The organism is Actinotignum urematis, assembly GCF_051264595.1.
GTDB classification, from domain to species: domain Bacteria; phylum Actinomycetota; class Actinomycetes; order Actinomycetales; family Actinomycetaceae; genus Actinotignum; species Actinotignum timonense_A.
Genome location: NZ_JBOZBG010000001.1, coordinates 1 through 57,671, shown reverse-complemented (window position 1 = coordinate 57,671; position 57,671 = coordinate 1). Strand labels below are relative to the sequence as shown.

Sequence of the window (57,671 nt, the reverse complement as noted above, 5' to 3'; positions counted from 1 at the left end):
TGGCTACCGATCCGGCTCTCACCGCCACCATGCACCTCACGGGCAGCGAAACTTTCACCGAAAACGTGCAGGTCCTCGACCCGGAAAGCGGGCATTTGCGCGCCCAGGAAGTTGAACGCACCTGCGAAGTGGATGTGGCCCTGCGCTGGGGAACTGGCTATGACACCATCACCGAATCCTTCGTTAATATTATTCGCACGCCCGGGGGAGGGGCGCACCAGAGTGGCTTCGAACAGGGCGTGGTGAAAACCCTGCGCGCCCTGATCGACACTAATTCGCGGCGCCTCAAGCTCACCGCCAAAGATGCCAAAATCGAAAAAGACGATATTTTGGCCGGGATGACCGCGGTTGTCACGGTCCGGCTAGCCGAACCCCAATTCGAGGGGCAAACGAAGGAGATCCTGGGGACGGCGGCAGTGCGCCCCATCGTGGCGCGCGTCGTCGCAGCACAGCTCCACAGTATCCTGGCATCCACGAAACGCGACCAAAAAACCGAAACCTCGCGGCTCCTCGAAAAAATCGTGGCGGAAATGCGGGCGCGGGTGGCCGCGCGCGTCCATAAGGAAATCTCGCGGCGGAAAAACGCGCTCGAAAATTCCACTCTGCCCGCCAAGCTCGCCGATTGCCGCAGCGATGATATTGAACACACCGAGCTTTTTATCGTCGAGGGGGATTCGGCGCTGGGCACCGCGAAACTGGCGCGTTCCTCGGAATTCCAGGCGCTGCTGCCCATTCGCGGCAAGATTCTCAATGTGCAGCGCGCCTCGCCCGCGGATATTCTGCGTAACCAGGAGGTTTCTTCCATTATTCAGGTGGTGGGGGCCGGTTCTGGGCGCACTTTTGACCTCGCCGCGGCGCGCTACGGGAAAATTATTATGATGACGGACGCGGACGTGGACGGCGCCCATATCCGCACCCTCCTGCTCACGCTGTTCTTCCGCTATATGCGTCCCCTCGTGGAAGCCGGGCGGGTTTTCGCCGCGGTACCGCCGCTGCACCGCATCGAGGTGGCCGGGCGCGGCGGGAAAAAGGGCTCGTATATTTATACCTATTCCGAAGAGGAATTGCATCGGGAACTCAAGAAGCTCGAACGCGCCGGGAAAACCTATAAGGAACCCATCCAGCGCTACAAGGGCCTGGGGGAGATGGACGCGCACCAGCTCGCGGAAACCACCATGGATCCGGCCCACCGCACCCTGCGGCGCATCCGCATCGAGGATGAAGCCGCGTTGCGGGAAGCCGAGTCCGTTTTTGAGGTGTTGATGGGTAACGAGGTGGCTCCGCGCCGCGAATTTATTGTCGAAGGCGCCGAGCATATTTCCTACGACAAGATCGATGCCTAAGTTTCCCGGCCCGCGCTTCGCTACACTTGAGAGTCATACCCGTAAAGGAGGGCTCATGGGTAACGGCGCGATACGGTGGAGCGATCTCACGGCGGCGGACGCCCGCGCGATTTTCACGCTGCTGGACACCCACCAAAGTGCCGTGAACTCCAGTTTCCGCACCTCGCGCGAAGAAATCGACCTCATGTTTGAGCCCTCGGTTCCGCATAGCGTTTTTGGGTGGTACGACGACGCAGCACCGGGCCGGCGCCTCCTCGCCTTCGGTATTGTGCGCCTTTACGATGCGCGCACCGCGCATCCCACGGTCACGCTCTCGGCCAGCGTGCATCCCGAGCTCAGCCCGGAAGTGCGTGAACAGGCCGCCCGCGAGGTGCTCGCCGAACAATTACGCCGCGCCCCGGCCCTGGCGGCCGGCACCCTCCACCCGGTGGCCGTGGCGAATGTGGAAAGCTGGGACCCGGAACGGGGCCGGGCCCTGGCGGCCGCCGGTTTCACCGACCGGCTCTCCTACCTGCAAATGCGCCGCCCGCTCACGCGCGGGCCGCTGCCTCTGCCCGTTTCCGCGCATACGGACAATAGCGGCGTGGAGCTTGTTCCCCTCACCCCGGATCGGGACGACGCCGCGCTTCTCGCCCACAATTCCTTTTACGCAGATAAATTGAATTACCCGATTTACACCCGGGAGCAGTGGCGGATCGAATGTGCTTTTATGCGCCGGGAATGGAGTTTCCTGGCGGTAGATACCCGCGGGGATCGGCCCCGGGTACTCGGGTGCATTATGACCGCCGCTTATGAACAGGACTGGCCCGGGTTGGGATTCCGGGAGGGCTATGTTGATGAGCTCGCGGTGCGGGCCGAAAGCCCGGACGGGGTCAATGCCCGCCTGCTGGCCGCCAGTATCGCCGCCCAGGCGCATAGCGGCATGGATGCCACCACCCTGGATCTCACCGTCCACTACGAGCCGGACGGCAGCCGCCTGACTCCCGAAAGCGCAGCGCGCCTGAGCCTGTATGAGAGTTTCGGCTTCGAGGTCACCGAACGCACCCGGGTGGTGCACCACCCGCTCCCGGATCTGCCGGCGCGCTCCTAAGGAGCCGCGTTCCGCGGCGGTGTGCGGTGCCTAGCGGCATGTGGCGGTACATGCGCCAAGCGGCCGCGGCAACACCGCGCCGTGCGGCTAGCTTCCGATAGCTGCCACCGGGACCGTCAGGGCGCTGCCCGAAGCATCCCGCTTTTCTTCAACTTCGGGTAGCTCAACCGGCTGGCCGGAGGCCGTGATAGCGCGCAGCGGCTCGGGGCCAGTAGCGGCCACCGCCAACATATTTTCCCCGCGCAGGAAACGCTGGGCGCGCACCCCGCCCGTACCCCGGCCCTTCGCCGGGAAACGATCCAGCGGCGTCACCTTCGCGCTGCCCGGTTCGGTACCCGGAAGCGCCTGCGCATTCGAGGCAATCGTGGCCACCAGGGAACCGGCAAGATCATCACCGGGCACCACCCCGAGGGTAATCACCTGGGCGCCTTCCGCGCAGCGAATCCCGGCAATACCCTGGCCGGCCCGGCCCTGCGGGCGCACCAGTGATGCCTCAAAACGCAATAACTGCGCATCGCTCGTAATAAGAACCACCTGATCGGTATCGCGGGCCAGGGCGCAGCCCACCACGCTATCGCCCTCAGCCAGGGTAATAACCTCCCAGCTTTCCTTATTCGGGTACGCGCCGTTCACCCGTTTAATCCGCCCGTGCGCGGTGGCGAGGGTAAGAACTGGATCGCCCTCGGCCGCGGTAAGCGGGGCCAGCCCGATCACGCGCTCCCCGGAATCCAGAGAAATCAGATCCGCTATCGGGGTGGCCCCGGCCAGCGAGGGAGCCCCCACGGTATCGGGAAGCGCCGGGACGGTGAGCACATCCAGGTCGATCATGCGCCCGTGGCTGGTCACCACCCCGATATGCCCGCGGGCCGTGGCGGCAACCCGCGAAATGATCGCATCGTGGGCCCGGCGCGGGCCGCCGCGCTCGGGAGCATCGCCGCCCGCGGTGCGCGCCACCAGCCCCGTTCCCGAGAGCAGTACCCAGGTCGGATCATCGGAAACTTCCAGGGGGAGGGCGGCCGGTGCCGCCGCGCTGGCCGCCCCGTCCGATTCCAACAGCACGGTGCGCCGCGGGGTCCCGAACTGCTGGGCCACCTCCGTCATTTCGGAAGCGACCACGTCCCGCAGCCGCTCGGGCGAACCGAGGATTTCTTCCAGCTCCGCGATGGTGCGCTCCAGCTCCTCCCGGCGCCCTTCCAGCTCAATCTGGGAGTACTTGGTGAGGCGGCGCAGCCGCAGCTCCAAAATATAATCGGCCTGCGCCTCGGAGAGATCAAAAACAGCGATGAGCCGCTCGCGGGCCGCCGCGGTATCTTCCGAGGAACGAATAACCGCGATCACCTCATCAATATTGAGGACGGCAATGAGCAAGCCCTCCACCAGGTGCAAATCAGATTGCGCCGCCCGTAAACGGTGCTCACTGCGCCGGCGCGTCACTGTGATGCGGTGCTTAATCCACACCCGCAGCAGCTCCAGCAGCCCCAGGGTTTGCGGCTGGCCATCAACCAAGGCCACATTATTAATCCCGAAAGAATCTTCGAGCGGAGTGTGCTGGTAGAGCTGGGCGAGGACCGCCTCAGGGTGGAACCCATTTTTTACTTCGACGACGAGCCGCATGCCATGGTGCCGGTCGGTCAGGTTTTGTACCCCGGAGACCCCCTGAATTTTCTTGGCGTTAACGGCGTCCTTGAGCTTGTCAATGATCTTTTCCGGCCCCACAAGATAGGGCAATTCTGTAATAACAATTCCGCGCTTACGGGGGCTGATTTTTTCGATGCGCGCCGTCGCCCTGGTACGGAAAATACCGCGCCCGGTTTCGTAAGCCTCCCGGATACCGTCCAAACCAATAATTTTTCCGCCTTCGGGCAGGTCCGGGCCGGGGATAAAACGCATAATATCCTCGAGGCTCGCATCCGGGTGGCGCAGCAGGTGCTTCGCCCCGTTAATAACCTCAATAAGATTATGCGGTGGAATATTCGTCGCCATTCCCACCGCGATGCCGGAGGAGCCATTGACCAGCAGATTCGGGATGGCGGCCGGGAGCACCTCGGGCTGCTGGAGGGTGTTGTCATAATTGGGGACCATATCGACGACGTCCTCGTCGAGTGAGGAAATCATCGCCATGGCCGGGGCCGCCAGGCGTGCCTCGGTATAGCGCGAGGCAGCTGGCCCGTCGTCGAGCGAACCGAAATTACCGTGCCCGTCCACCAGCGGCAAGCGCATGGTAAAAGGTTGGGCGAGGCGCACCATCGCGTCATAAATAGCGGTATCACCATGGGGGTGGAGGCGCCCCATCACGTCACCCACCACGCGCGAGGATTTCACATGGGCGCGGTCGGGGCGCAGGCCCATCTGCCCCATTTGGAAGAGGATACGGCGCTGCACCGGCTTGAGACCGTCGCGAGCATCGGGGAGGGCACGCGCGTAAATCACCGAGTAGGAGTACTCGAGGAAGGAGGTGCGCATCTCCTCCGACACGTTAATATCGACGATATGTTCCGCGGGGCTCGTATTCTTGGGCATTGCTCAATTATCCCGCTTTTTGGCCGCGGGCGGGGCGGCGGCGCAGGAGTGTCGAGGCGGAAAGTAGACTGAGAGGCATGACTGAGCTTCCTGTGCTGCCTGCCGCGCGCTCGCTACGTGCCGTCCTGGGTGAATGTTTAGCCGCCTGCGGGGTGCTGCCCGAAACGGAATCCGCGGCGGAAACGGCGCGGACTGGCATGCTGGATTTGCCGCGTGCTAGCCGAGTCTGCCTCGTCCTCGTGGATGGCCTGGGGGCGGAAAACCTGGCGGCGCGCATTGGCCACGCACCCACCCTGCGGGCTCTCACCGCGCGCGAACCGCTCACCTCCACTGCGCCATCCACCACCGCGGCCGCCCTCACCACCCTGGGTACCGGGGAACTCCCCGGGCGCACCGCGATGCTGTCCTACTCCTTGCGCTCCCCGCGTACCGGCCGCAATTTCTCCCTGATTAGCTGGGAGAATAGCGGGCTCGATCCGGAGGAATGGCAGCCGGTCCCCACCTGGGCGCAGCGCCTGGAGGTCGCCCGGCCCGGGATAGCCAAGCAGCTGGGAGCCATCCAGGATCCGGACCATATCGGTTCGGGGCTGACCCGGGCCGCCTGGCGTGGTTTTACCGCGATCGGAGGCCCGGCCCTCGATGACCGGGTGCACCTAGCCGCGCGGTTCCTGCGGGAGGGCGGGCGTTTCGCCTACCTGTACTGGGGGGACGTCGATCACCGCGGGCACCGCTGGGGAGCCACCAGTGAGGAATGGACTATGGCGCTCGAAGATCTGGACGCTGGTATCCGCCTGCTCACCCGGCTGCTCCCCCCGGATACCCTGCTGGTCCTCACTGCTGATCACGGCATGGTCGATCCGAGCGAACGCATTGATGTGGCCACCACGCCGGCACTGAGCGAAGGCGTGGACCTGTATTCCGGGGAAGAACGCGCGGTGCATCTTTACACTCGGGAACCGGAAGCGGTGGCGGCACGCTGGCGGGACTACCTGGGGGAGCGCTCCTGGATTTACACCAAAGAGGAAGCCATCGCCACCGGCATGTTCGGGCCGGTCACTGCGCAGGCACGCGAAGCTATGGGCGATGTGCTCGCTTTCCAGCGCGGTCGCCTGAGCGTGGTGCACACCGGGCAGATGCAGCCGGGCACCACCTTTATGCGCGGGGTCCACGGTTCGCTTACCCCCACGGAAATGCTGATCCCCCTGCTCCTGGAGCTTAAGTAGTGCTTTGCAAATGCGTAGCGGCGCGTGCCGGAGGTTACGTGAGACTCCGGAATGGGTAGCGGTGCGCGCGGCTGCTGGGCACCGCGTGGCGTTAGCGTGCCAGAGCGGGCACTAGCGCGCTAACACTAGTCCTTTTTACCGAAGACGATCTCATCCCAGGATGGCATGGTGGGCCGATCCGTGCGCTTGCGCCCGCGCCGTGCCTCGGTAGCTGCCGGAGCGGCTTTCTCCGGCGCGCTAGCCGGGGCCGTTTTATTGGGAACCGGTGCGGAGGCTGCCTTAGGTGCCGGCGCGGGAGCGGGACTCTCTGTTGCTGTACCACTAGCCACGTCAGAACCGCTCGGTTCCGCGCTCGCACCGGAGACTGCCCGAGCACCCGCGTCAGAACCAGCACCCGCATCCGAACCGGAAGCCGGGCGGAGCACCGGGGCCTGCGCCAGCTCTTCGGGCTCCAGTAGCGCCCGCTGGCCGGGCAGCTGCCCCTCGCGCGAGGGCAGGGAAACAATGGTGGCCGGAGCTCGCAGCTCCTCCTCATCTTCGGGAGCCCGATGCGCCCCATCCCATTCATCGGGGTCAATATCATGATCGGCATCCGGCATGGGCCGTGACTTACCACGCTGAGAATCCAGCGAGGCCAGCACCTCATCAATAGAGGCACGCGCCGGGGGAGTATCCACCACGCTTGGGAGAGCCGCCGCCGGAGAGGCCACCGCGGCGGGAACCGCCGCGGGCGTCGTCGTACCGGAAAAAACAGGATCCGCGCTGCCCGGCACTACCGCGGGGGTGTGATCCGGGCGCCAAGGGCCGGCATCGGCCGTGAGGGACGTTTCCGAAAGCCAGGACGCCTCATCATTGCGGGCCTGGAGAGTGTGGCGATCCGTATCGATAAACCAGCGGGCCTCGTGCTCGCGCCCGGCGGAGATAAACCGCACAATCAGCGCCCAGGGCTGCCCGGCCTCACGCACCGCATCCCACGTAATCGACGCGGTATCCACATCGCGGGCAACCAACCGCGATGTGACGAGTTCTTCAACTGTGAAACCTCCCACATCGCGCCCGAGAGTGTAGTTCCGGGCCTGTGCGGCGGTGTAGTTACGCTCCGCAATAATGGGGTGAGCCAGGGCGGAGATACGCGAAGGGGGCAGTGCAGCCATCTCGGAAATATCGTCAACACTGCGGCCGGCCCGCACCAAAGCTTGGATTTCACGCGGCCCCATCGGAGTGATCTCCTCATCCGGAGCGCTGGGATGGGGATCCTTGCGCAGGGCCGCCCGCAGATCATCAGTGACGGGCAGCAGGTAGCGATTGCCCTCCTCATCATTAAGCGTGAGGTTGTGACCGTCGGGTTGCAAGCCGAGCAGCTCCAGCTTTTTCATCTCTTCCCTTACTCTTGGTACCACTCTTAGGGTGCCACCTCCGGGCCCGAAAAGCAGGCATTGGGCGCGGGTGTGTTTCCATGTGGCGCGGGTGCTGTTACACTAAGCGCGCAGTACCACCCGTCAGGACCATACGCGAGGGCGGAAAGATCCGTTTCTCGCGGGTGGACGCCGGTTCGTGCGGAATCCACCGCGTGGACCCCGGCACTTTTGGAGAGTGACTTTATGGCAACAGATTACGATGCTCCGCGCAAGCAAGACGAGGAGCTCCGCGAGGATTCTTTCGAGCAGCTCGCCGGGCGGCGCTCGGACCAGCAATCCGGTGCGGTCGATGAGGACGAGGTCGAAGCGGCCGAGGGCTTTGAGCTGCCCGGCGCGGACCTGTCCAATGTTGAGCTATCCGTCAATGTGATTCCGGCCCAGGATGATGAATTCACCTGCTCGCAGTGCTTCCTGGTTCACCACCGCTCCCAATTGGATCACGTGGAAGATGGCCTGCCCGTCTGCGTGGATTGCGCGGGCTAGCGAGAAACGAGCTTGCGTGCGGCGGTTACGTTTGCGGCACGCGAAGAAGAAGTACGACGACGCCGCGGCCCACGGGCCGCGGTATCTCACTACAGTGCATCCCTACGGTGGGTGGTGCATTCCACGAGGGTGAGCTCCCTCAGTAGACTAGAGGGAATGAAGGAATCGGGACGAGGAGTATAAGCATGGCATGGTTCTCACGGCGGAAGAAAAACGAGGCCCTGGCATCGCAGCCGGACGAACGTGACGAAGCCGGCCAGGACCTCGCCGCGGATAACTCCGGCGTGGCGGATGGCGCTGCCGGCAATGCTGATGCCGGTAGCGCAGATGCCGGCAATGCCGCTGCCGCGGCCGGCCCGAAGGCACGCGGCCCCTATGATGAATCGGAAGCTCCGGAGAATCCCGCGCTTATTGACGGCGGGGCCCTGCGCCTGCCGATCCTGCCCGATGCCACCATGCAATTCTCGGTGGATCGCGAACGCCAGGTCGTGCTTGGCGTGGTCTACATGATGGGCGATTCCGCGGTGCAATTACAGGTTTTCGCCGCCCCGAAATCCACCGGCCTGTGGGAGGGCATCCGCGTGGAAGTTATCTCTTCCATCGCCAACCAGGGCGGGCGCTTCCAGGAAGCCGAAGGGGAGTACGGCCCGGAAATTCAAGCCCAGATGCCCGCGGAGAACGGCCGGGTGCCGGTGCGCTTTATCGGTATTGACGGCCCGCGCTGGCTGCTGCGGGTAGCAGTGACCGGGCGCGGGGCGGTAGACCCCGCCCGCGGCACCGAAGTACTCCACCGGGTTCTTGATGATCTGGTGGTGGTGCGCGGCACTCAGGCCATCCCGCCGCGTGAATTGCTTCCCCTCGCCCTTCCCCAGCAGGGTGAACCGGAACCCGAAACGGCGGATACCGGCATTGAGCTGCCCAAGCGCGGCCCGGAAATCCAAGAGATTCGCTAGTTAGCTCGATAGTTAGATACCTATGGCTACGCCGGTGTGGGTGACGGGGGATATTATCGCCATCACGTACCCGGGCGCCCCGGGAGGAAATGGGGCACATACCCCGGAGGTGCGCATCGCCGTGGAAACCACCGCGGGGCTCCTCACCCTTATTTTCCAAGGGCGGCGCACCATTGATTGCGTGCGGGTCGGGGATCGCATTCGCGCTCGGGTGGTGCCATTGCGGCGCCGGGGCGTGCTGGTAGCATATAACCCGGAATATACGGTGCTCTAGCCGAGCGCCCCGCACCCGCACACATAACGCCCACGTAACAAGCCGGGAGGCCCCATGGATACCACCACACCCGGCGGCGGCCTGCGCGCGGTGCTCGGGGAAGAATTCGACGCCTGGAAAGCTATTGGCGGGGTGCGCGGCGTTATCGAAGCCAATGTTCCCGCCCTGGTTTTTGTCATTATTTATTTGGCCACCCGCAATATTCCCCTGGCGGTGCTCGTGCCCCTGGGCATGGCGATCCTGGCTATCCTGGTGCGGCTTATCCAGCGTATTGATGTGATGCCGGCCCTCGGCGGGCTCTTCGTGGTGGGAATTTCCGCCTTCTTCGCCTGGCGATCCGGGCGCGCGGAAACCTATTTCCTACCCGGCTTCCTCACCAACGCCGCCTACGCGGTAGGAGTAACGATTTCCCTCCTCATCCGGCGGCCCATCATGGGATATATCATCGGGATGCTGCGCGGGGATATTGCCAGCTGGCGCAGCGCCACCCACCCGGCCGCCCGGCTCACCTACCGGCGCTACACCCGCATTACGTGGCTGTGGCTCGCCATGTTCGCTGGCCGCGTCGTCGTACAACTACCCTTCTTTATCAGCGGTAATACCGCGGCGCTGGGAGTCATCAAAATTATTGCCGGGCCGGTGCTGTTCTGCCTGATCCTGTGGGCCACCTGGCTGCTGGTGCGCGGCCTGCCGCCCGCCAGTACCTACCTGGAGCCTTCCGAATCCGCGGCGGATTCCCCCTCCGCATCCTGAGCGAGAGCCGGGCGGGGCCGGAAATAGTTCTTGAGGGCGGACATATCCACATCGTCCCCGCCGTCAATGAGGAGCACCTGGTCATCCACGTCCACGATGAGATCGGCATCAGCCGTGAGGGGCACGCCGTCGCGAATAATAGCGTTAATGGCGACGCCGGCGGGAAGTTCAATATCACTAATGGCGCTGCCTACCACCGGGGCCTCGGCGGATACCGAAACCTGCCATAGGCTCGCCCCGCTGCGGTGGAAACGCATAACCTGGGTGAGGGAGCCATCCGAGACCGCATCCTCCACCAGGGAAGCCATAATGCGCGGGGTAGATACGGTCACGTCCACGCCCCAGGCGTCGGTGAAAAGCCATTCATTACGTGGGTTATTCACGCGCGCGATGGTGCGGGCGATCCCGAACTCGGTTTTCGCCAGCAAGGACACCACCAAATTCACTTTGTCATCCCCGGTGGCGCAGACGATAATATCTGCCTCCGCGGCGCCCGCCTCGCGCAGCGCGGGAACTTCGCAGGCATCGGCCAGGTGCCAATCCGCATCCGAAGCGCTCGAAATGCGCATAGCGGAAGGCTTCTTATCCACAATCGAAATGGAATGCTCGGATTTGAGGAGTTCGCGGGCCACCGACACCCCGACCGCGCCGGCCCCAATAATGAGAATATTCACTGCGCACCTTCCGATTTGAGCAGCACATGTTGCACGCCGGAGGCATTCTCGGAAGCGACGAGCACTTTGAGGGTGTCCCCGTCCTGGATCACGGTGTCGCTATGGGGGAGGAGCCCGGCCAGACTGCGAATAATATAGGCGACCCGCGCCCCGGTTTCCTCTTCCACATCCGCCACGGTGCGCCCGAACCAGCGCCGATCTACCGCCACTTCAATGAGGGAAATCCGGGCGAGGGGATCGCGGAATTCGTGGTGGGGGCCCAGCGGGATGAGCTCGCGCAGCACCCGGTCCGCCGTCCAGCGCACCGGGGCCACCGTGGCGATCCCGAGCCGTTCGTAGATAATCGCACGGGTCGGGTCATAGACCCGCGCCACCACATTGGTGAGCCCGAAAGTTTCGCGCGCCACCCGGGCGGCGATGATATTCGAGTTATCGCCTGAGGAAACGGCGGCGAAGCCGGCGGCGTCGTCGATATTCGCGCGCGCTAACACATCACGGTCGAAACCCACGCCAGTGATCTGCTGCCCCGGGAAATCTTCGGGGAGCTTGCGGAAAGCTTCGGCGTCCTGGTCGATAATGGCCACCGAATGGCCGATGGCGGAAAGCGAGAGCGCCAGCGCGGCACCCACGCGCCCGCATCCCATAATTACGAAGTGCACTACATTACGCTACCGCAAAGCGGGTACCGTATCCTAGTGATGAGAAAATTATCCTTCCTGGGGATGTCCCAGTACGTGGGCGCGGCCACCTGCGTCTGCCTGGCGGTGGTACTCCTCCCGCGCAGTATTCAACGCGGGGCGCCCTTCGCGAACCCCACCCTCGTGGGGGCGATGGCGCTGGCGGGGGCCGCGGTGCTCGCGCTCGTGGTGGCGGCCACCATCGCCGCCTCCCGCGTGGTGCCCGGGAAAGCCGCCCACCAGGTGGTTTCCCGCTATATTTCCCCGGCTTTCGGCACCGTTGCCGCCGCCGCGCGCTTCGCAGCTTTCGCGCTGCTCCTGGTGCTGGCCGCGGGGCTGGTGGGCATGGCGGTCAATGCCCTCACCCCGCTGGCGGTGGACGGGCGGCTCATCCAAATCCCGCTGGTGGTGGTGTGCGCCCTGCCCGCGCTGGTGCACTGGCGCCTGCCCCTGGCGGGGGCGCTGCTCGCCGTGCTGGCGGCGAGCGGAGTGATTATCGCAACCCTGGTGACCGGGCTGGTGCGCGAGGCCCGCGGCACCGTCTCCCTTGCCGATCTCATCACGAACCGCGCCGAAGAACTCCCCGGTTCCCAAGCTATCCACCCGCTCGGAAATACCTTCGTCATTATGTGCTTCCTGGCCGCGGTGGTGCTGCTGGTGGGTGGGCGTATCGGCACCGGGCGGGAACGTTTCTTAGGGCCGCGCGCCCTGAGCACCATTGCGGGCATCGCCGCGGTGGTGCTTTCGGGCACCTTCTACCTGGAAATGCGCCTGGATATTCTCACGGTCCCGGTGGGTCTGCCGAGCATCGTTATGGGCACCGCGTTCTGGGGAAGTGCCGGGCGTATTATCACCGCGATTGCTTTCGGTTTCCTGGGTTTGATCTGCGTTTTCGTGGTGTACGAACGCCTCCCGCGCCTGTTGCGGGAACTTGCTTTCGACGGCGCACTTCCCGCTCGCCTCGCCGCCCCGGAAGCCTCCCGGGCCCGCAGCGGCGTGGTCTTGCTGGTGGCGGTACTTGCCGGCGCCCTCGGGGTATTTCTATCGACGACGCACGCCGGCGTCGTCGCCCTTGTCTTTGTATGTTTCCTTATCTTCACGCTCCATTGCGCGGCCCTCTCCCTGCGCGGCGGGCAGATTCTCAAAACTTCGGAGCGGCGGGAAGAACGCCGGGCCGCGCATGCCTCCCGCTGGGGCTTTGCTTTCTTCGCGCTGGCGGGATTCCTTGTTTTGCTCGTCACGGTGGCCATGCAGCCGGCCTGGACGCTGACCTCGCTGGCGGCGGTGGCGGTGCCCACGGCGGGGATGCTCATCGCTCAGCGCGGGCGCGGAAAAATGAGCGCCCACCTCAAACCGCTGGACCTGGGGGCCGGGCGGCGCCTACCGGTCCGCACCCACGCGGTGGTGCTGGTTCAAGAACTCAATTTGCCGACCCTGCGGGCGGTCACCTACGCGCGGGCGCTGCGCCCCTCCACCCTCACTGCCCTCACCGTAGACCTGAGTGAAAGCCGTACCGCTGCGCTACGCGCCGCCTGGAGTCAATCTCAATTACCGGTGGGATTGACGGTGCTGGGCAATCCCACCAGCGGGGCGCGCGGGCCGTTGGTGGATTATATTCGTTTCCTCCTCGATACCCACCCGCAGGATATTGTGCTGGTTATCGCCCCGAAGGTGGTCTCCACCACCCTGTGGCACCGGGTGTACCTGCGCCGTTCCGTGCCCGCGCTTTTCGCTGACCTGTCCTATGACTCGCGCCTCATGCTGGTGCAAGTTCCCTACCAAATCCATTCGGGAGAAGATCTGTGACCACCCCTGCTGCTCAATCTCATCATTCGACCGTCGATATCACCCTGGAGGATATCGGCCACGGCGGTATTACCATCGGGCGCGCCGAAGGCAAAGCAATCCTGGCTCGCTTCGGGTTGCCCGGAGAACACGTGCGGGTAGCGCTCACCGAGGAACGCGCCCGTTTCGCCCGCGGGGATGTGATTGAGGTGCTCGGCGAGCCCTCGCCCTACCGCCAAGCCCATCCCTGGCCAGAAGCTGGGCCCGGGGGCGTGGGCGGCGCGGACCTGGGCCACGTGATCTTCGACTACCAGCACGAGTGGAAAACCCAGGTGCTCGCCGCCACGCTGCGCCGCATCGGCGGGCAGGCGCTCAGCGATCACCTGGCGGAGCAGGGCATTGTTCCGGAAGTTGCAGCCTTGGAATCCGACCGCGCCAGCGGCGGCTGGGCGAGCCGCACCCGCATTGACGTAACCGTGAGCGCGGGGCGCTTCGGAATGTTCCGGGAAGGTAGCCGCGAAGTTCTCCCCATTACCTCCATGCCCCTCGCGGTGCAGGAGATTGAGGAGCTGGGCCTATGGGATGGCAGCTACCTCACCCGGTTGGCGCGCAGTATCGGCCCGCTGCGCGAGGGCCAGCGGGTGCGTATCCTCGCCCCCTCAGCCAGCCCGGTGGCAGTGAGCATCGGCGGGCGCACCTTCGACGCGACCGGCGCGGAATGCTCCCCCTTCGCGCGCGAAGAAGTAGTGGTGGGGGAGGACAGCTACCGCTACCGGGTACGGGCCTCCGGTTTTTGGCAGGTCCACCGCGAAGCACCGGCCACCCTCATCGACCTGGTGACCCGCGCGGCCGAGGTTGAACCCGGCGACCATATCCTCGAACTCTACGCGGGAGCCGGGCTGCTCACCGTGCCGCTAGCCCGCGCCACCGGGCCAACCGGCCGGGTGGAAAGCCTTGAGGGTGCGCGTACCGCGGTGGAAGACGCCCGCGCAAACCTGCGGGGCTACCCGTGGGCACGTGCCCGCACCGCCGCTATTTCGGTACGGGATATTAGCGACGCCGATATTCTCCTCGCCGATCCTCCCCGGAGCGGATTGGGAATCGCGGCGGCCCGGGCCGCCGCAGCCAGCCGCGCCCGCCGGATCGTCCTGGTGTCCTGCGATCCGGCCGCGCTGGCCCGCGATGTGGCCGCCATGGTGGAATCCGGGCGGAGCGTGGAGTCCATGCGCGCCGTCGACCTTTTCCCCAATACCCACCACTTCGAAGTGGTGACAGCGCTGCGCTAAGCAGTTTTAGCGCACCGCTGCGGCAATCCAGGTGGCGGTATTCTCCACCTGCCAGGGGCGGGCTCCTAGCTCAGCTAGCGCATCGCCAATGGCGGGAGCGGTGCGCGCCACCCGGTGGCGCAAGAGGCGCGCCAGTTCGCGCTGCACGGCCGGTTTGAGAAGCACATCGTGGCGGATTCCCAGCTCCGCCGCGCGTTCCTGAACGGCACCGCGCACGTGATCGAGCAGGTGTGGAATGCCGCGTTCGGCACGCCGGGCGGGCCGGGCCGGGGCCAGTTCGGGAAGCTCGGAACTCGGCAGCGCCCAGGCCTTCGCTACCGCCTGCCACAGGGCCGGCGCCAAATACTGTTTGCCCCCGCTACGCAGCGGCCGGGCGGTACGCACATCGGCCAGGGAGCGCGGGCGGCGCCGCGCGAGGGCCGCGATATCAGCGCGGGTGAGAACTAGGTCGGGGGCGGTATCGGTGGTTTGCGCGATACGATCCCGCTCCTGCCACAGGGCGCGTACCAGGGCGAGGTCACGCCGGGAAGAAAAATCTTGGCGGTGGGTGGCGCGCCGCCACGGCTCCGCGGGGGCGGCTTTGGGTGGCCGAGTGCGGATCTCTTCAAATTCTTGGGCCGCCCACTCCAGGCGCCCGGCCCGCTCCAGGCGCTCAAGCTGCACCTCGCGCAGAGGCGCGAGCAATTCCACATCGAGGGCGGCATAGGAACGCAGGTCATCGGCGAGCGGGCGTTCGGACCAATCCGCCTGCGAATGTTCTTTCGCCAGGAGCAGCCCCAAATTTTCCGCCAGCTGAGCCTGCAAGGAAATATGTTCATCGCCCAACAGCAGCGCGGCCACTTCGGTATCGAAAAGCTTGCCGGGCCCCGGGCGCAAACCGAGATCACCCAGGGAGGGCAAATCCTGATCGGCGGCGTGCAAAATCCACACGGTATCTTCAAGAATCGCGGCCAGTTCCGGGTAATATTCCTCATTTCCCACTGGATCACACAGCAGGGTTCCCGAACCTTCGCGACGCAGTTGTATCAGGTAGGCCCGGGCTGAATAGCGGATTCCCATGGCGCGTTCCACATCCACCGCCACGGGGCCGCTGCCGCGCCGTAGCCTCGTTAGCGCGGGGCGATAGGCGGAGCCGGTGGTGAGCGGCGGGATACCTTCGCGCGGGGTATCCACATGAATGAGGGTGGGATCCTCGCTCCAGCGAATAGAAGAAGACGTCATAACCTCACAACTGCTCAGACTAGGGGCCGCGGTTAATACTAGCGGGCATGCGCAGGCGCGGGGCTGCCACGCGCAGGGGCGCCACCTCCTAGCGAGAGTGCCCCTAGCGGGCTGGCAGCGCCGTCGTTCCTTCCGGAGCTAAACCGCAAGCGAGCGCGATAAAATCCGCCCACGCCCGCACGTGGTGATAAAGATCGGGGCTGCTCGGGGTCCAGGAAGCCCGCAATTCCAGTTCGGTGAGGGAGGAGGAAAGCTCCAGCCCGCCGAAAGTTTCGTTATACATGCGGGTGACGGTGCCGACCAGGTGGTGGTAATCAGCACCGTGCGCATCCAGGGTATCGGCCAGCCACGCCCAGGCAACTTCGCCGAGCAAGGGATCGCCGGCCATCGCCGCGTCCATCGGCGCCCCCATATGGCACACAATCCGGAAGGTTCCGTGCCAGGCCTCCTGACCGGCCGGGTCGTGCAGCACCACGAAGCGGGCTCCGCCGCGGTAGCTTTCCGGCTCCATCGTCGTAGAATCATTAATCTCAGCCTGCAGCGCAACAGCCCACGGAGCAATGCGTTTCGGGGGCGGTATCTGCACGATGTGCAGCTCGGGACGAAACTCGTGCCCGCGCAGGCTATCGAGCGCGGTGAGGAAGTCCTCGGGTGCATGAATCTGAGACACGCTCATTACCGTAATGCGCCCGCGCGCGGGTTTTAGCCAGGCGCGCCGCGCAGGTAGGATGGCGGCATGTCTACACTCTCGCTGTCGCGGATCGATGACACCACCTACCTGGACCTGGCTGCCGGCCACGGCCTGCCCCTCGAGCAGCTGCCCGCCTGGGACCGCTACGAGGATGCCCTGCCCGGCCACGCACCATTCGGGCGTTTCCTGTGGCGCGATAGCGCAGGTGCGCCGCGTGCCCTTATTTCTCTGACCCGGATGGAAGGGCGCGGTTTCACCTACCTGTGGGCGAAAAAAGGCCCGGTGTGGCTCGGGGAACGGCCCGCGGCGGCGGAAGAACTGGAGTTCCGGACCGCGCTGGGGCAGCTGGTGCGGGGCGCGGATCGCAGCCTCGCCTTCATGCGGATTCACGCCTGGCACCCGGCCCCGGACCTGCACGAATTACTGCAAACGGTCACCTATGATCGCACCGTTATGGTCGACGTCGCACGCCCGGATGCGGAGATCCGGGCGAGTTTCTCCAAGTCGGGGCGTCGCCAAGCACGCAAAGCCGAGGCGGAAGGCCTGGAATTTTGCGATGAAACGGAGCGGGCTCGGGAGGTTTTCCCGGAGCTGTACGCCATTCTCACCGAAACGGCCACCCGGGATGATTTCGGGGCAGCACCCATGAGCCAATACGTGACCATGCTGGAATCCCTGGGCCCGGAACACGCCCGGCTTTTCGTGGCGCGCGCGGAGGGGCGGGCGCTGGCCTGGCAAATTGTGCTCGCTACCGATGACCTCGGGGAAGCCTATTACGCGGCAACCAGTGCGGAAGCTCGCCAGCGCCACGCCTCCATGTTCATGGATCTGCACACCATAACGTGGCTGCGGGAAACCGGGCGGAAAGCTTATGACCTGATGGGGGTGCATTCGGAGCGCGCCCCGCAATTAGAAGGCGTGACCGGCTACAAACAAAAATTCGCTGCCGAGTTCACCGAGGTGGCCGGCGCCTGGGATGTGCCGCTGCGCCCGCGCTACTACCGCGGTCTCAAGCTGGCGCTGCGCGCTAAACGCTCCGCGGTGGGTGCGGTGCGTGCCTCTGCGGGGGCGGTGTGCGGCGTGCGCGAGCGCCTGGGCCGCCGCTTAGGCAAAGCTTCCTAGCCTCCGAGCCTCCTAGTCTCCTCAGCGCGGGCCGCGCCCCGGAGCTAGGCGCTGCCGGGGGTGCAGGGGATGTTGAGGCGGTAGGGGCTGAGCACCGCGAAACCGGGCCCGGAAAAATCAACATAGGATTCGGCCACGGTCACGCTACCCCAGGTGAGGAGCGTATGTAGACGGCCCGCTTCGGGCGGTAACTGCACCCGAGTGGGGTGAGCGGCCGCCGCGGCCGTTTCTTCCACTTGCGTTTCACCTGGTTTATTGGCAGTTGTTTCGCCGGGGAGGGGGTCGGCCGCGCCTATATGGAAAACCACGAAGCTAGCTCCGCGTCGGTAATATCCCGCCTCACCCAGGCGCACGATCTCCGAATCCTCCCGGTCAGGGGAAGAAAAATCTGGGTGCTCGCGCCGCAGCCGCAGGAGCTCCCGGGTCGCCTCGAGATAGCGAGCATGGGAGGGCTCCTCGAGTTCCGCCCAGTCCAGGTGCGAGCGCGTGAACGTAGAAAGCGCCTGGGGCGGGGGAATCTGGCCGGCGTGCTCACCCCAATCCCAGTCACGAAATTCCGCAATCCGCCCCGCATCCACACGTTCCCCTAGCTCCGGAGTGTGATCGGTGAAGAATTGGAAGGGCGCGGAAGCACTCCACTCCTGACCCATAAAGAGAAGAGGCGTGAAGGGGGAGAGCAGCATGAGCGCATCAGCAACAAGGGTGTGTTCTGCACTCACAGTAGAGGAGCGGCGGTCACCCAGGGCTCGGTTACCCACCTGGTCGTGGTTTTCGGTATAAGCGAGGAAACGGCGCGAATCGAGGGCAGCGGGCACCGGGGCACCCCAGTTTCGCTTCCGGAAACTAGAGAAATTACCGTCGTGCACGAAGACACGGCGCATGGCCTTTTCCAGGGCTCCGGGAAGCGCAAAATCCCCGTAATAGGCGAAATCTTCCCCGGTCACATAGACATGCAGGGCATGGTGAATATCATCAGCCCACTGCATATCCATACCGTAGCCTCCCGCTCTTGTGGGGCGCAGCATCCTCACATCATTGAGATCGGATTCTGCTACGAGGGCGATATGCCGGCCGGTCTGCGCGGCGAAAGCCGCGGCGGCGTCGGATAAATCGGCGAGAATATGTGTACGGGAGCGGTCCCGGATCGCGTGGACGGCGTCAAGCCGAAAAATATCCACGTGGTAATCGCGGGCCCACTGGAGCATATTGTCAATAAAATAACGCCGCACCGGGCCGGAATCCGGGCCGTCCACGTTCACACCCGGGCCCCACACCGAAGAATAGCGATCCGTGGTGTAGGGGCCGAACTCGGCTAAGAAATTCCCGTCGGGTCCGAAATGGTTGTAGACCACGTCGAGGCATACTGCCAGGCCAGCGTGATGCGCAGCCTCCACGAACCGTGCGAAACCCGCCGGACCGCCGTAATTTTCGGTGACTGCATAGATATCGACGCCGTCGTAGCCCCAATTGCGGGTGCCGGGCACCGGGCAAATCGGCATGACCTCCACGATATCCACCCCGAGCTCGCGCAGATACCCAAATTTTTGCGCCGCCGCATCGAAGGTGCCCTCCGGGGTGAAGGTGCCAATATGCATTTCGTAAAAAACCTTGCCGAGCGGATCCACCCCGGGGAAGGGCGATAACTCGAAGGCATCGAGATCAACAATTTCGGAGGGCCCCATGACGCCCTCGGGCTGGCGCCGGGTGCGCGGATCGGGCAGCCCCATCCCGTCATCCAGACTGATGCGGTAGCGGGTGCCGGCCGGCAGGGGAGTATCGAGGATCCACCATCCCGGCCCGCTGGCCAGGGCCGCGCCGTCGCGCCCCGCGCGCGCTGCCGCAATATCCGCAGCGGTGACCGGCCGGAAGGGGAGGCGCTCCTCGCCTACCAGGGCCTCGACTCTCGTGCGCCCCGGCGCCCAGACGCTCAGCGGTTCCATTAATCGGTGCTCCCTCCGGCGTCGGACCCGCAGGTCTCAGCGCGAACGTACACCGCCACCGGCAGATTCGCGCAGGCATCACGAACAAAGAGCTGGGGCCCTTCAACCTCGCCTTCCTCCAGCACACTGCGCCAACGCCCGGGCGGGAGCACGATATGCGCATCGCCCCAGCCCCCGGCCACCTCCTGGCGGTGCGCGAGGCGCGCGACCACCACGACCACATCCGGCTCCCCATCCAGGGTGCGGGTAAAAGCAAAAATATTGCCAGTGGTAACCGCGAGTGGCTCATAGCCCGAACGTAGCGAAACGAAAGTATCCGGGCGGTCGCGGCGCAGGCGCAGGAGGCGCGAGGTCACCCACATTTTTTCTTCATCGACGCTCGCCTGCGCGGGGAGTGCCCCGGCGCTATCGAGCTGCTCGAGCATGCTGGCGAGCCGCGGGTAATTCACCGGGCGGCGGTTATCCGGATCCACCAGCAGATTGCGGGTGATTTCCTCCCCCTGATAGGTATCGGGTACCCCGATCAGTGTGAGGGCCAGAACCTTCGCGGCGAGGATACGCGCGCGGCGCGCCGGGCGGGTATGTTCCCACCAGGCCGTGAGCTCAGCCACCGATTCCGGGGTGGAAATAACCGAGCGTGCATAAGCAAAAAGCCCGGTTTCCAGTGCTTCATCCGGTTCGGTCCAGGTGGTCCAAGATTTTTGTTCCCGGGCAGCCTTGCGCAGGTAGTCAATGAGGCGATCAGCTTCGATAGGCCCGTTATCCGTCCAGGTTCCCATAATGGTTTGCCACATGAGGTTCTCGATCTGGCCATCGAGTTCCGCCGGGCGGGAGGCTGCGTGCCGTTCGCGCAGCCGTTCCAGGAGCTCCAGCCATTCGGTGGGGTAATCCGCCAGGGTGGCAATAGCGGCGCGGGTATCTTCCCCGCGTTTCGTATCATGAGTGGTGAGCGTGGTCATCATCACGGGCCAATCGGCCATCATCTGCCGGGTCCAGGTATGCAGCTCATCGGGGGTTAGTGAGGCGCGCAGCGGATCGGATCCCACCTCGGTTGCCGAGGTAAGCGCGGTATACCGATAAAAAGCGGTATCCTCCACGCCCTTGGCCATAACCGCACCGCACACCTGCTGGAAGCGGATAATCGCCTCGTTTCGGGAAGCATCATGGCGTTTCGTCGCCGAACCGATTTCCCGCCCGAGCAAAATATCAACAACAACGTCCAGGGTTTCGCACCGGTCTTCGGAGAGCAGGCCCCGGGCGCGTTCGGCGGCTTCAAGCAGCGCAGTTTCAGCGCTGGCATGCGCTTTCTCCCCGGGAACTACGTAGGCCCGGTACCGGTCCATGCAGATGACGAGCGCGGAGACCGCATCGTACAAGGACCGCTGGGAATGGTCCCGCAGGCGCAGATCATCACGGCACACTTCCGCCATGAGCCGCGCCATCCGCTCCACTTCCGCCTGGAGGGAGGAATGCATAATCTGGCTTTTCGCTTCGCGCTCGAGGACCGGATACGGCTGGGTGGTATGGGAAAGATGCACGAAATTCGCGGTGAGGGCACGCACGCCCTCCGGGTCGGTCAGCAGCGCCCCGATACGCCACGAAGCCTCGTAGCCGGTACACCCCGCGCACTTCCAATCCGAAGGCAGCTTTTCGTCACCCTCCAGGATTTTCTCCGCCACGATCCACGCCCCGCCGGTCGCTTCGTGCAGACGCTCCATATACTGACGCGGATCGGCCAGCCCATCGGGATGATCGATCCGGAAAGCATCAATGAAGCCGGCGTGGAACAGCTCGAGCAGCAGCGCGTGGGAAGCCTGAAATACCTCCGGATCCTCCACCCGGATCCCGGCCAGGGTATCCACATCGAAAAACCGCCGGTAATTGAGTTCTTCCTCAGCGACCCGCCAATAGGCAAGCCGATAGTACTGGCGTTGCAGCAGTTCTGCCAGCGGCAGAAATTCGGTGCCTTTCCGGACCGGGTAAACGTGGTCATAGTAGCGCAAGACGGGAACTGCGCCGTCGTTCTCATAACCCGGTACGACGACGTGATCGAGGCTAATCGCCTCCCGGGCGAGCGCGGTACCCACCCGTTCGCCGAGCACCGGGATGAGGATCCCATCGTCGCTGGACTCCACGTCAATATCGAACCAGGAGGCATAGGGGGACTCGGGGCCGTCACGCAGCAGGGACCACATGGCGCGGTTGAGGTAGAGCGGGGTGGGCATGGCCATATGGTTGGGTACCACATCAACGACGACGCCGAGGCCGGCCGCGTGCGCGGCATTCGCAAAAGCCTCAAAACCGGCCCGCCCGCCCATCGGCTCGGAAATCCGGGTGTGATCCACCACGTCATAGCCGTGCGTGGAACCCGGGGCGGCCTGGAGAATGGGGGAGCAGTACACATCGGTAATCCCGAGCTGCACCAGGTAGGGGAGCAGGGCGGTGGCATCCGCGAAGGTGAAGTGGGGACCGAGTTGCAGCCGGTACGTGGACACGGGCTGGCGCCGCCCGGCGCTAGGCACGTGGGAACGTAGAGCTGGAATACTGGAGGTGTCAGTGATTGCGGTCATACTTTCGAGCTTAGCGCACGGCCTGCGGAGTTTTCTGGGCGCCGGCCAGGGCGTCGTCGATATCTTCCTCGGACGGCTCATGCACGAAGACGCGCAGGGAGCGCCCGATCACGATGGTGGTATCCCCGGAGGCGAAGACGATCTGGGGATTGACCTCCGCCGCGGTATTAACCACTTCCGTCCACTCGCGGTCATAGACACCGCCCGGGATGGCGAACTCAACTTCGTCGTCGCCGGCATTGAACATGAGGAGAACATCATCATCAATAATCGGGTTGCCGCGCTCATCGGGTTCGCGGATACCCGCACCGTTGAGGAACACCATGAGGGCTCGCGCGAAACCGGAATCCCAATCGGAATCTTCCATCTGGCTGGAATCGGGGCGGAACCATTCGATTTCCGGCAGGCAGCCTTCGCATACCGGGTCGAAACCGGCCACGAAGCGCCGGCGCCGGAACACCGGGTGATTCTTGCGGAAAGCAATAGCAGCCCGCGTGAATTGCAGAATATCCATCTGGCGGTCATCGAGATCCCAATCCATCCACGCGATCTCATTGTCCTGGCAGTAGGTGTTGTTATTACCGCCCTGGGTGCGCCCAATTTCATCACCGTGAGAAATCATGGGAACGCCTTGGGAGAGTAGCAGGGTGGAGATGAAATTACGGATTTGGCGTTCGCGCAGGTCGAGGATTTCGGGATTATCCGTGGGGCCTTCTTCCCCGCAATTCCAGGAGCGGTTATTCGATTCGCCATCCGCGTTGTTTTCACCATTGGCCTCATTGTGCTTCTCGTTATAAGAAACTAGATCACGCATGGTGAAACCATCGTGGGCGGTCACGAAATTAATGGAAGCGAAGGGGCGGCGCCCGGAGGATTCATACAGGTCCGCGCTGCCCGTTAGGCGGGAGGCGAATTCCGGCAGTGCGGCCGGTTCCCCGCGCCAGAAATCACGCACGGTATCACGGTACTTTCCGTTCCATTCCGTCCACAACGGCGGGAAGCCACCCACCTGGTAGCCGCCTTCGCCCACATCCCAGGGTTCAGCGATGAGTTTGACCTGGGAAATAATGGGATCCTGCTGGATGATGTCAAAGAAGGAAGAAAGCTTATCCACCGCGTGGAGTTCGCGAGCCAGGGTGGAAGCCAAATCGAAACGGAAACCATCCACATGCATTTCCGTCACCCAGTACCGCAGCGAATCCATAATGAGCTGGAGGGTATGCGGGGAGGTCATATTCAGGGAGTTCCCGGTCCCGGTGGTATCGAAATAGTGCCGCGGATCATCTGGGACCAGGCGGTAGTAGGAGCGGTTATCAATACCCTTGAAGGACAGGGTGGGGCCCATGTGGTTCCCCTCCGCCGTGTGGTTGTACACCACGTCCAGGATGACCTCAATATCGGCTTCGTGGAAAGCTTTGACCATGGCCTTAAACTCATCGACCTGCTCCCCGCGCGAGCGGGTGGCGTAACCATCGTGGGGTGCAAAGAAACCGATGGTGTTATAACCCCAGTAATTGCTCAGGCCCCGATCCTGGAGCGAGGTGTCATTGATGAACTGGTGTACCGGCATGAGCTCAATAGCCGTCACCCCCAGGGAGGTGAAGTAATCGAGAACGGGCGGGTGGGTGAGGCCCTGGTAGGTACCGCGTAATTCTTCGGGAACATCCGGGTGGCGCTGGGTGAATCCCTTCACGTGCGTCTCATAAATAATGGTCTCGTTATATTCATGCTTGGGTGGGCGGTCATAGCCCCAATCGAAGTAGGGGCTGATGACCACGGAGACCGGCACGTGGCCCAGTGAATCCAAGGTGCACGGTTGCGAGGGATTGTTGAAGTCATAGGAAAAGACTTCCTGAGCATTGGTGATATTGCCTTCGATGGCTTTGGCGTAGGGATCCAGGAGGAACTTGGAAGGATCGCAACGCAGGCCCTGAGCCGGATCGTAGGGGCCGTAGACGCGGTATCCGTAACGCTGCCCGGGCCGAATTGAGGTGAGGTAACAATGCCAGACATTGGCATCAACTTCCCGCAGTTCCACGCGGGTTTCTTTGTTGTTATCGTCAAGCAGGCAGAGTTCGATTTTCTCAGCCACGGAGGAGTAGATCGCGAAATTCGTGCCGGTGCCGTCGAAAGTAGCGCCCAGCGGATACGGGTGTCCAGGCCAAATTCTCATACCTGAGTATCTCATACGAAAATGGGAATCTACTGAAAATCTAGCGAGACGGTGGGCGATACTGGGTTCGAACCAGTGACCTCTTCGGTGTGAACGAAGCGCTCTACCACTGAGCTAATCGCCCGGGCGACCGTAACGGCCCGTGCATCACGCAAGCTTATAGGGGGCGGGCGGGGAAACTCAAATTTAACTAACGTGGTGTGCACCTCACTGCCTCGGTTTGACCGGGTGCGCGGAATGTCGCTATAGTTTTTCGATGTCATCGACGTCGCCGCGGCGGTTCCCGCCACGGTTAACCCGGCCAGCGCGGCTTGGTTAGTGATTGTTGATCGGCCACGCGGATGTAGCTCAGTTGGTAGAGCGCAACCTTGCCAAGGTTGAGGTCGCGGGTTCGAGCCCCGTCATCCGCTCGGATGTGAAGAAAGGCAAAGCGGCACACGTGCCCATACTCCTCTCACGTATCCGGACGGTGGGTTGGCCGAGAGGCGAGGCAACGGCCTGCAAAGCCGTGTACACGGGTTCGAATCCCGTACCCACCTCGCGGGCGATTGGCGCAGCGGGAGCGCGCTTCCCTGACACGGAAGAGGTCACTGGTTCGATCCCAGTATCGCCCACCACTATTTCCTTGCAGCGCCATTTTGACCCGGCTCTCACGGTTGGGTAAGCTAGTGGCTCGCTGTGAAACAGTGCGGATGTAGCTCAGTTGGTAGAGCGCAACCTTGCCAAGGTTGAGGTCGCGGGTTCGAGCCCCGTCATCCGCTCGGGCGATTGGCGCAGCGGGAGCGCGCTTCCCTGACACGGAAGAGGTCACTGGTTCGATCCCAGTATCGCCCACCATATTTATTCACCGCATATCGCCCTCCGTACCCACGTCCGACCGAAATCAAAGTGCAACGGCAGCTACGTTAAGAAATTGTTTTGATGTCGTGGGGTTGCATCCTGTGGCGCCCACTGTCGTGAGGTTGCATTCTGTGGGGGCCGATGTGGTGTGGTTGCATCCTGTGGGGTCCGATGTCGTCAGGTTGCTTTTTATGGGCACCACCGCTCACATCGTCCATGCTTGTCCGTGTCGAGCGGGTGATCGCACCAGCGCCAGCTAACCGAATGCCTAGGAAGTAAATGACCAAAGTCCCGGGTGTCCGCCTCAAGCTGGAAGCAATCATGCCATGAGCGTAAAAGCGCGCAACCATGCGGGAAAGCGGCGTCGTCGTGCGGAAAAAGCAGGTGAAAAAAGAACGGTGCACAGCCCTGCGTTAGGTCTTCCTGACTATATTTTCCGCAATCAAGCGGGTAGACCTATAGACGTAAACGAAAGGATGGATCAATGGCCGAAAAAGTTGTTATCGATGCTCTTCAGCGCACGCTGACCGATCTTATTGACCTCTCCCTGCAAGCCAAGCAGTACCACTGGAATATTCAGGGTGCGCGTTTCCGCGCCCTCCACCTCGCTCTTGATGAAGTTGTGTCCGTGACCCGCACCGACCTTGATGAGGTTGCTGAGCGCATTGCCACCATCGGGGGCTTCCCGGATGGTCGGGCCGTGACCGTCGCCAAGGAAAGCGGTCTGGATGATGCGGGTACCGGTCCCTTCAATGTGGACGATGTTTACACCGTGATGGCGGAGAAGCTCTACGGGGCCTCCCGGCGCATCCAGAATGACCTGTCCAAGGTGGACGAAGCCGATCCGCTCAGCGGTGACCTGCTCATCGGGGTCGCCCGCAACCTGGAGCTGCAGGGCTGGTTCATGAAGGCCGCCTCGGTCGAAAACTAAATCGCTCGCGCTGACGGGCGCACGCCGGCGGCTAGCGCGCGTCGGCACCGCGCCGCGCCGCAGCCGTGACTCATAGCGAAGGGGACCATCTCACCAGGCGTGAGGTGCGTCCCCTTCGCCGTGTTCGCGGTAGGGCCGGCCGGGCGGGCCCGAAGCGAAACAGGTATCCTGGTGGGCGGGCATCCCCGGTCTGGATGCCGTGAAAAATAGAACTAAGGAGAAAACTATGCCCGCACGTCTATCCGTGGACGGCACCCTCGTCACCCTTGACGAACCGTGCCCGGGAACCGCCTACTTCGCCGCGGATCGCGCGATTGTCGCCCTGAAAGTTAACGGGGAACTCAAGGATTTGGCCACGGATTTGACCACGCTGGACGGTGCCGAGGTGGAAACCGTGCGCATCGACTCCCCGGACGGGCTCAATATTCTCCGCCATTCCGCCACCCACGTGCTGGCCCAGGCAGTCCAGCAGATCTACCCGGATGCGAATCTGGGCATCGGCCCCTTCATCGAGGATGGCTTCTACTACGATTTCGGCAATATTGATCCGGTTACCCCGGAGATGCTGAAAGAGCTCGAAAAGCGCATGAAGCGCATCGTCAAGGAAAATCAGCGTTTCGTGCGCCGTGAAGTCACCGAGGAAGAAGCGCGCCAGGAAGAAGCCTCCCAGCCCTACAAGCTTGAGCTCATCACCACCAAGGGCCACGATGCGGACGGTGCCAGCGTGGAAGTGGGCCACGGCGGGCTCACCATGTACGACAATGTGAACCGCCACGGCGATGTGGTGTGGACCGATCTGTGCCGCGGGCCTCACCTGCCTTCCACCAAGTTCATCGGCAACGGTTTCGCGCTCACCCGCGCCTCGGCCGCCTACTGGAAGGGCGATCAGAATAACGATCACCTCCAGCGCATTTACGGCACCGCCTGGCCGAGCAAAGAAGAACTGGATGCCTACCAGACCCGCATTGCCGAAGCGCAGCGCCGGGACCACCGCCGGCTGGGCACCGAACTCGACCTGTTCTCCTTCCCCGATGAAATTGGTTCCGGGCTTCCGGTATTCCATCCCAAGGGCGGCATTATCCGCATGGAAATGGAAAATTACTCCCGCCAGCGTCATATTGAAGCCGGCTACGATTTCGTCAATACCCCGCATATCACCAAGGGGCAGCTCTTCCAAACCTCCGGGCATCTGTCCTGGTACAAGGACGGCATGTTCCCGGCCATGCGGGTGGATGAGGACCAGGATTACTACCTCAAGCCGATGAACTGCCCCATGCACTCCCTGATTTATAAGGCGCGCGGGCGCTCCTACCGCGATCTGCCGCTGCGGCTCTTCGAATTCGGGACGGTCTACCGCTATGAAAAGTCCGGTGTTATCCACGGCCTCACCCGCGCCCGCGGCTTCACGCAGGATGACGCCCATATTTACACCACCCGCGAGCAGATGCGCGAGGAACTTTCCTCCCTGCTCACTTTCGTGCTGTCCCTCCTCAAGGACTACGGCCTCAACGATTTCTACCTGGAACTGTCCACGAAGGACCCCAAGAAGTTCATCGGGGATGATGCCCTCTGGGAAGAAGCCACCCGCACCCTGGAAGAAGTGGCGCTCTCCTCAGGCCTAGAACTGGTGCCCGATCCGGAAGGTGCGGCGTTCTACGGCCCCAAGATCTCGGTGCAGGCCCGCGACGCTATCGGCCGCACCTGGCAGATGTCCACCATCCAGCTTGATTTCAACCTCCCCGAGCGTTTCGGGCTGGAATACACCGCGCCGGACGGCTCGCGCCAGCGCCCGGTTATGATCCACCGGGCCCTCTTCGGTTCCATCGAACGCTTCCTGGGCGTGCTGGTTGAGCACTACGCCGGGGCTTTCCCCGCCTGGCTCGCCCCCGTGCAGGTGCGTCTGGTGCCGGTGGCCGAAACCTTCAACGACTACTGCGAAGATATTGCCCGGCGCCTGCGTGAGCAGCATATCCGCGCCGAAGTGGATACTTCCGATGACCGCTTCGGTAAGAAGATTCGTAACGCCGCGAAGGAGAAGATTCCCTTCACCCTCATTGCCGGTGGGGACGACGTCGATGCCGGCGCCGTGTCCTTCCGTTTCCGCGACGGCGAACAGCATAACGGGGTCGCTATTGACGAAGCGATCGCGCATATCGTGGATGTGGTACGACGGCGCGCTAACGAGCCGGAAGCGGAGAAGTTCTAATGCTCTCTCGGAGCGGGCGGCCCCTGGCCCAGGCAATTTTCGGTCCCATCGCGCGCCTGTGCGTGCGCGCGGGGATCAGCGCCGATGCCGTAACGATCACCGGGACCGTGGCGGTGGTGGCCTGCGCGCTCATCCTCTATCCCCTCGGGCACCCGGTGTGGGCCTCCTGGATTATCGGTATCACCGTGATTTTCGATAGCCTTGACGGCCAAATCGCCAGGCTCACCGGAACCGCCTCCCGCTGGGGTGCCTTCCTGGATTCCACCCTGGACCGCCTGGCAGATTCCGCGATATTCTGCGGGATCCTGCTGTGGATCGTGCGCTGGAATATCGGTGCCGGCGCGGGGCTCACCGAGTGGCTGGCCCTGGCCTGCCTGGCGGCCCTGCCGGCCGCGCTGTGTACCTCCTATGCGCGTGCCCGCGCCGAAGCTGTGGGATTCACCGCGAATGTGGGGATCAGCGAACGCGCTGACCGGCTCGTGATTGTGCTCCTCGGGGCGCTGATCACCGGCTACGGGGCGAGCGCCTGGGTGCTGCTGGTGGCCCTGGCCTACCTCGCGGTAGCCGGGTGGATTACGGTGGCCCAGCGCATGGTGACCGTTTACCGGCAGTCCCGCGTAGCCGCAACGCAGACCCGCGCCGAGCACGGTGCCGATGAATGCGTCGCCGGTGATCTGAATTACAGTGAGCGAAATACCGGTGAGCGGGCCGGCCAGGGGAGCGGCCAGTGAATCTCGGCAATCTTCTTTTCCGCGCCACCGGGGCGGTGGCCCGGCTCCCCGAACCGGTGGGCCGCGGCCTCTTCGCCGCGGTGGGGACGGTCGCCGGAACCCTGCCGCTGCGCGGAACCCAGCAGCTGCGCCGCAACCTGGCGCGGGTACGGCCAGATATGCGCGGGCGCGCTGCCCGCCGGCTGAGCCGTGCGGCCATGCGTTCCTATATGCGTTACTATTACGAAGCTCTGCGGCTGGGAACCTGGGAAGCTGATGATTTCGCGGCGCGGGTTATCGAGGACGGCCTGGATTCCGCCCGCGCGGAATTCGCCCGCGGCCACTCCCTCATCGGTGCACTCATGCACATGGGGAATTGGGATATGGCCGGGGCCTGGTCGCGCTATTTCCTCGCCCCCGTGCACACCCTGGTCGAAAAGCTCGAACCGGCCGAGGTATTCGAGCGCTTCGTGCGCCTGCGTGAAAATATTGGGATGGTTATCTATCCCGTGGTCAAAGGCGGTGGGGCCATTCACCGCCTCGCGGAGGACACCCGGCAGGGCCCCATTCTGGCCCCGGTTCTCGCGGATCGTGACCTTACCGCTTCCGGGGTGGAAGTGGAATTCTTCGGGGAGAAGATGCTCGCCGCGGCCGGACCGGCCATTCTTGCCATAGATACCGGCTGCGCCGTCGTTCCTATTTTTTCCTACTACGTGAAAAAGGAACGTACCCGGGCCGTACCCACCCGGTGGCGCATGGTGTTGCGCAGCGGCGCACCTATCCGCGCCCGTGTGGATGCCGCGGCCTCCCCGCGCGAGCGCCACGCGGACATCGCGCGCATCACCCAGGAATGGGTCGCGGCTTTTGAAAGCGTGCTGGTCGAGCACCCCGAGGACTGGCATATGCTCCAGCCCGTTTTCGTTGCCGATTTGGATCCCGAGCGCTACCGTACCAACCGTGAGAAAGCCGCCCGGGAGCTCGCGCGCCGGCAAGCAGAGTACGACGCGAAGGAAGGAACGCCGTGAACATCGGGATTGCCTGCCCCTATTCGTGGGACGTGCCCGGGGGAGTGGGATTCCATATCCGGGATCTAGCCGAGGAACTCATCGCCCGCGGGCACAGTGTTTCGGTGATCGCTCCGAGTGAAGAAAACGAGGCACTGCCCGATTACGTGGTGCCGGTGGGTGCCTCCGTGGCGATTCCCTATAACGGTTCGGTGGCGCGCCTCTCCTTCGGGCCGCGCGTCAATCGGGCGGTGCGGCGCTGGCTACGCGACGGGAATTTCGATGTGCTCCACGTGCACGAACCCTTCGTTCCCTCCGTGTCGATGCTCGCGCTCATGAGCGCGGAATGCCCGGTGGTCTCCACCCACCACACCGCCATGGATCGCTCCCGGGCTTTCGACCTTTTCTCCCCGGTGCTGCGCCCCATCCTGGAGAAAATCCAGGCGCGGATCGCGGTTTCCCAAGAAGCACGCCGCACCACCGTGCAATATTTAGGCGGGGACGCTTTTATTATTCCCAACGGCGTGTACACCGCGGATTTCGAGGTGCCGCGCGATGCCCGCTTCACCGGAACGCCCGATTCGCCCACCTTCGGATTCCTCGGCCGCCTGGACGAACCGCGCAAGGGCCTGCCCGTACTGGCCGCTGCCGCCCCGCTCATCCTGCGCGACTATCCGCAAGCGCGCTTCTTCGTGGCCGGGAAAGGCGATGAGGCAGCCGCCCGGGAACTCTTCGGGGAGGCGGCCGCTCAGGTGACCTTCCTCGGGCCGGTCAGCGATGCTGATAAAGCCGCGATGCTCGCCAGTGTGGACCTCTACGTTGCCCCTAATACCGGCGGTGAATCCTTCGGAATTATTCTTATCGAAGCGATGAGCGCGGGCGGCTTCGTGCTCGCCTCGGATATTCCCGCCTTCCGCGCGGTGCTGGGCGGGGGAACCTTCGGGGATCACTTCGCCAATGAAGACCCGGAGGATCTGGCTCGGGTTGCGCTGGCGGCTTTGCGTGATCCGCAACGCCGGGCCCGGGTAGCCCAGGCCGGCCAAGCCGAAGCCCAGCGTTACGACTGGTCCACGGTGGCCTCTCAAGTTTTCGCCGTGTACGAAACCGCGGTCCGTACCGCCCAGATGGAGGTAGAGCAGTGAATCTTTGGTGGTCCCTTGCCCTTCTCGCCGGTGTGGTGCTCCTTCTGCTCGGGTTCAGCGCGGCTCTGGCGGCCCGCCGCCTCGACCGCCTCCACACCACTCTTCTGAAATCCCGCCGGGCGGTGGAACAGGCCCTCGCTGCCCGGGCCCGCACCGCCTACGATATGGCGATGTCCGGGGAGCTGGATATGGCCGGGGCCCTTATCCTCACCGATAGTGCGCAGCGGGTACTTTCTGCTTCCATGCTCCCGGTGGTGGCGGACGGATTGGAGGCCCTGCCCGGTGATATGCGCGCAGATCTGCCCGATCCGGCGGTGGCCGCCCGGGAGCGGCGCGCGGTGGAATCCGAGCTTTCCCGTGCCCTGCGCCTCACCGTGGATGAGCTGGACCCGAACGATATCACCGATGCGGCGGCCCGCGAATTTTACCGGCGCTTGGAGCGCGCCCGCCTCGATGTGCGCATGACGCGCTCCTTCCATAATTCGCATGTGGATCAGGCCCGCCGGGTACGCAATTCCCGGGTTCTCTCCATTTTCCCCATTGCCGGGCACGCACCGGTCCCGCAAACCATCGATATTGATGATGAATAAGAGCACCCGATGACCACTACCCCGCGGCGCGCCGCGCGCATTCTTGCCCTGGATGAGGCCGGCCGTGTCCTCCTCATCCGCGGCCACGACCGGGATGACCCCACGCACCGCTGGTGGTTCACGCCCGGTGGGGGATTGGAAGATGCGGAAAGCCCCCGGGCGGCAGCGGTACGGGAATTTCGGGAGGAGACCGGCGTCGTCGTAACTGAAACGGAACTCATTGGGCCGGTCCTGCGCCGGTACGCAACTTTTCGTTTCGCGCGTGCCACCCTCAACCAGGACGAAGTATTTTTCGCGGTGCGCCTCGACGCGGAGCGCGCCCGCGCGGCGGTGACCGGACGTGGGCGGGCCTGGACCGCGGCGGAAGAAGAACTCCTCGACGCCATCCACTGGCGCGCCGGCGCGCAACTGATCGGCTCGGCGAGCGAGCGGGTTTACCCGGCGGGCCTCGCGGAGCTCGCCGCCCAGGTGCATGCCGGCTGGGACGGCATCTGCCGCGAGATGTGGGACAACTGAAGCGCGGGAAAACTGAGGCGCGGGAAAACTGAATACCGAGAGAACCGATCTTCGGAACAATTGTGGCGCGCTGCGGCCCGGGTAATAGTTCCCGGGCCGCGAACCGCGTACAATGGCTCCGGAAGTTTTTATCTACTCGGGAGGACACGTGTCAGGACACTCCAAGTGGGCAACCACCAAGCATAAGAAAGCCGCTAATGACGCCAAGCGCGGCAAGCTCTTCGCCCGTCTGGTCAAGAACATCGAAGTGGCGGCGGCAACCGGTGGTGGCGATCCCGCGGGTAACCCCACGCTCTTTGACGCGATCCGCAAGGCCAAGCAGAATTCGGTGCCGGCCGATAATATCGATCGCGCCGTCAAGCGTGGTTCGGGTGAAACTGATGATTCCATCCAGTACGAAGCCATTACGTACGAAGGCTACGGCCCGGGCGGGGTGGCTATCCTCATCGAATGCCTGACCGATAACCGCAACCGCGCCGCATCGGATGTGCGCACCGCCCTCACCCGCAATGGCGGAACGCTGGCGGATCCCGGTTCGGTTTCCTACCTCTTTAACCGCCGCGGTGTGGTGGAAGCGGTCAAGGGGGAGAACACTGAGGACGACGTCCTCATGGCCGTTCTTGACGCCGGCGCCGAAGAAATTGAGGACGACGGCGATACCTTCACCATCTACTGCGCCGCCAGCGATGTGGTAGCCGTGCGCACCGCGCTTCAGGAAGCTGGAATTGACTACAATTCCGCAGAGTCGCGCTTTGTGCCCTCCACCAATGTGCCCCTCGACCGGAGCGGCGCGGAAAAGCTCCTCAAGCTCACCGATGCCCTCGACGATGTGGACGATATTCAAGAGGTCTACACCAACGCGGATATTGCCGACGACATCCTCGCCGAGCTCGAGGGTGAGTAGTGCGCATTCTGGGGATTGACCCGGGACTCACGCGCTGCGGGTTGGGAACCATTGACGCCGATGTGACGCGGCGGGTACGCCTGGTGGATATGCGCGTGGCGCGTTCGCCGGTGGACCTGGCCCCGCATCGGCGCCTCCTCCTCATCGCGGATGAAATTGACGCGGTGATCGCGGAATTTTCCCCCGAAGTCGTGGCGGTGGAACGTGTTTTCGCGCAGGAAAATGTGCGTTCGGTAACCTCCACCGCGCAGGTGGCCGGTATCGCGATGCTGGCCGCCGCCCGCGCCCAGCTGCCCCTCGGCCTGCATTCACCCTCCGAAGTGAAGGCAGCGGTGACGGGCTCGGGGCGCGCCGGGAAACTCCAGGTGCAAAATATGGTCCAGCGGATTTTGGGTTTAGCGGAACTGCCACGCCCCAAGGATGCCGCGGACGCCCTGGCCATCGCGATTACCCACGCCTGGCGCGGGGGCGCCCACGCCTTGGATGCCACGGTGGATAACGGACAGCACGGCGGGGCCGGCACCCTCCCGCGCGCCGAAGGAGCCGATTTAACACCGGCGCAGCGCATGTGGGCGGGAGCCGAACGCATGAGCCGGCGCGCCGGGGCGGTTTCCCCGCACCGCTCCGCTAGCGGTTAGAGTCATGAGGAAGGGAGCCCGGAGTGATTGCAAGTATTCGCGGAACTGTAAGCCGTATTACCACCACCTTCGCGGTGGTGGAGGTCGGCGGGTGGGGCGTCAAAGTTTTTGCGACGCCGGATACCCTCTCGCGCCTGCGCGAAGGCGCGGAAGCTTTTCTCTACACCTCGCTGGTCGCCAGCCGTGACGATCTGCCCTCCCTCTACGGTTTTAGCGAAGCCGACGAGCGCGACGTTTACGAAATCATGCAGACGGTTTCCGGGATCGGCGCCAAAGTTGCGCTCACGCTCCTCTCCGTCCACACCCCAAACGCCCTGCGCGCCGCCGTGCAATCCAAGGACGAGGCGGCCCTCACCCGGGTCCCCGGTATTGGTAAGAAAAGCGCCCAGCGCATTATTTTAGAGCTGGGTAATAAGCTCGGCCCGGCCCCGGTGTCCGCCGGTGAAACGGCCAGCCCCGAGGCGGATCCGAGTGCCGTAGTTGCCGGTCTGGTGGGACTGGGGTGGAAGGAAAGCGACGCCGTCGCCGCTTATGAAGAAGCGCGCACGCAAATACCGCAGGGCACCGTGGCCCAGCTGCTGCGCGCCAGTCTGCAAGTACTAGGGGCCCGCCGATGAGCGAAGATATGTCCTTCGACGCGGGTCTGGTCTCCCCGGAAGCCAGTGAAACGGAACGCGCCGCGGAAGCGGCCCTGCGTCCGCGTCAGCTCTCCGAATTCGTGGGCCAGGATACCGTGCGCGACCAGCTCTCCCTCGTGCTCCAGGCCGCGGTGCAACGCGGTCGCACCCCGGACCACGTGCTCCTTTCCGGGCCGCCGGGCCTGGGGAAAACCACCCTCGCCATGATTATTGCCGCGGAAGTGGGCGGGGCGCTGCGCTTGACCTCCGGCCCGGCGATTCAACATTCGGGCGACCTAGCCGCGATTCTTTCCTCCGTGCAGGAAAACGACGTCCTCTTTATCGACGAAATCCACCGCTTGGCCCGCAACGCCGAAGAAATGCTCTACCTGGCCATGGAAGATTTTCGGGTGGACGTGATGGTGGGGAAGGGCCCGGGCGCCACCTCGATTCCGCTGCCGCTACCGTTCTTCACGGTAGTAGGGGCGACGACGCGCGCCGGCTTACTGCCCGCTCCTTTGCGTGATCGCTTCGGCTTTACGGCGCACCTGGAATATTACGAACAGCGCGATCTGGCCCGTATTGTGCGGCGCAACGCCGTCAAGCTCGGCCATACCATTACCGAAGATGCGGCCCAGGAAATTGCCGGGCGTTCGCGCGGCACCCCGCGTATCGCCAACCGGTTGCTGCGCCGCGTCCAGGACTGGGCGCAGGTGCGCGGCACCGGGGATCTGGACCTGCGGGCTGCGCGGGCTGCCCTCGATCTTTTCCAGGTGGATCCGGCCGGGCTGGACCGGCTTGACCGGGCGGTGCTCGAAGCGATCTGCACCCGTTTTGGGGGCGGGCCGGTGGGCCTGACCACCCTCGCGGTATCGGTCGGCGAAGAACCCGAAACGGTGGAAACCGTGGTGGAGCCCTATTTGGTGCGTGAAGGCTACCTGGTGCGTACCCCGCGCGGGCGGATGGCGGCCCCGCGGGCCTGGACACACCTGGGTTTAACTCCGCCTACAGATTAGTTTCGTCACGGCCGCCGGTGTTTTCAGCTATGCACGGTAAACTGGCACGGTAATTATTGTCTTTTCCAAGGAGCTTTCGCGTGGAATTCGCCATCATGGGCGTCATCCTGGTGGGGATGGTGCTGTTCATGTCCCAGTCCAATAAGAAGGCCCGGGCACGTGCTGAGGAACACCGCAATAGCATTCTGGTGGTCGGCACGGATGTCATGACCACCGCTGGTTTTTACGGGCGCATTGTTGCGATTGACGGGGATGCGGTGACGCTCGAAAGTCCCTCCGGGGATGAAACTGTGTGGTCGCGCCTGGCCATTCGGGAGCAAGCCTCTATTCCCTTTGCGCCGGTCAGTGAAGAAGAAGCGGCGGCGGAAGATGCCGCGGAAGCCGCCCGCCTGAGCGCTTCGGAAGAATCCGGGGCCGGGGCGGTTGCGGATAATGCCGCGGGAACCGGTGCTCCCACTGGCGCGGCCACCCCGGAAGTGACCGGTCACGTGACTCCTCGGAGCACGGACTCGGCTTTTGGTGAAAAGAAAGATGAGTCGGGCTCGGCCTGGAAGTAAACACTATGTCTCAATCTAAAAATTCCGGCGTCCGGTTATCCTGGCGCCGGATCATTACCCTTGCGATCTTGGCGATCGCGCTCTTCGTCTCTCTGGGCGTAGGCTCGGTAACGGGATCCGGATCGGAATCCCGGTGGACCCCGAATTTCGCCCTCGACCTCGAAGGCGGCACGGAGCTTATTCTCACCCCGAAGACCACGGACAATTCTGAGATCACCTCGGAAGATGTCAATCAGGCGATTGAAATTATTCGCCAGCGCGTGGACGCCTCGGGTGTGGCAGAAGCGGAGATCACCTCCCAGGGTGGCTCGAATATCGTGGTGGGTCTGCCCGGGCACCCGAGCCAGGAAACCCTCGACCTCGTGCGTAATTCCGCGGTGTTGCGGATGCGCCCGGTGCTCGCCATGGCGAACCCGGGAACCATGAAGGGCGAAGGTGAGAATGCCGCGCCCCTCACCGGTGCCGCGCTGGAAGAAGCCGCCATGAAGGCCGCCGATGCGGACGGGGACGGCAAGCTGTCCACCACTCCGCCTAGCGAGCCCACTAGCGCCTCGGATCCGGCTTGGGCCAAAACCGAGCGGGTCACCTACGATGCGCTGACTTTGGATTGCACCGCGGAAAACCCCGCCACCGCCCCGGAAGATAATCCGGATACCGCGCTGGTGGCCTGCGGGCAAAGCGAAGATTCCAAGACCGGTGAAGTGACGCCCTTCAAGTACGTGCTCGGCCCGGCCGAGATCGCCGGAACGAACCTGACGCGCGCCACCTCCGGTTTCGACCAGCAGCAGGGCCAGTGGATCGTGCAGCTGGAATTCGATAACGAAGGCGCCCAGAAGTTCTCCGAAGTGACCGGGCGGCTGGTGGGCTTGCAAAGTCCCCAAAACCAATTCGCTATCGTGTTGGACGGGCGCGTCATTTCCTCCGCGGTCCCGCAAACCCAGATTTCGGGTGGGCAGGCCAGTATTAACGGTTCCGGTATTAATGCGACGACGTCGCGTGTGCTGGCCAACCAGTTGCAATTCGGTTCGCTGCCCCTGGAATTCGAGGTGCAATCCGAACAGCAAATTTCGGCCACCCTCGGTTCTGAATCGCTGCGCGCGGGCCTGGTGGCCGGGCTGATCGGTCTTGTGCTTATCGTTCTTTATCTCGTCTGGCAGTACCACGCCCTCGCCATTGTGGCGGTGGGCTCGGTGGTGCTTGCCACGGGCCTATCCTACGGGGTTATTTGTTTGCTCTCCTGGGTGATGGGTTACCGATTGTCGATGGCCGGCGTCGTCGGCCTGGTTATTTCCATCGGTATTACGGTCGACTCCTTCATCGTGTTCTTCGAACGTATCCGCGATGAGATCCGTGACGGGCACGCCGTCCGCACCGCGGTGCAACGCGGCTGGAAGCGCGCGACCCGCACGATTATCGCCTCCGACTCCGTCAACCTCATCGCGGCCGGGGTGCTCTACTTCATCGCGGTGGGTTCGGTGCGCGGTTTCGCCTTCACTTTGGGTCTGACCACCATCCTCGACCTCGTCGTCGTCTTTATGTTTACCTATCCGCTTATGACGCTGCTGGTGCGCACCAAGTTCTTCGGCGGGGGGCACCCGGCATCGGGTATGTCCGCCAAGCATTTGGCGCATACCCCGGCGTACCGCGGCCGTAAGCTTCCCGGGGAAGGCTCGCTCGCCGAGCGGCGCACCCGGGAACGCCGGGCCGCTCTCCCCGCGAGCAGCGAGGGAAAGGAGAACGCCTAATGTCGATGTACAGCTTAGGTAATGATCTCTACTCGGGGCGGCGCAGCTTCAAAATTGTGCAGCGGCGCAAGACCTGGTACACCATCGCGATTATTTGTGTAATTGCCTCGTTTATCGCGCTGTTCACCCGCGGACTCAATATGGGTATTGAGTTCACCGGGGGATCCCAGTTCACGGTCTCGGGGGCGCAAACCACCGATCAGCGCCTCGCCTCGGATATCATGGCCCGCCACGGTGGGGATGAAGCCGCCCGCGTGGCGCAGGTAGGGGAGAACTCCCTGCGTATCCAGACCTCGGCGAATGCCGACGGTACCGGGGTGGGGAACGCGGAAACGGAAGCAATCCGCACGGAATTGGCCGAAGCTTACGGCACCTCCGTTCAGGATGTCACCTCCACCTATATCGGCCCGGTATGGGGTCAGGATATTTCCACGAAGGCCCTCCAAGGTTTCGTGGTCTTTATCGTGCTGGTACTGCTGGCCCTGTGGGCCTATATGCGGTCCTGGCGTAATGCCCTGGGCGCTATCGTTGCGCTCTTCCATGATCTTGTGGTGACAGTGGGGATTTACTGCCTCTTCGGTTTCGAATTCACGCCGTCTACCGTTATCGGCCTGCTGACCATTCTCGGGTACTCCCTGTACGACACCGTGGTGGTCTTCGATAAGGTTCGTGAAAATACCGAGCACGTGCTGCGCCAGCACCGCGTGACCTTCGGGGAATCCACGAACCACGCCGTCAATCAGACCCTTATTCGCTCCATTAACACCTCGGTCACCTCGATTATGCCGGTGGCCTCTATCCTCTTCATCGGGGTCTACCTCATGGGCGCGGGCACGCTGCGCGATCTGGCGCTGGTGCTCTTCGTGGGTCTGTTGCTCTCGGCGTACTCCTCCATCTTCCTGGCCGCGCCGCTCGCCGTCACCCTGACGAATGCCGATCCGCGCATCAAGGCTCATAACGCGGAAGTAGCTGCCGCGCGTGCCGAACGCGTTGAGGCCGGCGGCGTTGCCGAAGAAGACGTGGTATCCGCGGTTCTTGAACCGGGTCACCATCTCGGTAATGCAGCGCAGCCGCGCCGCAAGAAGAGGAGCAAGAAGTGAGTAGTGCGTTTTCTTCGCAACTCGTGGAACTAGCGGCCAGCCGGGTGCGAGAACGTGAAAACTTCCCGGCCCCCGGGGTGATTTTTCGCGATATCACCCCGCTTATAGCCGACGGTGAAGCTTTCCACCTCTTTATTGATGAACTGGCGCGCCACTACGAAGGTAAGATCGACGCCGTCGCCGGGCTGGAATCACGCGGATTTATTTTGTCCGCTCCGCTGGCCTACGCCATGGGTTTGGGGATGGTCACCATCCGCAAAGCCGGGCGCCTGCCCGGGCCGGTGATCGGGGTTGATTATGAACTGGAATACGGTTCGGCCCGGATGGAAGTTCAGCCCTTTAATATTGAAGATGGACAGCGCGTTCTCATCATCGATGACGTTCTCGCCACCGGTGGAACCGCACACGCCGCTTGTGAGCTGGTAGAAAGCTCAGGCGGGATTGTGGCCGGCCTATGCATGCTCATTGAGCTGGCAGGCATGGGCGGCCGGGAGCGTCTGGCCGGTAGGCAGGTCGAAGCGGTGCTAACCTTCGATTAAGTCAAGAGGGGAGTAGGGCATGTCGGAATCGCAAGGTCCGCGGGTACTATCGCGGCTATCGTGGTTGACCGGACGCACGGCCAGCCAGGTTCCTGATGCCCTGGAACCCCTTATGCGCGCCCTGGGAAATGTGGATAAGGAACGCATTATCCGGGCGTATAACGTGGCGGAGGAATGCCACCGCGGCCAGAAGCGGCGCTCGGGAGAGCCGTATATTACGCATCCGGTCGCGGTGGCAACCATCCTCGCCGAACTCGGTATGGATGAGGACACTCTCGTGGGAGCCCTCCTCCATGACACGGTGGAAGATACCGGATACACCCTCGAGCAGGTCCGGGAGAATTTCGGTTCCACCGTGGAACTCCTCGTGGACGGGGTCACGAAGCTCGATAAGGTCGAATACGGGGAAGCCGCGCAGGCTGAAACCGTACGCAAAATGGTTATCGCGATGTCTAAAGACATCCGCGTACTCCTCATTAAACTTGCCGACCGGCTTCATAATGCCCGCACCTGGCGTTTCATGCCGCAGGAAAAGGCGCGCTCCAAGGCGCATGAAACCCTGGAAATTTACGCGCCTCTCGCGCATCGCCTCGGCATGAATTCCATTAAATGGGAACTTGAAGATCTTTCCTTCAAAACCATGTACCCGGAGGTCTACGCCGAAATCGAATCCCTGGTGCAAGAACGCACCCCGGAACGCGAAGCGTATATCGCGAAAATCAAGGCGATCTTGGAGCGGGAGCTCAAGACTTCCCATATCAAATGCACGATCACCGGCCGCCCCAAGCACTATTACTCCATCTATCAGAAAATGATTTTGCGGGGTAAGGACTTCGAGGATATTTACGACCTTGTGGGCGTGCGGGTGCTGGTAGAAACCATCCCGGATTGCTACGCGGTTCTGGGCGTGGCCAATACGATTTTCACGCCGATTCAGGGGCGAATCAAGGACTATATCACCACCCCGAAATTCAACCTCTACCAGTCAATTCACACCACGGTCATCGGCCCGGATAACCGTTCCCTGGAAATCCAGATCCGCACCTACGATATGCATCGACGCGCCGAATACGGCGTGGCCGCGCACTGGCGTTACAAAGAAAACCCGAATGCCACCAAGCGCGGGGGCGGTGCCGCGAAAGTCGATGAAGAAACCACGCAGCTTAACTGGTTGCGCCAGCTGGTCGATTGGCAGCGGGAAACCGCGGATCCGGCGGAATTCCTCGAATCACTCTCCTATGAGATCTCCGGCAATAAGGTTTATGTGTTTACCCCGGCCGGGGAAGTCATGGAACTTCCCACGGGTGCCACCCCGGTCGATTTCGCCTATGCCGTCCACACTGAAGTGGGGCACCGCACCGTAGGTGCGCGGGTGAATGACCGGCTTGTCACCCTGGACCACAAGCTGGAATCGGGCGATACGGTTGAGATCATTACCGCGAAAAGCCCGGATGCCGGACCTTCCCTTGGCTGGCTTGATTTTGTGGCCAGCCCGCGCGCCCGCGCCAAGATCCGGGTGTGGTTCAAGAAGAGCCGCCGGGATGAAGCGGTGGAAGAAGGCAAGGATAAGCTGGCCCGCGCTATCCGCAAGCGCAATCAGCCCGTCCAGCGCCTCATGAGCCATGACACCCTCGCGGAAGTCGCGCGGGAAGCCGGGCGCAGTTCCGTGGATGATCTGTACGCCGGTATCGGGGAAGGGGATATTTCCCCCGAAACCGTGGTGCGTAACCTCATTACCTCCCAGGGTGGGCAGGCCGGGGTGGAAGAAACCCTGGCGGAGGCCGTGACCCCGAACCGTATTTCGCGGCGGCGAAGTACCGCGAGTACCGATAACGCCGTGGTGGTTCAGGGCATGGAAGCCGGCGATGTTATGGTCAAGCTGGCCCGCTGCTGCACCCCGGTTCCCCCCGATGCCATCGTCGGTTTCGTGACCCGCGGCTCGGGAGTATCGATTCACCGGGCGGATTGCCCCAATGTGGAACAGCTGCAAAAGCAACCCGAGCGCTTCCTCGAGGTGCATTGGGCCGATGATTCCGAAGCTGTCTACGTGATCCAGGTCCAGGTGGACGCCCTCGATCGCCAAGGCCTGCTTTCCGATATTTCCAGGGCTCTGCTGGATAACGGGGTGAATCTCCTGGCCGGCAATATGATGACCACCAAGGAACGCATGGTGCGTAACACCTTCACCTTTGAGATGGCCGATCCCCACCACCTGGCCCGGGTGCTCGCGGATCTGCGCAAGATCGAAGGCGTGTACGACGCCTACCGGGTCACCAATTCGAAGCCCGCCAATCAGCGCCGGGTGGAACCCCCGCGCGGCTAGCGCAGGGCAATGGCACGCAACGCACTGCGGGCGGCGGCATGCTGCCGCCCGGCGAGGCTGCGTGCTACCGCGTCCCACTCATCAGCGTTGAGAAGGCGACGCCGCGCCACGTCCAGCGCGCAGGTAATCGCGAGGTGAAGTTCTTCCTGGTGGAAAATATCCGCGATCGTGCGCGGCAGGGTAGTCAAGCACAAGCCGGCTATTGATTGGCGTTCCTCGGGTGGCGGCTTGCGGCGAGCCCGGGACTTCACCCGCACGCTACAGACCCGCACCAGCCGGTCCGCCGGCCAATACCCGGTATGAACCCATAATGCGCTCAGGGTGATGGCAATCGCGCCTCTTCCCACCAACGGGGCAAGAAGAGAGGCCCGCAGCGCCCGATAGGCAGCGCAATCAGCCGCGCACACCAGCCCGGGCGCATATTCCACCAGCAAACCAGCATTGATATCCAGGCGTTGCACCGCATCCACATACATACCGAGAGTGTGCGATGGCGAAGAAAATAGCGCAAGCCGCTATCCCCAGGCGGGGAGAGCGGCTTGCGTTTATCCACAGGTAGGAAAAGTTACAGATCCTTATTGACCTGCTCGAGCCAGGCCACGCGAGCGGCCCGTGCTTCGTTCAGCTCGGTGAGCTTCTTTTCATCACCGGCTTGCTGGGCCTGGGCGATTTCCTCATCGAGTTCGGCAATAAGCGCTTCGAGCTGGGCGGCCATCCCGGAAGAACGCTGCTGCTTTTCCGGATCGGTGCGATTCCAGCGGTCGTTTTCCGCCGCGCGGACCTTCTCTTCAATTTCCCGCATGCGGCCTTCGGTCCGGGCAATATCACCGCGGGCCACGAAGCCGATCTCATCCCAGCGTTCCCCGATTTCACGGAGCTTTTCGCGGGCTTCATCCACATTGGTAATGGGAAGGAGAGCTTCGGCTTCCGCCACCAATTCGAGCTTGGCGGCCAGGTTTTCCGCGTACTGGCTATCCACCTGGCTGAAATGCGCGTCCCGGGCATCGTAGAAAGGCTGACGGGCAGCCATGAAACGCTCCCAAAGCTTATCGTCATCACGGCGCCCGGCCCGCCCGGCCCGCTTCCACTCATCCATGAGTTCGCGGTAGCGATCCCCGGTTTCCCGCCAATCGGTGGAGGAGGAAAGCGCGGCAGCTTCCGCGATGAGCTTCTCCTTAGTGGCCTTCACCTGGCTGCGGCGCACATCCAATTCCTTGTAGTGGTTGCGCCGGGCCCGATCAAAGGTGGAGCGGGCGGTAGCGAAACGCCGCCAGAGCGCTTCTTCGGTGGGGCGATCAATACGGGCACCCTGGCGCTGGGCGCGCTTCCAGTTTTCAAAAAGATCATTGAGCTCAGCGCGGGTATTCTGCCAGTGGATGGTATGCGGATTCGCGTTGGCGATTTCCTCAGCGCGTTCCACAATCTGGGTGCGCTCCTGAAGGGCAGCTTCCTTGGCCGCGGCACGCTGGGCCGCGTATTCCTTGGCCCGCACCGCCACGACTTCTTCGAGCTTATCGAGGCGGGTGCGCAGCGCCGCGATATCACCCACGGCGGCTGGTTCGGCCAGTTCCTTACGCAAGGATGCGATTGACTTGCGGCTTTCTTCGGGAGATACGTGGTGGGCGCGCGTTTCTGCCAGGCTCACCTGGGTATCCAGGTCAATATAGCGGCGGATATAGAATTCCAGGGCATCATCTTCGGTGCCGGAAGCCGCGTAGTGGCCAACGACCCGTTCGGTATCCCCATCCTTGAGCCACACCTTCCCTTCGTCGTCCACACGCCCGAACGGACGGGCTTTGGCGACGGCGGCCGGATCCAGCGGCGCGGGAGCGGGCTGAGCGGGATGAGCTGTGGACATTGTTACTCCTTGTGGAGAAAGAGGCGTGCGGTACACGCCGCGGGACAATTTTAATTCTTACGGTATACCACAATTGTGCCACGGTAAAAGGGATTCCGGGTGTCAGTAGGAAAAAATCGGGAGAAAGGATACGGTTAATGCATGATTTTCTTGCGGTATTCCGATACTGCCCTGGAGGCGAATTGCTATATTATGGCCGACCCTACTCACCGGGTCGCCCTGGTTATTGATGCGGGAGCGGGAAGCGCGCCCTGGGTGGAGCGCGCCCTGGCCTCCCGTAACCTGCGCCTGGGCGCGGTGCTGGCCACCCACGGGCACGGGGATCACGTATGGGATGCCGGGGTGGTAGCCGGCTCGAGCGTACCGTGCTATATCGCCGAAGGTGATGCCTACCGGCTGGATAATCCCATTGCCAATGCTTTTTACGCGCCGCTTGTTCTGGCTGCCACCGGGGGGCGCGCCTGGGTGAAACCGGAGAAGATCGTGCCCCTTCCCGAAGAGATATACGGGGAAGGAACGGAGCTGGTTCCCGGCGTGCACCTGCGCGCCATCGCCGCCCCCGGGCATACCGAAGGCTCAACCGTGTTCCTCTTCTCGGGGCGTTTTGAAGCGGATCCGGAAACTCCGCAGCTTCCCGATTGGGGCTTCGGGGAGAATTTCATGATCACCGGAGATGTGCTCTTCCGCGACGGGGTGGGCCGCACCGACCTCGCGGGCGGGAACGATGCGCTGATGCGCGCCTCCTTGCGCACTATCGTTGCCGAGGTGGACGGCTCCACGATTTTCTTCCCCGGCCATGGCAAACCCTCCACCCTGGCGCGCGAACTCAAAGCCTCGCCGTACCTGCGCGCCTATATTGCGATGAAGTGAAAGAATAGTACCTATGAAAATTGCGCCGATCTCCGGTTTTCCCGAATGGCTCCCGCAAGCCCGCATTGTGGAGCAGAAAGTTCTTGACACCCTGCGCTCCACCTTTGAACTGCACGGTTTTTCGGGGGTGGAAACTCGCGCTGTCGAACCTATGGATCAGCTGCTGCGCAAAGGCGAAACCTCCAAAGAAGTGTATGTGCTGCGCCGCCTCCAGGGGGAGGAGGGCCAGGATTCCGGCCTTGGCCTCCACTTCGATCTCACCGTGCCGCTGGCCCGCTACGTGCTGGAGAACGCTGGGAAGCTCGATTTCCCCTTCAAGCGTTACCAGATCCAAAAGGTCTGGCGCGGTGAACGCCCCCAGGATGGGCGTTTCCGGGAGTTTTACCAGGCCGATGTTGATGTGGTCGGCCAGGATACCCTCGCCTTCCACCACGATATTGAGCTGCCCCTCGTCATGGTGGATGCGCTGAGCAAGCTCCCCATCCCACGGGTGCGGGTGCGTGCCTCGAACCGCAAACTCGCCCAGGGCTTCTACGAAGCCATCGGCCTGGAAAATACCGAGGAAACCCTGCGCATCCTCGATAAGCTCGACAAGGTCGGCCCGCAGGTGGTGACCGAGCTGCTCTCCGAACACGTGGGAGCAAGCGAGGAGCAGGCGAAACTTGCCTTGAGCTTGGCGGGTATCACCACCGAAGATGCCTCGTTCGTTGACAAAGTCCGCGCGCTCGGCGCGTCGTCGTCGCTTTTGGAAGAAGGTCTGGAAGAACTCGCAACGCTCGTGACCGAAGCGAACTCTCTTATCCCCGGGTCGGTGAGCGCCGATCTGTCCATCGCGCGCGGCCTGGACTACTACACCGGTTCCGTTTTCGAATCGACGGTGGAAGGGCACGAAGATCTCGGCTCGGTGTGTTCGGGCGGGCGCTACGATAACCTGGCCACGGCCGGGAACCGCAGCTACCCGGGCGTGGGGCTGTCCATCGGGGTCTCGCGCCTGCTCGCGCGCTTCCTGCACCAGGATCTGCTGCGCGCCAGCCGCAAGGTTCCCACGGCCGTGTACGTGGCGGTCAATGATGAATCCGAGCGGCACCACGCCTCCACCATCGCGGCGCGCCTGCGTGCCCGCGGTATTCCCGCGGACGTTTCGCATAACGCCACGAAATTCGGGAAACAGATTAAGGCAGCCGATAAGCGCGGCATTCCTTTTGTATGGTTTACGACGTCGGAAGGTGAACAGGTCCGCGACGTGCGCTCGGGCACCCAGGTCCCCGCTGACCCGGATACCTGGACTCCGCCGGAAGAAGATCGCTTCCCGCGGGTGATTATGCCGTGAGTCGCCTGCCTTCTCTCGAGCGGGTCCGCCAGGCGCTGGGAAACCTGAGCTTCCCGCTGCCCACCCCGGGCGCGGCCGACGGGCGCGATGCCCGCACGGACGGGTTGCACCAACTCGATGACTACGTGCTCCCGCGCCTGCGCTGCCTGGATGCGCCGCTGGTGGCGGTGGTGGGCGGGTCCACCGGTTCGGGTAAATCAGCCCTGGTGAACGCCCTGGTGGGTGCTCCGGTTACCGCGTCCTCGGCGCTGCGCCCCACCACCCGGATCCCGGTGCTCGCCCACGCTCCCGGGGAGGAGGCGTGGTTTTCCGACGACCGTATTTTCCCCGGGCTCGCGCGCCTGAGCGGCGACGGCGCAGCTGCGGCTAGCGGCGCTCCGGCAGCGAAGGCGAGCGGCGACATTCGCCTGGTGGAATCGCCTCAGGTGCCGCGCGGTTTGGCGCTGGTGGACTCCCCGGATATTGACTCGGTCGAGGGGGATAACCGCAGGCTGGCCGGGCAGCTGCTCCAGGCCGCTGATCTGTGGATTTTTGTTACCACCGCCGCGCGCTACTCGGATGCGATTCCCTGGGCCCTCCTGGATGAGGCCGCCGCGCGCAATATCGTTATCGCCGTGGTTCTCAATCGGGTTCCGGTGGGGGATGCCGCGGTGATTCGCCCCGATCTCATCCGCCGGCTCGAGGAACGCGGCCTGGGCAGCGCCCCGTTTTTTGTTATCACGGAGTACCCGGAGGCGCCGGGCATTCCGGAAGCCGATGTGGCTCCGCTGCGCGAATGGCTTGCCGGGCTCGCCCGCGACGAACGCTCCCGCGCCTCGGTAGCGCGCCAGACCCTTTCCGGGGCACTCGGCAGTCTGGCTGACACCTGCGCGCAGGCGCGCGCCTCGTACCGTGAACAGGTCGAGGAAGCCGAGCGTTTAGAAGCGGATGTCACCACCGCGCTGAAAGAAACGCGCGCCGGTATCGAGTCCGCTATTGCGGATGGCACCGTGCTGCGCGGCGAGGTGTTGCGCCGCTGGCATGAGATGCTCGGCAGTGGGCAGTGGGCCCGCGCCCTGCAATCCGGCGTGACGCGCTGGCGCGACCGGCTGAGCCTGCGGCGCACCGCTGGCCGAGATTCGAGCGAGGAGGCCGTGGGGGAGGCCATCGAAGATTCCCTCACCGAGATGCTCCTCACCGCGGACGCCAGCCTCGCCACCCGCCTTGCCACCGAATTAGAACGCAGCGCGGCCGGAGCCGGAATCGTCCTCGCGGTCGAAGCCCGCGGTGCAGATACCACGGCCGGGAATAATGCGTCGGCGGCAGATACCGGGCATGATACCGCGGCCCAGAGTACGGATACTGCGGCCCGTCCTCATGCCGCGGCGCGCCGGGAAGCCGCCGGGGCCCTGGTGCGCGATTGGCGCCGCTCCCTCATGGATATGCTCGGCGAGCGCGGACGCGGCAAACAGCTCACCGCGCGCATCCTCTCCCTCGGCATCAACGCGGTGGGCGTGGCGCTCATGCTCGTCGTCTTCGCCCACACCGCCGGCCTCACCGGCGGGGAAGTCGCGATCGCCGGGGGAACGGCCGTGGTGGCGCAGCGCGTTTTGGAAGCTATTTTCGGCGACGACGCCGTTCGCCGCATGGCCACCGCCGCCACCGAGGATCTCCTCGGGCGCACCGACGAGTTCTTCGCGGCCACCGCCGCACCCTACCGAGAGGAAATCGCACGCTTGGGAATCAGCACAGATGCTCTAAACGAGCTAGACGAGGCGATGCGCAGCGCGGAAGGGAGGCGCGGATGGATCTCCCCACTGGATTAAAGAACCTGGAGCAGGCCCTGGATCTGGGCGGTGACTACCTCGACGAATCGGTGCGCAGCCAGGTGCGCGATGTGCTCGACCGCGCCCGCCAACGCGGGCTGCTAGGAACCGACCGCACGGTGGTGGCCCTGGCCGGCGCCACCGGCTCGGGTAAATCTTCCCTGCTCAACGCCATTGTGGGCCAGGAGGTGGCCGGGGTGGCTGCCACCCGGCCGGCCACCCGCGCACCCCTCGGGGTCTCGGGGCGTCACGCCTCCGATGTGCTCGATTGGCTCGGGGTGCACGAACGCAAAGTTCTACTCCAGCTAGCTCCCGATACCACCGCGAACCTGGTGCTCGTGGACCTTCCCGATATTGACTCCACGGCGGAGACCCACCGGGCCCAGGCCGAGCGTATTATCGCCCGAGCCGATGTGGTGATCTGGGTACTCGACCCGCAAAAATACGCCGATGCCGTGGTGCACGAAGATTTCCTGGCCGCGATGGGCGAATATCATTCCTCCCTGCTCATCGTTATCAACCAGGTGGATCGCCTGGGCGCGGCCGATGAACAAGCAATTGTGGCGGATCTGGGGCGTATCCTCGCCGCGGAAGGAGTAAGCGCGGATATTGTGGCGGCCTCCGCGCTCACCGGGCGCGGTATTGATGAGATCCGCGGGGCGCTCGTAGAAATCGCGGCGGGGAAGAGCGCCGCGGCGGAAAAGCTCGCCGCGGATGTGCGAACCGCGGGAGCCGCGCTCACGGAGAACCTCATTGACCAAGGCGGATATCCGCGTGACCTCACCGATATTGCCGGGGTAGGCGAGCTTGTTGCCGGCCTGGCACGCGCGGGCGGGCTCAGCGCCGCAGCACGCGAAGCGGCAGGCCATTACCGGAAGGCAGCGCGGCGCGCCACCTCCTGGCCACTGCTGCGCGGATGGGGCAGGCGAGCCCGTCCCGGCAGCTGGAACGGCGGTGGGAAGGGAAGCGGTACGGATGCTGTGCTGAGTTCCACAGCGGGAGTCACGTCGCATTCGGATGCCAGGTCATACGTGACAGACAGCTCTGATGCGGTGGCCAGCTCCGGAGCGGTGGAAAAAACTCGGGTGGCGCTGGCGGAATTCACGGTCCAGGCCACCCGTTTCCTCCCGCGTGCCTGGCGCGGGGCGATGCGGGATGAAAATTCCCGGCAGGCCGCGCGGCTTGCCGATAGCGTCGCCCGGATTATCGCGCGGGAAAGCCAGACCTGGCATAAGCCCCGCTGGTGGGGCTGCGCCGCTGCCCTCCAATGGCTCGCTTTCGCCGCACTGGTGCTGGGCGCGCTGGGGCTCGGCGTTGGAATCATTACCGGGGCCGGGGGAGTGATCCTCCCGCTGGGGCTGCGCCGAGCGAGCCTTATCTGCTTGGTGGCCGGCGTGGTGTGCGGCGTCGTCGTAAGTATGATCGCGCGGGCCGCGCGCACGCGGGGAGCGCAGCGCCTGGAACGGCAGGTGACCATCCGGGCACGTGCCGCTATTGAAACGGAAGTCCGCGAAAACGTGCTGGCGCCGTTCCGTGCGGAAATGGAACGTTACCGAGACTTTGCGCGCGCCGTGGCATCATTAATGCGGGTGTCTGCCTGACTCGGGCCGGCACCCGCCGCGTGTAATGCAAAAACTTGCATTGGCGCGTATGATTATAATGCAAGGGGGACGCGGGTCGTCGGTTCGCGTGCCCCGGTGATGCGAAAGGATCATTGTGACCGCCGGAATTCCTTCGAGTCGCACTGCCCGCCAAGGGCTTATCGCCTCGATTCTGGATGCTCATCTCATCGGTTCCCAAAATGAACTGCGGGAGTATCTCATTCGTGCCGGGGTGGATGTCACCCAGGCTACGCTCTCCCGCGATTTAGACGATTTAGGGGCCGTTAAGATCCGGGTGGACGGATCGATGGCATATCGCATCGCTGACCAGACGATGGATACGGGGGAGCGCCTGGCGCGGTGGGCTCGTGAAATACTGCTCAGCGCCGAATGTGCTCTCAACCAGATCGTGCTGCGTACCCCGCCCGGGGCCGCGCAGCTACTCGCCGCCGGAATTGACCGGGCGCGCCTGGACGGTGTGCTCGGTTGCGTTGCCGGAGATGACACCGTGCTGGTTATTGCCCGCAGCGAAGAACGCGCGGTAGAGATCAGGCAACACCTCCTCGCGATGGGGGAGAAAAAGGAGTAATAATGGCGAAGGAGCGGGTAGTTCTCGCCTATTCGGGCGGACTGGATACCTCGGTGGCGATCGGCTGGATCGGGGAGCGAACCGGAGCCGAAGTCATCACGGTTGCCGTGGATGTGGGCCAGGGCGGCGAGGATCTGGAGACCATTCGCCAGCGCGCCCTCGATTGCGGGGCCGTGGAAGCCTATATCGCCGATGCCCGCGATGAATTCGCCAGCGAGTACTGCATGCCGGCCCTCAAGGCCGGGGCGCTTTACATGGACGCCTACCCGCTTATTTCCGCTATTTCCCGCCCGGTTATCGTGAAGCACCTGGTGGCCGCGGCCCGGCAATTCGGGGCCACCACGGTGGCGCACGGATGCACCGGCAAAGGCAATGACCAGGTCCGTTTCGAAAACGGCATTACCCAATTGGGACCGGATCTGGCCTGCCTATCCCCGGTGCGCGACCTCGCGCTCACCCGCGAATTCGCTATTGATTACGCCAATAAGCACAATTTGCCCATCGAAACCACCCACCATAATCCCTTCTCCATTGATCAGAATGTGTGGGGCCGGGCTATTGAAACCGGGTACCTCGAAGACCTGTGGAATGCACCCACCAAGGATGTGTATACCTACACGGACGATCCCACTTACCCGCCGCTGCCCGATGAAGTGATCATCACTTTTGAGGGTGGTATTCCGGTCAAAATCGACGGCGAAGCCGTGACCCCGCTGCAAGCTATTGAACAGCTCAATAAGCGAGCTGGAAAGCAGGGGATTGGCCGGATCGACGTGGTTGAAGACCGCTACGTTGGCATCAAGTCCCGTGAGATTTACGAGGCACCGGGCGCCATGGCGCTGCTCTCCGCCCATAAAGAGCTGGAAAATGTGACCATGGATCGCGAGCAGGCGCGCTTCAAGCGCACGGTCGCGGATCGCTGGGCGGATATCGTATACGAAGGCCAGTGGTTCTCCCCGCTCAAGCGCTCCCTCGATGCCTATATCGAAGATACCCAGCGCTATGTCTCCGGCGATATTCGTATGGTTATGCATGGCGGGCGTGCCACCGTGACCGGGCGGCGTTCGGACGCCTCCCTCTACGATTTCAACCTGGCTACCTACGACGCCGGTGACTCCTTCGACCAGTCCCACGCTAAGGGCTTCATCGAACTGACCGGGTTGCCTGCCAAGCTCGCCGCCGCGCGCGACGTAACCTTCGGGCGCGGGGTGGCTATCCCGCCGGCGCGCTTGAACTAAGCGGCTGAACTAATGTGCTCGCCCGGTTGAACTCGGGCGTATGAGCGCGGCTGAACTAGTTTCGCCCGTACAGCCGAGCTAAGGTTCGCGGATTAGGCGATACGACATATAGAGAACGGGGCCGGGGTCGTTATGCACGACCTCGGCCCCGTTGATGATGTGCGGAGCTATCCCGCTGCGAATAGAGTCCTACAGGCGCTGCGAATAGAGGTGTCCAGAGCGCCTGCGCTGGCGATTCCGGCTTACTTCCCCGGCTTACTTCCTCGGCTTACTTCCCCTCGCGGGCGCGCAGCATCGCCGGTGAGGCGGGCCGTCGCATGAAAATAATCGAGACAGTCAGGGCGAGCGCCACGATAACGCAGATCGTCCCCATGGAAGCCGCGTAACCGGTGAACCAAGCCCCATCCCCACGCGGGGTGCCCTCGTTAACGAAAGCGAAGAGGATTGCGGTCACCATGGCATTGCCGATAGCGGTGGTAATACGCTGGCTAGTCTGCTGGACCCCGCCCGCGGTACCGCCGTGGGCGCGCGGAACGTCGATCATCGCCTGGGTCTGGTTGACCGAACCGATCACGCCAATCCCGAAGCCGAAAACGCAGATCGGCAGGGAAATCCACCACGGGCTCCAGCCCGCGTACGCGACCCCGGCGGCCAGCGGAATGCTGGAAGCGAGCGAGACCAGCGCGAGCGCGAAAGCCCCGGCCTGGACATGCCGGCCCCAGGCCACCGCGTAGCGCCCCGCCCACACCGAGGCGTAGGCCGAAGCAATCGCATTGGGCAGGCCGAGCAATCCGGCCTGCAAGGCATTGAATCCCATGCCCTGCTGGAGATACATCGCCAGTACCACGAAAACAGAGGTGGTTCCCAGGAATTGGATCGCGGTAATCGAGGTGCAGAAGCTGAATGATTCGATGCGGAAGAGGCGCAAATTGACCATGGGGATACGCCCGCGCTTGGCATAAGAATGCTCCCAGAGCACCCAGGCCAAGCCAAGGAGAGCCCCACCGCCCAGCAGCGCCCAGCGCCAGGCGAAATGAGACATAAAGGGCAGCATGAGGCAGAGCACCGCGAGGGTCAGCAGGGTCATTCCCATCGGGTCAAGGTCGAGGCGATGCCCGCGCCGGCGGCCAACCGGTTGGCCCCGGCGTTCCATTTCCGCCCGGTAGGCGGCGTCGATCTTGGCGGCGTCGTCGCCAATAGCGCGCCGTTCCTTCAGGAACGGCAGCAAGAAAATACCCAGCCCCAAACCAAGCAGGCCAAGCGGGACGTTGAGAATAAAGGACCACCGCCACCCCACGGGGCCGAAGAGCTGGACGAGGCTACCCGAGAGCAGCGGCCCCACGGCCACCGAAGCGGAAATGGCCAGGCCCATATAGGCAAAAGCTTTCGCGCGGGCGTGCCCGTCGAAATACTGCATAATCATGCCGGTGACCTGGGGCGAGAAAATCCCCGAACCGATGCCCTGGAGGGCTCGTGCGATATTGAGGATGAGGGCGTCGCTGGCAACCCCGCACAGCAGGGAGCCGAGCGTGAACACCGCCATCCCGATCATCCACAGCGAAGAGCGCCCGAAAATATCGCCCATGCGGCCCGCGGGCACCAGCAGCAGCCCGAAGGCCAGGGAATAGCCGGAGAGCACCCATTGAATATCGCCGCGGCCGGCATTCAGCCCCGTTTCGATAATGGGAAGCAGATTATTGACCGAGCTGACCTGGATAAGCGACATGACCAGCGCAACGATGAGCACCACGAGGAGCTTATTGCGGTCATACGTTCGGTCCGAACCCGGAATCGTGAAATAACGCGTATTTTCCATTCCATCCTTCACAACAACGCGCACGTTTCCGGCATAGTTCTAGCCGTGAGACGAGCGCACACTAGCTCCGGTAACTCTGCGATGCTGTGGTGTACAAAGGTGAGCGGCGGGAGAGCGGCAGAACCGGCAATCCCGGGCGCATGCACAAAAAGAGCCCGCACGGAGGCGAGCAAGCAGAGACAGCAGTCCCGGTACGGGTGCCAGCATAGCAGCATTCCCCGCGAACCTCAGCTGTGACGAATCTTGCGCCCCGGCCCAAGCGTGGGACAATACGCATATGGATACTTCACAAAAAACTTCAGAAGAAACGCTTCCCGCGGGCGGCGATGCGAACGGCACCGCGGGCAACGCTGCTCGCGACGCTGCCGCGGCGACCCTCCGCACCCAACTTAACCACCGCACCATCCGCGATTTCGACGGCCGGCCCCTCGGCGAGGAACTCACCGCCACACTGGTGAACGCGGCCCTGCACGCCGCCACCTCGCAGGGCATGCAATACGCCACCATTATTCGAGTCCAGGCTCCGGCCCGCCGCCAGGCCATTGCGGAGGTGTGCACCCAGGCTTACGTGGCGCAGGCACCCGAATTGTGGATTTTTGTGGCGGATACCCGCCGCGCCTGGCGCGTCTGCCAGGAGCGGGGCGGCGAGGGCGCGGGCGCCCGTAGTTACGACGCCTTTAACGCCGCGGTTGCGGATTGCATGATCGCGGCGCAGAACACCGTGGTGGCCGCGGAAAGCAACGGCTTGGGTACTACCTACCTCGGTTCTATTTTGAACGACGCCGAACGTATCTGCCAGGTGCTTGAGCTGCCCGAACTCACGTTCCCGGTTATCGGCCTCATTATGGGTTATCCCAATCAGGAGCGGATTCCGGAGCTCAAACCCCGTATGGATGCCGGGTTGCGCGTATTCACTGACCATTACCAGGAACCGGAATCGGCGGTGGAATCGCTGCGGGAGTACGACGCCGCCATCGCGCCCTGGGTTGATATTCGCTACGGAAAGCCGGTTGGGCCCTTCACCGAGTACGTGCCCACCCGCCTGAGCGGCTCGGTGGCGCGGCGCGGGCGACTGCTGGCCGCTATCGGGGCACAGGGCTTTGATGTGGCACTTCCCGCGGGAAAGTAGCGGCGCTTAGAATGGTGCAATGACTGAACATCTCGCCCTGTGGGGTGGGCGCTTTAGCGGCGCCAGCGCCGATGCCCTGACCGAACTTTCACGCTCGACTCATATTGATTGGCGCTTGGCGCCCTATGATCTGGCCGGCAGCCGCGCCCACGCGCGGGCGCTGGCCGGAGCGGGGCTCCTGGATGAAGCTGAACTTAAAGCGATGCTCGCCGCGCTGGACATCCTCGGGCAGCGGGTAGCCAGCGGGGAACTCACCCCGGCCCCCGACGACGAAGATGTGCATACCGCCCTGGAGCGCGCTCTGCTGGCCGAAGCCGGGCCGCAGCTGGGCGGCAAATTGCGGGCCGGGCGCTCGCGCAATGATCAAATCGCCACCCTCATCCGCATGTACCTGCGCGACGCCGCCCGGTACCTGAGTGGCAAGCTGTTGGCGGTAGTGCGGGCGCTCGTCTCCCAGGCAGAGCGCGCCGGGGATGCGGTCATGCCCGGGCGCACCCACCTCCAGCACGCCCAGCCGGTGCTGGTGGCCCATCATCTGCTCGCCCACGTCTGGCCCCTGCTGCGCGATATCGCGCGCTGGCAGGACTGGGATAAGCGGGCGGCGTACTCACCCTACGGCGCCGGGGCGCTGGCGGGGAATACCCTGGGCCTGGACGCGCAGGCCATCGCGGCAGAGCTGGGATTTAGGGCCCCGGAACACAATTCCATCGACGCCACCGCCGCGCGGGACTTGGTAGCCGAATTTAGCTATATTTGCGCCCAGATCGGGGTGGATCTTTCCCGGCTCTCCGAAGAAATTATTTTGTGGAATACCCGCGAATTCCGCTTCGTCACCCTTGATGATGCCTACGCGACCGGCTCCTCGATTATGCCCCAGAAAAAGAACCCGGACGTGGCCGAATTGACCCGCGGCAAAAGCGGGCGCCTCATCGGCGACCTCGCCGGACTGCTGGCCACCTTCAAAGGGCTCCCACTCGCCTACAACCGCGATCTCCAAGAAGATAAAGAGCCGGTTTTCGACGCCATCGACACCCTCGACCTCCTCCTCCCCGCGGTTGCGGGCATGGTGGAAACCATGGTGCTCAATTACGAACGCATGGCCGAACTGGCACCCCAAGGCTTCTCCCTGGCCACCGATATTGCGGAGTGGCTGGTGCGCGGTGGGGTCCCGTTCCGCGAAGCCCACGAGATTTCGGGACGCGCGGTCGCTTTCTGCGAAAAGCGCGGGATCGAATTATGGGATATGAACGACGACGAGCTGCACTCCATCGACACGCGGCTCACCCCGGATGTCCGGGAGGTACTCACGGTGGCCGCCTCTGTAGGGGCCCGGCGCGGGGCGGGCGGCACCGCCCCGGAGCAGGTTGCTGAGCAGCTGGCGAGTGTGCGGGAATCTATCGGGCGCGCGGAGGGCTTCGCCCGCAGCGCGACCGATGCGGCGTCGTCGTAAAAAATAGTGGCAAGAAGAAACCGGGCGTGATAACGTCCGGACGTGACGTTACGGAAAGGCCCGTGGCGCGCGAAGCATAAGGGAAGGATACGAGACGTGAAGGACGTTCTTGAGGAACTGGAATGGCGCGGGCTGATTGCCCAGCATACGGATATTGACGCGCTGCGGAGCGCGCTGAACTCCGGTCCGGTCACCTTCTATTGCGGTTTTGATCCGACGGCGGCTTCGCTGCACCACGGCCACCTTGTCGCCGTGAAGCTCATGCGGCACCTCCAACTCGCCGGGCACCATCCGCTGGTGCTAGTGGGCGGTGCGACCGGGCTCATTGGGGATCCGCGTCCCTCGACCGAACGTACGCTCAATTCGCGGGATACCGTGGCTGGGTGGGTGGAATCGCTGGCTGGGCAGCTGCGCGGCCTGCTGGATTTCGAGGGTGATAATCCGGCGCGGCTCGTCAATAACCTGGATTGGACCGGGCAGCTTTCTGCGATTGATTTCCTGCGTGACCTGGGTAAACATTTCCGGCTCGGGACGATGCTTTCCAAGGACATCGTGGCGCGGCGCCTGGAATCTGATGAAGGCATTTCTTACGCCGAATTTTCCTACCAGGTACTCCAAGCTAATGACTACCTGGAGCTCTTCACCCGCTACGGTTGCACCCTGGAAGTGGGCGGGAATGACCAGTGGGGTAATCTCGTGGGCGGCATGGACCTCATCCGCAAGGTGACGGGGGAGTCGGTGCACGTGCTCACGAATCCGCTCATTACTAAATCGGATGGCACGAAGTTCGGGAAATCCGAAGGCGGGGCTGTCTGGCTCAACCCGGAGATGCTCAGCCCCTACAAGTTCTTCCAGTTCTGGCTCAATACCGCTGACGAAGACGTGGTGCATATGCTCAAGGTCTTCACTTTCCGCACTCGGGAAGAAATCGAGGAATTGGCGGTGGCTGTTGCCGAGCGGCCCCAGGAACGGCGTGCGCAGCGGGTGCTGGCGCAAGACGTCACGACCTGGGTGCACGGTGCGGACGTGGCCGAACGGGTGGAGAATGCCTCGCGGGCCCTCTTCGGCGGTGACGGCTTGGCCGCTCTGGATGCGGATACCTTGCGTGATGCGGTGGCGGAACTGCCGCAGGCGAGCGCGAGCCTGGGAACTCCCATTCCGGAACTCTTCGTGGCCACGGGCCAGGAGCGCGGACTGGGCGCGGCGCGGCGCACCGCAAAGTCCGGCGGCCTAAATATCAACAACCGCAAGGTTGGGGAAGCGGACGTGCTCAGCAGCGAGGATGTTTTGCCCGGTGGCGTTGTGGTACTCCGCAAGGGCAAGAAGAACCTCGCGGTTATTCGCGTGGCGGAGTAGAGGGCTTAGTCAAGAACGGAGAACGGCTCTCGCGTGTGAAGCGGGATAGATCGTGGTAGATAGCGGCGGCGTTACCGGTGGTAGCGCCGCCGCTATCTATATACCAGGGTGCGCGAATTGGTGTAAATGGATGGGGGATCAGTGTAGATAGGGGATTTCCCCGGTGTTCCCTTGTTTTGGGCGTGCTTTTCCCTGTTTTTCCCTGGTTTTCTGGGTGTTTGGGCTGGGTGTGGTGGGTGTCTCTCTGGTTTGATTTGCGTCTAGCGGGGTGGGCTTGTAAGCTTGTTATCCGTCGCCGAGAGCCGGAAACGCCTCGAAGCGACACGGAAATCCTCGTGATTATGTTCTAGTCCACAGGATGCCGGGTTTGAAAGAACCGGGCCACGGTGGTAGGCTAACGGGGTTGCTCTTCTTGAGCGTGAATGATTCTCTCCGTACTGGTTACTGTGTTTATTCGGGTGGCTGGTTGTGGGGTGTGGATATGGTGTTTGGATGCTTAATAGCGTGTCTGACTAATATATTTTTTACGTGAAATTTTTTTGTTCACATGACCTAACCAAGTTGACTGATCATTGTTGTTAGTTTGGTTGGTGTGGTTGTGTGGGTGTGTGCAAGGACAGGTAGCACTCCAATAGATAGTGACTGGATGCTGTGTTTTTATGTGGTGTTTGGTTGTGTTGTGTTGGTGGTGTGTTTTGTTCTTGTTATATATGTTTTTTGTTTGAGCTAGATATTGTCTTGCTCTCTTACAGTTTTTTTGTGGAGAGTTTGATCCTGGCTCAGGACGAACGCTGGCGGCGTGCTTAACACATGCAAGTCGAACGATGAAACCTAGCAATCTTTGGTTGTTGGGTGGATTAGTGGCGAACGGGTGAGTAATACGTGGGTAACCTGCCCTCCTTTTTGGGATAAGCCTTGGAAACGGGGTCTAATACCGAATATTCTGGATGATTCGCATGGATTGTTTGGGAAAGCTTTTGTGAAGGGGGATGGGCTCGCGGCCTATCAGCTTGTTGGTGGGGTGATGGCCTACCAAGGCGGTGACGGGTAGCCGG

47 protein-coding genes, 6 tRNA genes and 1 rRNA gene (1 of these 54 running past the window's edge) are annotated in these 57,671 nt (G+C 63.1%); 41 read left to right on the top strand and 13 right to left on the bottom strand.

Annotation, left to right across the window (positions count from 1 at the left end; all coding sequences use genetic code 11):
- Together ACRQDJ_RS00270 and ACRQDJ_RS00265 are read left to right on the top strand one after the other, a co-directional pair.
- On the top strand, nt 1-1,343 hold the 3' portion of the coding sequence (locus ACRQDJ_RS00270; RefSeq protein WP_026428828.1) for a DNA gyrase/topoisomerase IV subunit B. It extends 781 nt beyond the left edge of the window; 1,343 of the gene's 2,124 nt are visible here — the last part of the coding sequence; the start codon falls outside the window, past its left edge; it ends in the stop codon at nt 1,341-1,343.
- 55 nt (nt 1,344-1,398) lie between these two features.
- Nucleotides 1,399-2,433, top strand: a complete 1,035-nt coding sequence (locus tag ACRQDJ_RS00265; RefSeq protein WP_284889547.1) for a hypothetical protein — start codon at nt 1,399-1,401, stop codon at nt 2,431-2,433.
- Nucleotides 2,434-2,520: 87 nt separating this feature from the next.
- Here ACRQDJ_RS00265 and ACRQDJ_RS00260 read toward each other — a convergent pair whose 3' ends face one another.
- Entirely contained in the window at nt 2,521-4,953 is a 2,433-nt protein-coding gene (locus ACRQDJ_RS00260) for a DNA gyrase/topoisomerase IV subunit A (protein WP_284889546.1), read from the bottom strand.
- A gap of 77 nt (nt 4,954-5,030) precedes the next feature.
- On the opposite strand from ACRQDJ_RS00260, the gene ACRQDJ_RS00255 reads away from it, so the two are divergent.
- Nucleotides 5,031-6,176 carry an alkaline phosphatase family protein gene (locus ACRQDJ_RS00255; protein ID WP_284889544.1) on the top strand — a complete coding sequence of 382 codons (1,146 nt, stop codon included), beginning with the start codon at nt 5,031-5,033 and terminating at the stop codon, nt 6,174-6,176.
- Between the two features lie 125 nt (nt 6,177-6,301).
- On the opposite strand, the gene sepH is transcribed toward ACRQDJ_RS00255, so the two are convergent.
- A complete protein-coding gene (gene sepH, locus ACRQDJ_RS00250; protein ID WP_284889543.1) occupies nt 6,302-7,552 on the bottom strand; it encodes a septation protein SepH in 1,251 nt (416 codons plus the stop codon).
- Nucleotides 7,553-7,777: 225 nt separating this feature from the next.
- Between sepH and ACRQDJ_RS00245 the strand changes: the two genes are divergently transcribed.
- From ACRQDJ_RS00245 to ACRQDJ_RS00230, 4 genes are all read left to right on the top strand, one after another.
- Nucleotides 7,778-8,077, top strand: coding sequence for a DUF4193 domain-containing protein (locus ACRQDJ_RS00245; RefSeq protein ID WP_016442648.1), 300 nt, complete (start codon nt 7,778-7,780; stop codon nt 8,075-8,077).
- Between the two features lie 185 nt (nt 8,078-8,262).
- Nucleotides 8,263-9,030 (top strand): DUF3710 domain-containing protein, encoded by a 768-nt coding sequence (locus ACRQDJ_RS00240; protein ID WP_284904699.1) that lies wholly within the window; start codon nt 8,263-8,265, stop codon nt 9,028-9,030.
- Between the two features lie 22 nt (nt 9,031-9,052).
- Entirely contained in the window at nt 9,053-9,304 is a 252-nt protein-coding gene (locus ACRQDJ_RS00235; RefSeq protein WP_026428833.1) for a hypothetical protein, read from the top strand.
- Between the two features lie 54 nt (nt 9,305-9,358).
- Complete coding sequence (locus ACRQDJ_RS00230) at nt 9,359-10,057, top strand: DUF3159 domain-containing protein (protein WP_284904700.1); 699 nt, start codon at nt 9,359-9,361, stop codon at nt 10,055-10,057.
- Here ACRQDJ_RS00230 and ACRQDJ_RS00225 read toward each other — a convergent pair.
- Nucleotides 10,009-10,731, bottom strand: coding sequence for a potassium channel family protein (locus ACRQDJ_RS00225; protein WP_284904701.1), 723 nt, complete (start codon nt 10,729-10,731; stop codon nt 10,009-10,011). The two genes, ACRQDJ_RS00230 and ACRQDJ_RS00225, sit on opposite strands and share 49 nt — an antisense overlap.
- The gene (locus tag ACRQDJ_RS00220) at nt 10,728-11,375 is read right to left on the bottom strand and encodes a potassium channel family protein (RefSeq protein ID WP_035276902.1); all 648 of its coding nucleotides are present in this window, start codon (nt 11,373-11,375) and stop codon (nt 10,728-10,730) included. The genes ACRQDJ_RS00225 and ACRQDJ_RS00220 overlap by 4 nt, the downstream gene beginning before the upstream one ends.
- A 54-nt stretch (nt 11,376-11,429) precedes the next feature.
- Between ACRQDJ_RS00220 and ACRQDJ_RS00215 the strand changes: the two genes are divergently transcribed.
- Nucleotides 11,430-13,214 (top strand): APC family permease, encoded by a 1,785-nt coding sequence (locus ACRQDJ_RS00215; RefSeq protein WP_493925882.1) that lies wholly within the window; start codon nt 11,430-11,432, stop codon nt 13,212-13,214.
- Nucleotides 13,211-14,479: a class I SAM-dependent RNA methyltransferase gene (locus ACRQDJ_RS00210; protein WP_284904703.1), complete on the top strand. Its 1,269-nt coding sequence runs from the start codon at nt 13,211-13,213 to the stop codon at nt 14,477-14,479. The genes ACRQDJ_RS00215 and ACRQDJ_RS00210 overlap by 4 nt, the downstream gene beginning before the upstream one ends.
- 6 nt (nt 14,480-14,485) lie before the next feature.
- Here ACRQDJ_RS00210 and ACRQDJ_RS00205 read toward each other — a convergent pair whose 3' ends face one another.
- On the bottom strand, nt 14,486-15,700 hold the full coding sequence (locus ACRQDJ_RS00205; RefSeq protein ID WP_284904704.1) for an HRDC domain-containing protein: 1,215 nt from the start codon (nt 15,698-15,700) through the stop codon (nt 14,486-14,488).
- A 103-nt stretch (nt 15,701-15,803) separates the two neighbouring features.
- Complete coding sequence (locus ACRQDJ_RS00200; RefSeq protein ID WP_284904705.1) at nt 15,804-16,376, bottom strand: DUF3000 domain-containing protein; 573 nt, start codon at nt 16,374-16,376, stop codon at nt 15,804-15,806.
- 60 nt (nt 16,377-16,436) lie between these two features.
- On the opposite strand from ACRQDJ_RS00200, the gene ACRQDJ_RS00195 reads away from it, so the two are divergent.
- Complete coding sequence (locus ACRQDJ_RS00195) at nt 16,437-17,513, top strand: lipid II:glycine glycyltransferase FemX (RefSeq protein ID WP_284904706.1); 1,077 nt, start codon at nt 16,437-16,439, stop codon at nt 17,511-17,513.
- A 44-nt stretch (nt 17,514-17,557) separates the two neighbouring features.
- Here ACRQDJ_RS00195 and treZ read toward each other — a convergent pair whose 3' ends face one another.
- From treZ to ACRQDJ_RS00175, 4 genes are all read right to left on the bottom strand, one after another.
- On the bottom strand, nt 17,558-19,453 hold the full coding sequence (gene treZ / locus ACRQDJ_RS00190) for a malto-oligosyltrehalose trehalohydrolase (protein WP_435717711.1): 1,896 nt from the start codon (nt 19,451-19,453) through the stop codon (nt 17,558-17,560).
- Entirely contained in the window at nt 19,453-22,023 is a 2,571-nt protein-coding gene (gene treY / locus ACRQDJ_RS00185) for a malto-oligosyltrehalose synthase (RefSeq protein WP_435717710.1), read from the bottom strand. The genes treZ and treY overlap by 1 nt, the downstream gene beginning before the upstream one ends.
- Before the next feature lie 10 nt (nt 22,024-22,033).
- Nucleotides 22,034-24,196 carry a glycogen debranching protein GlgX gene (gene glgX, locus ACRQDJ_RS00180; protein WP_284889528.1) on the bottom strand — a complete coding sequence of 721 codons (2,163 nt, stop codon included), beginning with the start codon at nt 24,194-24,196 and terminating at the stop codon, nt 22,034-22,036.
- A gap of 52 nt (nt 24,197-24,248) precedes the next feature.
- Nucleotides 24,249-24,320: transfer RNA gene (locus ACRQDJ_RS00175), tRNA-Val, on the bottom strand.
- Nucleotides 24,321-24,533: 213 nt separating this feature from the next.
- Here ACRQDJ_RS00175 and ACRQDJ_RS00170 point away from each other — a divergent pair.
- The 21 genes from ACRQDJ_RS00170 to ACRQDJ_RS00070 all read left to right on the top strand — a co-directional run bounded on the left by ACRQDJ_RS00170 (nt 24,534) and on the right by ACRQDJ_RS00070 (nt 41,574).
- Nucleotides 24,534-24,606: transfer RNA gene (locus tag ACRQDJ_RS00170), tRNA-Gly, on the top strand.
- A gap of 58 nt (nt 24,607-24,664) precedes the next feature.
- Nucleotides 24,665-24,735 (top strand) — tRNA-Cys (locus ACRQDJ_RS00165).
- A 3-nt stretch (nt 24,736-24,738) separates the two neighbouring features.
- Nucleotides 24,739-24,813, top strand: a tRNA-Val gene (locus tag ACRQDJ_RS00160).
- A gap of 71 nt (nt 24,814-24,884) precedes the next feature.
- Nucleotides 24,885-24,957, top strand: a tRNA-Gly gene (locus ACRQDJ_RS00155).
- 1 nt (nt 24,958) lies between these two features.
- A tRNA-Val gene (locus ACRQDJ_RS00150) sits at nt 24,959-25,033 on the top strand.
- A gap of 487 nt (nt 25,034-25,520) precedes the next feature.
- Nucleotides 25,521-25,967 carry a Dps family protein gene (locus tag ACRQDJ_RS00145; RefSeq protein ID WP_284889527.1) on the top strand — a complete coding sequence of 149 codons (447 nt, stop codon included), beginning with the start codon at nt 25,521-25,523 and terminating at the stop codon, nt 25,965-25,967.
- Between the two features lie 226 nt (nt 25,968-26,193).
- Entirely contained in the window at nt 26,194-28,173 is a 1,980-nt protein-coding gene (thrS, locus tag ACRQDJ_RS00140) for a threonine--tRNA ligase (RefSeq protein WP_284889526.1), read from the top strand.
- Nucleotides 28,173-28,904 (top strand): phosphatidylinositol phosphate synthase, encoded by a 732-nt coding sequence (pgsA, locus tag ACRQDJ_RS00135; RefSeq protein WP_284889525.1) that lies wholly within the window; start codon nt 28,173-28,175, stop codon nt 28,902-28,904. The genes thrS and pgsA overlap by 1 nt, the downstream gene beginning before the upstream one ends.
- Nucleotides 28,901-29,908 carry a phosphatidylinositol mannoside acyltransferase gene (locus ACRQDJ_RS00130; RefSeq protein WP_284889524.1) on the top strand — a complete coding sequence of 336 codons (1,008 nt, stop codon included), beginning with the start codon at nt 28,901-28,903 and terminating at the stop codon, nt 29,906-29,908. Before pgsA ends, ACRQDJ_RS00130 begins: the two co-directional genes overlap by 4 nt.
- A complete protein-coding gene (locus ACRQDJ_RS00125) occupies nt 29,905-31,029 on the top strand; it encodes a glycosyltransferase family 4 protein (protein WP_284889523.1) in 1,125 nt (374 codons plus the stop codon). Before ACRQDJ_RS00130 ends, ACRQDJ_RS00125 begins: the two co-directional genes overlap by 4 nt.
- Nucleotides 31,026-31,619 carry a hypothetical protein gene (locus ACRQDJ_RS00120; RefSeq protein ID WP_284889522.1) on the top strand — a complete coding sequence of 198 codons (594 nt, stop codon included), beginning with the start codon at nt 31,026-31,028 and terminating at the stop codon, nt 31,617-31,619. Before ACRQDJ_RS00125 ends, ACRQDJ_RS00120 begins: the two co-directional genes overlap by 4 nt.
- Before the next feature lie 9 nt (nt 31,620-31,628).
- Complete coding sequence (locus ACRQDJ_RS00115; protein ID WP_284889521.1) at nt 31,629-32,135, top strand: NUDIX hydrolase; 507 nt, start codon at nt 31,629-31,631, stop codon at nt 32,133-32,135.
- A gap of 148 nt (nt 32,136-32,283) precedes the next feature.
- A complete protein-coding gene (locus ACRQDJ_RS00110; protein WP_087070704.1) occupies nt 32,284-33,039 on the top strand; it encodes a YebC/PmpR family DNA-binding transcriptional regulator in 756 nt (251 codons plus the stop codon).
- Complete coding sequence (ruvC, locus tag ACRQDJ_RS00105) at nt 33,039-33,677, top strand: crossover junction endodeoxyribonuclease RuvC (RefSeq protein ID WP_026428850.1); 639 nt, start codon at nt 33,039-33,041, stop codon at nt 33,675-33,677. The genes ACRQDJ_RS00110 and ruvC overlap by 1 nt, the downstream gene beginning before the upstream one ends.
- 23 nt (nt 33,678-33,700) lie before the next feature.
- Entirely contained in the window at nt 33,701-34,294 is a 594-nt protein-coding gene (gene ruvA / locus ACRQDJ_RS00100) for a Holliday junction branch migration protein RuvA (RefSeq protein ID WP_435717709.1), read from the top strand.
- Nucleotides 34,291-35,310, top strand: coding sequence for a Holliday junction branch migration DNA helicase RuvB (gene ruvB / locus ACRQDJ_RS00095; RefSeq protein ID WP_284889520.1), 1,020 nt, complete (start codon nt 34,291-34,293; stop codon nt 35,308-35,310). The genes ruvA and ruvB overlap by 4 nt, the downstream gene beginning before the upstream one ends.
- An 80-nt stretch (nt 35,311-35,390) precedes the next feature.
- Nucleotides 35,391-35,867 carry a preprotein translocase subunit YajC gene (locus ACRQDJ_RS00090; protein ID WP_051278393.1) on the top strand — a complete coding sequence of 159 codons (477 nt, stop codon included), beginning with the start codon at nt 35,391-35,393 and terminating at the stop codon, nt 35,865-35,867.
- A gap of 5 nt (nt 35,868-35,872) precedes the next feature.
- A complete protein-coding gene (gene secD, locus ACRQDJ_RS00085) occupies nt 35,873-37,612 on the top strand; it encodes a protein translocase subunit SecD (RefSeq protein ID WP_026428853.1) in 1,740 nt (579 codons plus the stop codon).
- Entirely contained in the window at nt 37,612-38,712 is a 1,101-nt protein-coding gene (gene secF / locus ACRQDJ_RS00080) for a protein translocase subunit SecF (protein WP_026428854.1), read from the top strand. The genes secD and secF overlap by 1 nt, the downstream gene beginning before the upstream one ends.
- The gene (locus ACRQDJ_RS00075) at nt 38,709-39,251 is read left to right on the top strand and encodes an adenine phosphoribosyltransferase (RefSeq protein ID WP_026428855.1); all 543 of its coding nucleotides are present in this window, start codon (nt 38,709-38,711) and stop codon (nt 39,249-39,251) included. Before secF ends, ACRQDJ_RS00075 begins: the two co-directional genes overlap by 4 nt.
- A 19-nt stretch (nt 39,252-39,270) precedes the next feature.
- Entirely contained in the window at nt 39,271-41,574 is a 2,304-nt protein-coding gene (locus ACRQDJ_RS00070; protein WP_026428856.1) for a RelA/SpoT family protein, read from the top strand.
- Here the strand turns inward: ACRQDJ_RS00070 and ACRQDJ_RS00065 are convergent.
- Nucleotides 41,571-42,050 carry a hypothetical protein gene (locus ACRQDJ_RS00065; protein WP_284889513.1) on the bottom strand — a complete coding sequence of 160 codons (480 nt, stop codon included), beginning with the start codon at nt 42,048-42,050 and terminating at the stop codon, nt 41,571-41,573. The two genes, ACRQDJ_RS00070 and ACRQDJ_RS00065, sit on opposite strands and share 4 nt — an antisense overlap.
- 89 nt (nt 42,051-42,139) lie before the next feature.
- A complete protein-coding gene (locus tag ACRQDJ_RS00060; protein ID WP_087070712.1) occupies nt 42,140-43,432 on the bottom strand; it encodes a DUF349 domain-containing protein in 1,293 nt (430 codons plus the stop codon).
- Between the two features lie 141 nt (nt 43,433-43,573).
- On the opposite strand from ACRQDJ_RS00060, the gene ACRQDJ_RS00055 reads away from it, so the two are divergent.
- The 6 genes from ACRQDJ_RS00055 (at nt 43,574) to ACRQDJ_RS00030 (ending at nt 50,865) form a co-directional block, all read left to right on the top strand.
- A complete protein-coding gene (locus tag ACRQDJ_RS00055) occupies nt 43,574-44,302 on the top strand; it encodes an MBL fold metallo-hydrolase (protein WP_284889512.1) in 729 nt (242 codons plus the stop codon).
- A gap of 13 nt (nt 44,303-44,315) precedes the next feature.
- A complete protein-coding gene (gene hisS / locus ACRQDJ_RS00050; protein ID WP_087070714.1) occupies nt 44,316-45,632 on the top strand; it encodes a histidine--tRNA ligase in 1,317 nt (438 codons plus the stop codon).
- Nucleotides 45,629-47,437, top strand: a complete 1,809-nt coding sequence (locus tag ACRQDJ_RS00045; RefSeq protein WP_284889511.1) for a dynamin family protein — start codon at nt 45,629-45,631, stop codon at nt 47,435-47,437. Before hisS ends, ACRQDJ_RS00045 begins: the two co-directional genes overlap by 4 nt.
- Nucleotides 47,416-49,038 (top strand): dynamin family protein, encoded by a 1,623-nt coding sequence (locus ACRQDJ_RS00040; protein WP_284889510.1) that lies wholly within the window; start codon nt 47,416-47,418, stop codon nt 49,036-49,038. The genes ACRQDJ_RS00045 and ACRQDJ_RS00040 overlap by 22 nt, the downstream gene beginning before the upstream one ends.
- 115 nt (nt 49,039-49,153) lie before the next feature.
- The gene (locus ACRQDJ_RS00035) at nt 49,154-49,627 is read left to right on the top strand and encodes an arginine repressor (RefSeq protein ID WP_087070718.1); all 474 of its coding nucleotides are present in this window, start codon (nt 49,154-49,156) and stop codon (nt 49,625-49,627) included.
- Nucleotides 49,628-49,629: 2 nt separating this feature from the next.
- Nucleotides 49,630-50,865, top strand: coding sequence for an argininosuccinate synthase (locus tag ACRQDJ_RS00030; RefSeq protein WP_284889509.1), 1,236 nt, complete (start codon nt 49,630-49,632; stop codon nt 50,863-50,865).
- 268 nt (nt 50,866-51,133) lie between these two features.
- Here ACRQDJ_RS00030 and ACRQDJ_RS00025 read toward each other — a convergent pair whose 3' ends face one another.
- On the bottom strand, nt 51,134-52,681 hold the full coding sequence (locus ACRQDJ_RS00025; RefSeq protein WP_026428864.1) for an MFS transporter: 1,548 nt from the start codon (nt 52,679-52,681) through the stop codon (nt 51,134-51,136).
- Nucleotides 52,682-52,958: 277 nt separating this feature from the next.
- On the opposite strand from ACRQDJ_RS00025, the gene ACRQDJ_RS00020 reads away from it, so the two are divergent.
- From ACRQDJ_RS00020 to ACRQDJ_RS00005, 4 genes are all read left to right on the top strand, one after another.
- Complete coding sequence (locus tag ACRQDJ_RS00020) at nt 52,959-53,810, top strand: nitroreductase family protein (protein WP_284889508.1); 852 nt, start codon at nt 52,959-52,961, stop codon at nt 53,808-53,810.
- Between the two features lie 19 nt (nt 53,811-53,829).
- Nucleotides 53,830-55,260 (top strand): argininosuccinate lyase, encoded by a 1,431-nt coding sequence (gene argH / locus ACRQDJ_RS00015; RefSeq protein WP_435717708.1) that lies wholly within the window; start codon nt 53,830-53,832, stop codon nt 55,258-55,260.
- Between the two features lie 96 nt (nt 55,261-55,356).
- On the top strand, nt 55,357-56,616 hold the full coding sequence (gene tyrS, locus ACRQDJ_RS00010; RefSeq protein ID WP_284889506.1) for a tyrosine--tRNA ligase: 1,260 nt from the start codon (nt 55,357-55,359) through the stop codon (nt 56,614-56,616).
- A gap of 756 nt (nt 56,617-57,372) precedes the next feature.
- Nucleotides 57,373-57,671, top strand: a 16S ribosomal RNA gene (locus tag ACRQDJ_RS00005); the annotation flags it as partial.

What these genes read in the sequence shown, in the direction of transcription:
- ACRQDJ_RS00205 (WP_284904704.1), bottom strand. Translation starts at nt 15,700, where the DNA reads ATGACGTCTTCTTCTATTCGCTGGAGCGAGGATCCCACCCTCATTCAT.
- pgsA (WP_284889525.1), top strand. Translation starts at nt 28,173, where the DNA reads ATGCTCTCTCGGAGCGGGCGGCCCCTGGCCCAGGCAATTTTCGGTCCC.
- ACRQDJ_RS00060 (WP_087070712.1), bottom strand. Translation starts at nt 43,432, where the DNA reads ATGTCCACAGCTCATCCCGCTCAGCCCGCTCCCGCGCCGCTGGATCCG.
- ACRQDJ_RS00025 (WP_026428864.1), bottom strand. Translation starts at nt 52,681, where the DNA reads ATGGAAAATACGCGTTATTTCACGATTCCGGGTTCGGACCGAACGTAT.
- hisS (WP_087070714.1), top strand. Translation starts at nt 44,316, where the DNA reads ATGAAAATTGCGCCGATCTCCGGTTTTCCCGAATGGCTCCCGCAAGCC.
- ACRQDJ_RS00020 (WP_284889508.1), top strand. Translation starts at nt 52,959, where the DNA reads ATGGATACTTCACAAAAAACTTCAGAAGAAACGCTTCCCGCGGGCGGC.
- ACRQDJ_RS00055 (WP_284889512.1), top strand. Translation starts at nt 43,574, where the DNA reads ATGATTTTCTTGCGGTATTCCGATACTGCCCTGGAGGCGAATTGCTAT.
- ACRQDJ_RS00115 (WP_284889521.1), top strand. Translation starts at nt 31,629, where the DNA reads ATGACCACTACCCCGCGGCGCGCCGCGCGCATTCTTGCCCTGGATGAG.
- ACRQDJ_RS00195 (WP_284904706.1), top strand. Translation starts at nt 16,437, where the DNA reads ATGTCTACACTCTCGCTGTCGCGGATCGATGACACCACCTACCTGGAC.
- treY (WP_435717710.1), bottom strand. Translation starts at nt 22,023, where the DNA reads ATGACCGCAATCACTGACACCTCCAGTATTCCAGCTCTACGTTCCCAC.
- ACRQDJ_RS00235 (WP_026428833.1), top strand. Translation starts at nt 9,053, where the DNA reads ATGGCTACGCCGGTGTGGGTGACGGGGGATATTATCGCCATCACGTAC.
- ACRQDJ_RS00220 (WP_035276902.1), bottom strand. Translation starts at nt 11,375, where the DNA reads ATGGGATGCGGGCGCGTGGGTGCCGCGCTGGCGCTCTCGCTTTCCGCC.
- ruvB (WP_284889520.1), top strand. Translation starts at nt 34,291, where the DNA reads ATGAGCGAAGATATGTCCTTCGACGCGGGTCTGGTCTCCCCGGAAGCC.
- ACRQDJ_RS00265 (WP_284889547.1), top strand. Translation starts at nt 1,399, where the DNA reads ATGGGTAACGGCGCGATACGGTGGAGCGATCTCACGGCGGCGGACGCC.
- treZ (WP_435717711.1), bottom strand. Translation starts at nt 19,453, where the DNA reads ATGGAACCGCTGAGCGTCTGGGCGCCGGGGCGCACGAGAGTCGAGGCC.
- argH (WP_435717708.1), top strand. Translation starts at nt 53,830, where the DNA reads ATGACTGAACATCTCGCCCTGTGGGGTGGGCGCTTTAGCGGCGCCAGC.
- ACRQDJ_RS00260 (WP_284889546.1), bottom strand. Translation starts at nt 4,953, where the DNA reads ATGCCCAAGAATACGAGCCCCGCGGAACATATCGTCGATATTAACGTG.
- secD (WP_026428853.1), top strand. Translation starts at nt 35,873, where the DNA reads ATGTCTCAATCTAAAAATTCCGGCGTCCGGTTATCCTGGCGCCGGATC.
- secF (WP_026428854.1), top strand. Translation starts at nt 37,612, where the DNA reads ATGTCGATGTACAGCTTAGGTAATGATCTCTACTCGGGGCGGCGCAGC.
- ACRQDJ_RS00070 (WP_026428856.1), top strand. Translation starts at nt 39,271, where the DNA reads ATGTCGGAATCGCAAGGTCCGCGGGTACTATCGCGGCTATCGTGGTTG.
- ACRQDJ_RS00145 (WP_284889527.1), top strand. Translation starts at nt 25,521, where the DNA reads ATGGCCGAAAAAGTTGTTATCGATGCTCTTCAGCGCACGCTGACCGAT.
- ACRQDJ_RS00030 (WP_284889509.1), top strand. Translation starts at nt 49,630, where the DNA reads ATGGCGAAGGAGCGGGTAGTTCTCGCCTATTCGGGCGGACTGGATACC.
- ACRQDJ_RS00215 (WP_493925882.1), top strand. Translation starts at nt 11,430, where the DNA reads ATGAGAAAATTATCCTTCCTGGGGATGTCCCAGTACGTGGGCGCGGCC.
- ACRQDJ_RS00240 (WP_284904699.1), top strand. Translation starts at nt 8,263, where the DNA reads ATGGCATGGTTCTCACGGCGGAAGAAAAACGAGGCCCTGGCATCGCAG.
- thrS (WP_284889526.1), top strand. Translation starts at nt 26,194, where the DNA reads ATGCCCGCACGTCTATCCGTGGACGGCACCCTCGTCACCCTTGACGAA.
- glgX (WP_284889528.1), bottom strand. Translation starts at nt 24,196, where the DNA reads ATGAGAATTTGGCCTGGACACCCGTATCCGCTGGGCGCTACTTTCGAC.
- ACRQDJ_RS00230 (WP_284904700.1), top strand. Translation starts at nt 9,359, where the DNA reads ATGGATACCACCACACCCGGCGGCGGCCTGCGCGCGGTGCTCGGGGAA.
- ACRQDJ_RS00200 (WP_284904705.1), bottom strand. Translation starts at nt 16,376, where the DNA reads ATGAGCGTGTCTCAGATTCATGCACCCGAGGACTTCCTCACCGCGCTC.
- ACRQDJ_RS00255 (WP_284889544.1), top strand. Translation starts at nt 5,031, where the DNA reads ATGACTGAGCTTCCTGTGCTGCCTGCCGCGCGCTCGCTACGTGCCGTC.
- ACRQDJ_RS00245 (WP_016442648.1), top strand. Translation starts at nt 7,778, where the DNA reads ATGGCAACAGATTACGATGCTCCGCGCAAGCAAGACGAGGAGCTCCGC.
- sepH (WP_284889543.1), bottom strand. Translation starts at nt 7,552, where the DNA reads ATGAAAAAGCTGGAGCTGCTCGGCTTGCAACCCGACGGTCACAACCTC.
- ACRQDJ_RS00065 (WP_284889513.1), bottom strand. Translation starts at nt 42,050, where the DNA reads ATGTATGTGGATGCGGTGCAACGCCTGGATATCAATGCTGGTTTGCTG.
- ACRQDJ_RS00040 (WP_284889510.1), top strand. Translation starts at nt 47,416, where the DNA reads ATGGATCTCCCCACTGGATTAAAGAACCTGGAGCAGGCCCTGGATCTG.